Below are 43823 nucleotides of genomic sequence, written 5' to 3'. Positions count from 1 at the left end.
CACCGATGCGTACTCCCGAAAAATCGTGGGGCACCATGTCCATGAAAGCTTGCACACCGAATCGGTGATCCAGGCGTTCAACAAAGCCCTCAAGCAGCGGACAACGAAGCAATGTTTGGTGCATCACTCGGATAGAGGCGTCCAATACTGCTCCGAGCTTTATCAGCGGCTGCATGCCAAATACGGCATCACCTGCTCAATGACCGATGGCTACGACTGCTACCAAAACGCGTTGGCTGAGCGTGTGAACGGGATTTTGAAAAACGAGTTATTGCTGCATCGCCCCAAAAATTTTGCAGAGGCCATCCGGATGGTGGACGAGTCGGTGCAGATCTATAACAACGAGCGGCCTCATCTGTCGCTGAAATACAAAACACCCGATGCGGTGCATCGGGCGTTTTGAGGCTGAAACAGGTGTAAACCTATTTCAGGACTAGACAACGCGAAAACGTCATTCGACGTTGACGGTGATCTTCTTCGACACGATCGGCGGATCGAAGGCCATGTGGCCGCTGTCACCCAACTCCAGCTGCAAGGTGTGCTTGCCCGGCGCGAGTTTGATGTCGGCCTGGGTCTGCGCCTTGCCGAAGTGCATGTGGTTGGCATCGGTCGGCACGACGGAGCCGGCCGGAACGATTTCCTTGGCATCGATCAGCAGATGGTGATGGCCAGTGTTCTTGGTGACGTCACCGGCCGGTGCCAGCGCGATGTCCTTTACACCGAACTTGACCGTGAAGGTCTGCGGAACCGTGGCTCCGTCCTCGGGAGAAACGATGAACACTTCGGCGCCCTTCGGTGCCGGTGTGGCCGCACTGGCCAGTACCGAAACACCCATCAGCACACCGGCCAACGCTGCACGTGACATAAAGCTTTTCATTTTCTTCTCCAGTTTTTCCGTAAAATCCGCACGGTCATGACAACTTCATGACCATTCGTTGTCGAAGGCACTCGACAACCATAGCAAAGCGAGCCTGGAAAACAGGCCGCGACAATGATTTCAAAGGAGTGACCATGCGTTTTCTGCCTGGCCTGATCTGCCTGCTTCCCCTTCTGAGCCCTCTGGCTCACGCCGAACTGATTGATGACGTCAACGACCGTGGCGAGTTGCGCATAGCCCTTGAGGCTAATACACCGCCCTTCAACTTCAAGGACGGCGACACGCTCACGGGGTTCGAGGTCGAGCTTGGGCAACTGCTGGCCAACGAACTGGATGTGCGCGCCGACTTCATCGTCACCGACGAGGCCGATCTGCTCCAGGGCGTTGAAAGCGGCAAGTACGACGTCGCGCTCAACCACATAGCACTGACCCCGGAACTCAAGGATCGTTTCGACGTCAGCGAGCCTTACACGCAGGTCAATGCGCAATTGTTGGCGAAGAAGGACGAACAACCCCGGCCGATGGTGCTGGTACAGACGCTGACGGAAGAGAAACCAAAGATCGGGCCACCGGTTGAACTGGCGATCCCGTTCCAGAAGGGCAATCCGGCGTTTCACGCGAGCCTGGAGAATGCCTTGCAGCGGATCAGGGCGGATGGGCGGCTGGAGGCGTTGTCGAAAAAATGGTTGAGCGTGCAGGCTACGGAAAACTGAAGTGAACGTGACTAGTCGAGCAAGCTGAGGGCCTGTGCGGCTTGCGGCAGCTCGAGTTCGCTGAAGACCTGCACCCCATGGTGCTTGAGCAAGGCTGCCGTGACACCTTCGCCACTCACCTTCACCCCACTGAACGTCCCGTCATAGGTCAACAGATTCCCGCACGACGGGCTGTTGGCCTTGAGCACCGCCACCCGAATCCCGTGCTTTTGCACCAGCGCCAACGCCTGCCGCGCACCGTCGAGAAACTGCGCACTGACGTCTTCGCCCTCGGAGGTGATCACCGAGGCGTGCCCGTCCAGCACCTCGCTGCCCTGCCCGCCCGGAATTTCCGCCGCCGCTCGTGGCGTCGGCAAACCACCGGCGACTTCCGGGCACAGCGGCACTACCCGGCCTTCGCTGATCCACTGCTCCAGCAGATCGAACGGCCCGCTGGCCCCACCGTCGTAACGCACGCGATGGCCCAGCAGGCAGCGGCTCACAAGAATCCTGTGCATCTCAGAACGGCTCGTTGCCACGGCGGCGGAACCAGCCGGTCAGCGACAGCCGCTCGCGGCTGGCTGGCAATACTTCGTGAGGGACTTCGCCGGAGAGAAACACCACCAGACAACCGCCCGTAGGCTGCACGTCATGAACGCGATCATGCTCCAGGTACATGCGCAGTTGCCCGCCATCCTCCGGCAGCCAGCCGTCATTGAGGTAGATCACCGCCGAGACCATGCGCCGGTCATCGTCGCGAAAACGGTCGACATGCTTGCGATAGAAAGCACCCGGCGGGTACAGGGCGAAGTGGCACTCGAAGTCTTCCAGACCGAGGAACAGGCCCCGGTTGAGCGCTTCGCGCAAGCTGTCCATCAGGTTCAGGTAGCGGTCGCTGGCCTCGGCCTGACCGGGGTCGATCCATTGGATATGGTCGCCACGAATCCCCTCGCGGATCTCCGTAAACGGGCCACGTCCGACCCCCGCCGGCGCCAGTTCACCTTCGGCGTCACGTTTGCGGCACTCGGCCGCCAGTGCGCGGGTCAAATCCGCAGGCAGGAAAATGTTCTGCTGCGACCAGCCGCGCTCGGCCAGGTCGTCGACGATACGTAACAGCAGCGGGTGATCAGAGGATATTTGCATGGCGCGCATAGTATGCCTGCGGCAAGAAATCCGACAGAGCCACGCGGCGGCTTGATACGAATTCTCGACAAGTACTGGCACCGCACGGAGAATAGTCGGCTGCCGACAGGAGTCCTTATGCGCCGTTTGCTTTTTTCACTGTTGATGTTCTGCGTTTTGCCCGCCTGGGCGGACGGCCACGACCAGCTGTACAAGGTCGCCGGCTGGCCAGAACAACGCGCGCATTTCAACGACGCCCTGAGTGCCGCGCAGCAGCGTTACCAGAACAGCCTGCCGCCGGCGGTGTTTCAGGCGCTGGTGAACAACAGCAACCAGCGCTTCGCCCCTCAGGCTGTGGATCAACGGGCCGAAGCGCAACTGCGCAAGAACCTTGCCGATCCGCAACCGGCCCTGTCGTTCTTTCAGTCACCGCTGGGCAAGAAGATCGTCGCCGCCGAACTGCTGGCGACCCGCCGCGATCAATTGGCAAAGAACGCCAAGGGCCTGCCGAAGATGCCGGCCAGCGACAGCCGCCTGCTGATCATCGGCCACCTCGCCCAGGCCCTGCCCGCCCGTGAAGCCGGTGCCGAAGTCAGCCTGGCGATTGCCGGCGTGGCGGCGGACAGCCTGAGCTCGATGATCCCCGGCCTGCTCGGCGGCGGTCAGGCCCAGGGCATGTTGAACGGTCAACGCCAGCGCCTGATGGATCAGATCGGCGCCGACCTGAACAACACGCTGCTCTACGTCTATCGCGACCTGTCGGATGAAGAGCTGGAAGAGTTCGCGACCTTTGCCGAATCCACCGAAGGCAAGGCCTACTATCAGGCCGCGCTGGCAGCGATCCGCGCCGGGCTCGCCGTGGGCCAGAGCACCTCGAACCTCAGCCAGTGATCTAGGGGTTGCGGCCCTTGATCCGCTTGCTCAAGAACTCGAAATACTCCTCGCGCATTTCCGCCGTTTCATTGGCCAGGTGATGCCGCGCCTCGGCCAGCAACAGAATCTGTGGCCGGTCGAACTTCCACTTCAACACTTGCAGGTTGTGCTGCCAGTCCACGGTCATGTCCGCCTGGCCCTGAACGATCAGTGGCCGGCGCGGACTTTTCTTCGCGTATTCCACCCGGTTGATCCAACGCGACAACGCCCCGACCCACGCGGTCGGCAAGCGTTTTGGCTGCAACGGATCGGCCTGCAGGAACGGCAGGAAATCCGGGTCGTTGGAGTTCTCGCTGAAACGCCGGGCGATGCCCCTGACAAATGGCCTGAGCAGGTAATAACTGAACTGCGACCAGCCCCAGGCACGCGGACGCACCAACGGCGCCAGCAGAATCAACTGCCCCTGCGCCGGGCTGTTTTCGCCATGATTGAGCACGTGATCGACAATGATCGCCCCGCCGGTGCTTTGCCCGCACAAATGCCACGGCTGCGGCAGTGCAATCGAACGCGCCTCGGCGAACAGGCCTTGCAGCGCATCCTGATACTCGGAGAAGTCGCGGATGCTCGCCCGCTCGCCACTGGACAGACCATGCCCCGGCAGATCGCAGGCAATCACCGCAAAGCCCTGATCCAGCGCCCACTCGATCACATGCCGGTACAGGCCGGTGTGATCATAAAAACCGTGCACCAGAAACAGCGTGGCCCTGGCCGTTTCCGCCGGCCACCAGCAATGGCTGACCAGTTGATAGCCATCGATGTCGAACCGGCCCATGCCGCGCCAGACATCACGCTCCGGAAAGTCGGTCTTGTAGAACCGCTGATACGCTTTCGCCTCCTCGGACAACGGCTGCCACTCGGCCAAAGGCTTGAGGCTCGCACGCAGATGATCGGGATCGAAGGCAACAGACATGGGCAATTCCAGAACGGTAAACGGACTTTATCGGCCTGCGATATTCATCTGTAGAAGCAAGCATGGCAAGCTAGCGCGCTCTCAAGGAATCAAAACCATGCGTTCGCCCTACCGCACCGCACTGTTTGCCAGCCTGCTCGCCATCGTGTGTGTCGGCGTGCTGTGGGCCGCGTACGACTGGTTTCAGGGCCGCTACCTGCGGGCCTTCAGCGAGCACACCGCTGTGTTTTCCGGCGACCCGTTGCGCCTGCCCGACGACCTCGCCGGCCCCGGCAATATCCGTCTGGTGCACTTCTGGGACCCGGCCTGCCCATGCAACGTCGGCAATCAACAGCACCTGAACGAGATGGTCGAACAGTTCGGCCCCAAGGGCGTGGAATTCTTCGCGGTGCAGAAGGCCGGCAGCCACGGCCAGTTGCCCGCCACCCTCAGCAATCTTAAAACCATCGCGGTGCTGCCCGGCTCCGAGCAGATTCCCGCGAGCCCGGCCGTGGCGATCTGGGACCGCAGCGGCAGACTGGCGTACTTTGGCCCGTACAGCGAAGGCCTGACGTGCAACTCCAGCAACAGTTTTATCGAACCGATCCTGCAAGCGTTGAGTGATGATCGCCCGGTCAATGCGACTCATACGTTGGCGGTCGGTTGCTACTGCCCGTGGTTGAGTGGGGAGTGAGAATTTCGCCATACTCCAAAACTAAACTACTTTGAAACCAGGCTTGCCGTTGGCAGCCCGCCACGCCTTCACCTCTTCAACCACTGCTGTTGGCCCACTTTTTCCTGGCTCCGGATAAAAGATCAGATCCGAGCCGGATGGATGCTCGCTCAAGGCCTTGAACTCTAAAACAGCATCAATATGCTGTTCCTCAGTATCGTAGTCATTATTATAAACCCTCGTAACAAAGCTCAAAAAATCTGATTCCAACAGATCACTTACACGCTTATTCATTACCGACACGACAATACCTCCAAATTAAAACTCAAACACAAAAAGTGCCCTTACTATTACTCGAATAGCAAGGGCACTGCCAAAAACCTATTCCGTTTTAAATCCTGACCTACCGCTGATAGCCCGCCACTCCTTAACTTCTTTAACGACTCCCTCTGGACTATCTTCCCTACCATCGCGAGGATAATAGATCAAATCCGAACCATCTGGATGCTGAGTTAAACGCTCAAACTCAAAAACAGCTTCTATTTGCTGCTCTTCCGTCGAATACGAAGAATTATAGATTTTTTTAACAAACAACAAAAAATCTTCCTCAGTGTAGTCCTCGAACTCTTTTGCGCTCATATCAATCCCCCTCCGAATGTATCGCGCCGTGCTGTTTAGGAGTAACTACTCGAACGTTATCTACATCCATAACCTCCCCTCCTCTAGATATATAGACGGAATGATGAAGCTAAAACTTCACTTGCCCTCCCACCCTATCAATTTTTCGAACGAACGGTGCTCGACCATTTTTCATTTCAAAAGCACTACTATTGTTAAATTGACTTACTAGCTCAGAATCATCGGCCACCGCCTTCCAAAACGCCTCCCGAAACGCCCGAAAATTCCTGAACTCCCGCCCTCGCAACTGATCGGCAATCTGCGCCGGCACCGGCGCGCCTTCGCCCTGCGATGCGCTTCCGAGCCAGTTGCCCGATACCGCCTGCCCCACACCTGAAGCGACACCCGGATCCTCCCGCCGATCCCGAAACATCGTGTAGTTCGGTGGCAGCCCGGAGTCCTGCGGGAACACCAGAACATAGTCATCGAATCCGGCTTCGAAAACGCCCGGGAACGAATCGAGGCGTCCCTCTACCGGGACTACCGTCGCCCCAGTATAGGCAGGCACATCCGGCTGCCCGGCCGGTGAGGTCGTCGAGCTGTTTCCCGGATTGACGATCGGGGTCCACGTCAGGGTGCGTGGTGGAACATCGGAGGTGGTCGCGGTGTAGACGTTGCGTTCGGTGTCGTAGGAAGCCGCCACCACCCTGACGGCCGACGGAATATTCCGCCCATCGGTCTTGACGACAAAAACCTCTGACTGCCCGTACGCGTCGGTCTTTGAACTGACGCGGAAAGGCATGTCAACCGTACCGCCAGCCGCCGCGATGGCGTGCAGATCTGGCGCGAAGTCGGGCGCGAGGTCCGACAGCGGCGTGCTGAAGGCGTAACGGTCCGGCAATTCGCCGTTGCCCAGTTTCGACGAGTAGACCAACGCTGAAACACCGACGACCGCGCCAGCCCCGACACTGGCCGCAAGACTGCCCAACCCGGCGATGGCGCTGCGAACCGCCGCTTGCAGACTGGCCGCAGCAGCCTCGGCAACTGCCACGACTCCAGCTGAAGTCATGAACAACGGCCCTGTCGCCGAAGCGGCACTTGGCGCGCGGAAGGTATGGGCGTTGCGAATGGCTTCTGCCACCATGCGCGCTTGTTCCTCGGCAAGGCGCCTTGCCTCTGCTTCGGCGGCAATACGTGCCTGTTCCTCGGCAACACGCCTGGCTTCAACCTCCGCGGCTATACGCGCCTGCTCCTGCAAATGCCGGGCCTCTAGCTCCCGGGCAATGCGTATCTGCTCCTGCAGACGCTCCGCCTCTTGGGCGCGGGCAATCAGACCGGCAAATGCGTCCGCCGCCGCTGCCATATGCCGGGCACTTTCCGAGTGCAGGAGTGAAGCGTGATAGTCCTGCCAGCGCTTGCCCAGATCGGTAGTGGCCTGCAAGTCGACCAGGTTCTTCAGCGCTTCGAGCTCAGGCTTGCTCAACGGGGCGTTGATCGCCGGATTGGCGATTGCATAGGGCCGGACGGCTGCCTGCTCGACAGCACGAATGTTGTCCGCTGCGATTTTATAATTCGTGAGTGTTTGAGAGAGACTGCCTCCGGTTGAGCCCGCTGCAGCGGCGACTCTTTCAACCAGAAAACCCGGCAGGAAATGCAGGCGAATATTCGTTTCCAGATTCACCACGGATAACCTTTCGGCAGAAAGAATCTGCTGGGCGTCCCTCGTGGTTTGAGTCGCGGCTTCAACCTGGCTTCTTCTTGCGGCCAGTTCCGGAAGTTGATTGGCGATAATGGCCATCACCCAGGAAAGGCGCCGGAGCTCCATTGCCGAGCGATAGGCCCTGTCGATGGCCGCATAGGCGACGGAAACATCCGGAACCGGCAATGCCAGACTGTCTCGTATCTTCTTGAAGGACAAATCCTTCATCAGGAAAAATGGATTATGTCCATACAGCGAGTAAGCGATCTCGGTATGAGCCCGATACTCCAACAACTTTGAATGAATAACCTGAATGGTTATTTCCTGATCAGCCTTGACCTTCTGAGCCGCAGAAAGTCCAGCACTGGCTGCTTGCCTCGCCCTCTCTACTTCATTATTTGATGCCGCGCCGATATTGCTGAATACTCCAGCATACTCAAGATCAATATATGCCTGAGCATTCTGTTGCTCCTGCATCAAATCATTCCAGATGAATGGAGTTAACGGATCAAGTTTTCCAGACCCTTGGCCCGTCCCTCTATGCGGCCCTTCATTCAACCCCCAACTTCCCGAGAAAACCCCAATCGAACTGGCGTCACCCCCTTGACGGGTATTGGCGCCAGTTCATATCTGCCCGGCCCGGTCTGCTTGTGAGGTCCAAGATAATTTTCAATATCACTCATACGACTTCTCCATGTCAGTTATTCCATGTATCGAATTCGCAAAATTCGTTTTATTCCTCTGCTTTTTCTCGAGGTCTTTTATAGGCCCGCCCCGTTAAACGCAGCAACAACAAACTTGTAGTGCACTTCCCGAAAACCTGAAGGAAACTTCCTATTCAAGAAATACTGTGTTATGAAATCCCGGTTGCGATCTTCAACTAGATCAGCAGCATCAATGCCTTCATATAAATATGAACGACAGGGAGCAGATTTTTCATGAAAAAAGGCCTGACCGTACTTGCGTTGCTGATCGTCATTCCCGCCATCGGGGTCGGCGGTTACCTCTACAGCAAGCAACCGACGCGTCAGGGCCAGGTGGAGTTGCGCAACCTGCAAGGCTCGGTGACCGTGCGTTACGACGAGCGCGGTGTGCCGCACATCCGCGCGGAAAACGAGACCGACCTCTACCGCGCCCTCGGTTATGTGCACGCCCAGGATCGCCTGTTTCAGATGGAGGCCATGCGCCGTCTCGCCCGTGGCGAACTGGCCGAAGTGCTCGGGCCGAAACTGCTCGACACCGACAAGTTGTTCCGCAGCCTGCGCATCCGCGAGCGGGCCGCCAGTTACGTGGCCGGCCTCGACAAGCAGTCGCCGGCGTGGACGGCCCTGCAAGCCTATCTGGACGGCATCGATCAATATCAGGACTCGCACGCCGCCCCCGTCGAGTTCGACGTGCTGGGCATCCCCAAGCGGCCGTTCACCGCCGAAGACAGCATCAGCGTCGCCGGCTACATGGCCTACAGCTTTGCCGCCGCGTTCCGCAACGAACCGCTGCTGACCTACGTGCGCGATCAACTGGGCGCCGACTACCTCAATGTCTTCGATCTCGACTGGCAGCCCAAGGGCGTGCTCGCCAAGGGCCACGCCAGCAGCGCACCGGTCCTCGCCGCCGAAGACTGGAAAGACCTGAACACTCTGGCCCGCGTCAGCCAACAGGCGCTGATCGACAACGGCCTGCCGCAGTTCGAAGGCAGCAACGCCTGGGTGATCGCCGGCAGCCACAGCAAGAGCGCCAAGCCTTTGCTGGCGGGCGATCCGCACATTCGTTTTTCGGTGCCGTCGGTGTGGTACGAGGCGCAGTTGTCGGCGCCGGGTTTTGAACTCTACGGTCATCATCAGGCGCTGGTGCCGTTCGCGTTTCTCGGCCACAACCTGGATTTCGGCTGGAGCCTGACCATGTTCCAGAACGATGACCTCGACCTGATCGCCGAGAAGGTCAATCCGGACAACCCGGATCAGGTCTGGTATCGCGGCCAGTGGACCGACATGGTCAAGACCGAGCAACAGATTGCGGTGAAAGGCCAGGCGCCGGTGACCATTACCCTGCGCCAGTCGCCCCACGGCCCGATCATCAACGATGCTCTCGGCAGCGCCGCCGGGAAAACCCCGATTGCGATGTGGTGGGCCTTCCTGGAAACACCGAACCCGATCCTCGATGGTTTCTACCAGCTCAACCGCGCCGACACCCTGGCCAAGGCCCGCGCCGCAGCGGCCAAGGTGCAGGCACCGGGGCTGAACATCGTCTACGCCAACGCCAAGGGCGATATCGCGTGGTGGGCCTCGGCGCTGCTGCCCAAACGGCCGGCCGGGGTGAAGCCTGGGTTCATTCTCGACGGCAGCGGCAATCAGGCGGACAAGGACAGCTACTTCCCGTTCAGCGCCAACCCGCAGGAAGAGAACCCGGCGCGGGGCTATATCGTCTCGGCCAACTTCCAGCCCGTGTCGCCGACCGGCATGGAGATTCCCGGTTATTACAACCTCGCCGACCGTGGCCAGCAGCTCAACCGCCAGCTCGCCGACAAGAACGTGAAATGGGACAACGAGGCCAACCAGAAGCTGCAACTGGGCACCACCACCGGTTACGGTCCGCGTCTGCTGGCGCCGTTGCTGCCGGTGCTGCGTGAAGTGGCGGGCAATCCCGCCGAGCAGAAGCTGATCGAGCAACTGGCCCAGTGGCAAGGCGACTATCCGCTGGATTCGGTCAGTGCGACGGTGTTCAACCAGTTCCTGTTCAACCTCGCCGACGCGGCAATGCGCGATGAGCTGGGCAATGATTTCTTCGAAACCCTGCTGTCGACCCGGGTGATCGATGCGGCACTGCCCCGGCTCGCGGCGAATGCCGATTCACCGTGGTGGGACAACCGCAGCACGCCGAACAAGGAGACCCGCGTCGACACCGTGCGCGCCGCGTGGCAGGCGAGCATGGCCCACCTGAAGTCGACCCTCGGCGACGACGCTTCCGGCTGGCAATGGGGCAAGGCGCATACGCTGACCCATGGTCATCCGCTGGGTCAGCAGAAGCCGCTGGATCGCATTTTCAACGTCGGCCCCTTCGCCGCACCGGGCTCCCATGAAGTGCCGAACAACCTCTCGGCGAAGATCGGCCCGGCGCCGTGGCCGGTGACCTACGGCCCGTCGACCCGGCGCTTGGTGGACTTCGCTGATCCGGCTCACAGCCTGACCATCAACCCGGTGGGCCAGAGCGGCGTGCCGTTCGACAGCCACTATGACGATCAGGCAGAGGCGTATGTGGACGGGATGTATGTGCAGGCGCATTTCAGTGAGGAAGAGGTGACGGCGAATACGCGCAGTACCTTGAAGCTGTTGCCGGCGCGAGCGGCGCAATAAGCGCCGCTCAAACCATCGCCGCAAAATTCAGCCGGAACTGCTGCGGCGTCACCCCCAGCCGCCGGTTGAACACACTGCGCATATGTTGCGCATCGCGAAACCCGCACTGATACGCCACGGTCTTCAGCGGCGCCGTGGTGCTTTCGAGCATCACCCGCGCCGCATCCACCCGCGCTCGCTCGACGAATTCCGCCGGGGTGACCTTCGCCTCCCTCGCAAACACCCGAGAGAAATTCCGCGCACTCATGTTCGCCGCGTTCGCCAGGTCGGCGATGGTCAGGTCGCCGGTAAGATTGGCCAGCACATACAACTGCACCATCGCCACCGCCGACGTCGGCTCGGCATGCGGCGTGAGGAACGGGCTGAACTGCGACTGCCCGCCCGAGCGCTGGGTGAACACCACCAGCCGCTTGGCCACGCTCAGCGCGACCTCGGCCCCGTAGTCACGCGCCAACAGGTACAGCGACAGATCGATCCCCGCCGTCACCCCCGCCGAGGTGTAGAGCTGGCCGTCCTCGACGTACAACCGATCGGCCTCGACCCGACTGGACGGGCACAACTGCGCCAGCGCTTCGGCGTCGTTCCAGTGGGTGGTGACCGTGCGCCCGTCCAGCAACCCGGCACGGGCTAGCATGAATGCGCCATTGCAGATCGAGCCGAATCGCCGCGCCCGTCCACAGGCCTCGCGCAGCCAGACATCGAACGCCTCGCCGAAATCCAGGAACGGCAACTGCGGCCCACCGGCCACCAGCAGCAGGTCGTAAGCGTCCTGCACGTCGCTGAAGTGCCGATGCGCACTCAGGGTCAGCCCGTTGGAACACGCCATCGGCCCGCGCTCGACGCCGATCACGTCGAGCCGGTAATGATCCTCCGGCGCCAGGAAGCGGTTGGCCTCGGCAAACACGTCCATCGGCCCGCTGACGTCCAGCGCCTGCACGCCGGGGAACACCACGATGGCGACGGTTCTGTTCATGGCAATGAAGGCTCCCGGGGAATGGCGGATCAGCGCCAACCCTAGCCAATCCTCGCCGCAGAAGCGAGCTGGCACGATTTGCAGGTGGAATGGCAAGGATCGCAGCCATGGATCGATTGTCCGGTCTGGCCCCCGGGAACAGACTTTCTCCATCAGCGCCGTGACGGCGTTTTCGACGAGGAAGCTCAACATGACCACGACCATCGCCGGTATCCGGATCCCCGACAGCGCCCTCGCCCGGGCCACCACCGAGTACATCCGCGACATCGAATCCGACCTGCTTTACCACCACTCGCGCCGGGTATTTCTGTTCGGCGCCTTGAGCGGTGAGCGTCAGCAACTGGCCTACGATCCGGAGCTGCTGTACGTCGGCGCGATGTTCCACGACCTGGGTCTGGTCGAAGGGCATCGCAGCGATGACGAGCGTTTCGAAGTGGATGGCGCCAACGCAGCCGCCGCGTTTCTAAAACCGTACGGGTTGAGTGACGACGACATCGAGCAGGTGTGGCTGTCGATTGCCCTGCACACCACGCCGGGGGTGCCGAAGCATCTGCGTCCGACCGTGGCGCTGGTGACCGCAGGCGTCGAGATGGACGTGCTGGGCATGGACTACGCGGCATTCACCACGGTGCAGCGTGAGGCGGTGGTGCATGCGCATCCACGGGGCGAGGGCTTCAAGGAATGCATCATCTGCGCGTTCGCCGACGGCTTGCGTCATCGTCCGCAGACCACGTTCGGCAATGTGAAGACCGATGTGCTGAAGGATCAGGTACCGGGTTTCAAGCCGATGAATTTCGTCGAGGTGATTCGCCAGTCGCCCTGGGTTTCCTGACCGGCATAAAAAAACCTCGCGACCGTGACCGGTCGCGAGGTTTTTTGTATCCGCAGACTTAAGCCGCTTCCGGCGTCGGCGCCCGGCGCACGTCCGGTTGCTTCCACGAATCCGCAGCGCCCTCTTCGATGGCCTGCTGAATCGCTTTCTTGCGGGCTTCTTCGGCACGGCGGCTGAAGAACCAGACCAGGAAGGTCACCAGCGATACCGCCAGCAGAATCAGGCTGGCCACGGCGTTGATCTCCGGCTTCACGCCCAGACGCACCGCCGAGAACACTTCCATCGGCAGGGTCGTCGAACCCGGGCCGGAGACGAAGCTCGCCAATACCAGGTCGTCCAGCGACAGGGCGAACGACATCATGCCGCCCGCCGCCAGCGACGGCGCGATCATCGGGATGGTGATCAGGAAGAACACCTTCCACGGACGTGCACCGAGGTCCATCGCCGCTTCTTCGATCGACAGATCCAGCTCACGCAGACGCGCCGACACCACCACCGCCACATAGGCCGCACAGAACGTGGTGTGAGCGATCCAGATCGTGACGATGCCACGCTCCTGCGGCCAGCCGATCATCTGCGCCATGGCCACGAACAGCAGCAACAGCGACAGACCGGTAATCACCTCAGGCATGACCAACGGCGCGGTGACCAGGCCGCCGAACAGCGTGCGGCCCTTGAAGCGAGTGATGCGGGTCAGCACGAAGGCTGCCAGCGTACCCAGCGCCACCGCGGCAATCGCGGTGTAGCAGGCGATTTCCAGCGAGCGCACCACCGAGCCCATCAGTTGCGAGTTGTCGAGCAGGCCGACGTACCACTTCACCGACCAGCCGCCCCACACCGTCACCAGTTTCGAGGCGTTGAACGAGTAGATCACCAGGATCAGCATCGGCAGGTAGATGAACAACAGACCGAGCACCAGCATCAGGCTGGAGAAACGGAAGCGCTTCATTCTTTACCCTCCATTTCCTTGGCCTGACTGCGGTTGAACAGGATGATCGGCACGATCAGGATCGCCAGCATCACCACCGCCAGGGCGGACGCCACCGGCCAGTCACGGTTGTTGAAGAACTCTTGCCAGAGCACTTTACCGATCATCAGGGTTTCCGGACCGCCGAGCAGTTCCGGGATCACGAACTCGCCCACCACCGGGATGAACACCAGCATGCAGCCGGCGATGATGCCGTTCTTGGACAGCGGCACGGTGATTTTCCAGAAGCTGTTGAAGGTGCTCGAACCGAGGTCGGAAGCGGCCTCCAGCAGGCTGGTGTCGTGCTTCACCAAGTTGGCGTACAGCGGCAGGATCATGAACGGCAGGTACGAGTAGACGACGCCGATGTACACCGCCAGGTTGGTGTTGAGGATCTGCAGCGGCTCGTCGATCAAGCCCATGCTCATCAGGAAACCGTTGAGCAGGCCGTTGTTGCTGAGGATGCCCATCCAGGCATAGACGCGGATCAGGATCGCGGTCCAGGTCGGCATCATGATCAGCAGCACCAGCACCGTTTGCAGCTCTTTGCGGGCGCTGGCGATGGCGTAGGCCATCGGGTAACCGATCAACAGGCACAGCAGCGTGCTGAAAAATGCCATCTTCAGCGAGCCGAGGTAGGCGGCGATGTACAGCTCGTCGTCGCCGAGCATCGCGTAGTTGCCCAGGTTCAGCAGCAGTTGCAGCTTCTGCTCGGCGTAAGTGTAGATCTCGGTGTACGGCGGAATGGCCACGTCCGCTTCGGCGAAGCTGATCTTCAGGACAATGAAGAACGGCAGCATGAAGAACAGGAACAGCCAGATGAACGGAACCCCGATGACCAACTGGCGGCCACCGGGAATTATTCGATTGAGCCGGCGTTTGAATTTGCGCATGTTCATGAGCGAAGTACCACGCCGCTGTCGTCTTCCCACCACACATAGACCTGATCGCCCCAGGTCGGACGTGCACCACGGCGCTCGGCGTTGGCCACGAACGACTGCACCAGCTTGCCGCTCGGCAATTCGACGTAGAACACCGAGTGACCGCCGAGGTAGGCGATGTCATGCACCTTGCCGCTCGACCAGTTGTACTCGCAGGTCGGCTGATCGGCGGTGACCAGCAGTTTTTCCGGACGGATCGCGTAGGTCACGGACTTGTCCTGCACCGAGGTGCTGATGCCGTGGCCGACGTAGATCTGCCGGTCGAGGTCCTTGCAGGTAATGGTCGCGTGGCCTTCGGCGTCGTCGATCACTTCGCCTTCGAAGATGTTCACGTTACCGATGAATTCGCAGACCAGGCGGCTGGTCGGGGTTTCGTAGATGTCGATCGGGCTGCCGATCTGGGCGATCCAGCCCAGGTGCATGATCGCGATGCGCTCGGCCATGGTCATGGCCTCTTCCTGGTCGTGGGTCACCATCACGCAGGTCACACCCACGCGCTCGATGATCTCAACCAGCTCAAGCTGCATCTGCGAACGCAGTTTTTTATCCAGTGCACCCATCGGTTCATCGAGCAGCAGCAGTTTCGGCCGCTTGGCCAGCGAACGCGCCAATGCCACACGCTGACGCTGACCGCCGGACAACTGGTGCGGCTTGCGCTTGGCGTACTGGCTCATCTGCACCAGCTTGAGCATCTCGGCCACGCGGGCGTCGATCTCGGCCTTGGGAATCTTGTCCTGTTGCAGACCGAACGCGATGTTCTGCGCCACGGTCATATGCGGGAACAGGGCGTAGGACTGGAACATCATGTTGATCGGTCGCTCGTACGGCGGCATGTCGGTGATGTCGACACCGTCGAGGAAAATGCGCCCCTCCGTGGGCCGTTCGAACCCTGCCAGCATCCGCAGCAGAGTGGATTTGCCCGATCCCGAACCGCCGAGCAGGGCGAAGATCTCGCCCTTCTTGATTTCCAGGGACACATCGTCCACGGCAACCGTCTCGTCGAACTTCTTCGTGACCCGGTCGATTTTGACCAGCACCTGTTTCGGTGTCTGGTCGCCCTCGAGGGCTTTCTTATAGGCGCCGGAGGCAACTGCCATTTACAAAACTCCCAGAAAAAAAGAGTGCAGTTCGCCCACGCAAGACGAACCCAGGATAGTTTGTACGTTGAAGCTATTTACCCGACTTGACCTTGGTCCAGCTGCGGGTCATCAAACGCTGAATGTTCGGCGGCAACTCGATCGACACGTAGGTCTTGTCGAGCACGGCCTGCGGTGGATAAACCGACTCGTCGGTGCGGATGGACTGCTCCATCAGCTTGTCCGAACCCGGATTGGGGTTGGCGTAACCGACGTAATCACTGACCTGGGCGATCACCTCAGGTTTCAGCAAATAGTTGATGAAGGCGTGGGCCTCTTTGACGTTGGCCGAATCCTTCGGAATCGCCAGCATGTCGAACCACAGCGCGCCGCCCTCTTTCGGGATCGAGTAGGCGATGTTCACGCCCTTCTTGGCTTCTTCGGCGCGATTCTTGGCCTGGAAGATGTCGCCGGAGAAACCGATGGCCACGCAGATGTCGCCGTTGGCCAGATCGCCGATGTATTTCGAGGAGTGGAAGTAAGTCACGTACGGACGCACCGCCAGCAGTTTGGCTGTGGCCTTCTCGTAATCCTTGGGATTGGTGCTGTTGGCGTTCAGGCCCATGTAGTTGAGCACGGTCGGCATCATTTCATCGGCCGAATCGAGGAACGCCACGCCGCAGCTGTGCAGCTTCTTGATGTTCTCCGGCTCGAACAGCACGCTCCAGGAGTCGATCTTGTCGACGCCGAGCACGGCCTTCACTTTATCGACGTTGTAGCCGATGCCGTTGGTGCCCCACAGGTACGGTACGGCGTACAGGTTGCCCGGATCGTTCTGTTCCAGGCGCTTGAGCAGCACCGGATCGAGGTTGGAATAGTTCGGCAGTTGCGCCTTGTCGAGCTTCTGGAACGCGCCCGCCTTGATCTGCTTGCCGAGGAAGTGGTTCGACGGCACGACCACGTCGTAGCCGGTACGCCCGGCGAGCAGCTTGCCTTCCAGGGTTTCGTTGGAATCGAACACGTCGTAGACCGGTTTGATCCCGGTTTCTTTCTGGAAATCGGCCAGGGTGGTCTCGCCGATGTAATCCGACCAGTTATAAATATGCACAGTACCGGCGGCTTGGGCACCGACAGCGAACGTCAGGCCGGCAGCGGCCAGCAGGGCATTGCGCAAAGAAGAAAAAACAGGCAAGTGGAGGTCCTCTGATTTAGTTGGGCCCAAGTTGCCCCGTGCTGCATGACAGTCACGGTTGCCCGGCAACAAAACCGGCGCGCAACTTACCTTCGAAAAACCGTTCCAGCAAAACTTTCTGTCATTTAATTGCACCGCTGACCGCCCGGGTGAAGGCGACGGCCAGCGGTGGCTGCTTCAAACCGGCTTATTTACCGGATTTGATCTTGGTCCAGCTGCGAGTGATCAGGCGCAGGGTGGCTGCGTCCAGATCGCTGATCGCATAGAGCTGCTTCTTCACTTCAGCCGAAGGGTAGATGCTCGGATCGCTGGTGATTTCCTTGTCCACCAGGGCGGTGGCCGCCTTGTTGCCGTTCGGGAAACGCACGGCGTTGGTGATTTCGGCCATCACTTTCGGCTCGAGCAGGTAGTTCATGAACTTGTAGGCGGCTTCGACGTTTTCGGCATCCTTTGGAATGGCGACCATGTCGTAGAAAGTACCGGCACCTTCTTTTGGAATGGTGTAGGCCAGTTTGACCTTGTCACCGGCTTCCTTGGCGCGGGTCTTGGATTGCTCCAGGTCACCCGAGTAGCCGACCGCTACGCAGATGTTGCCGTTGGCCAGGTCCGAGATGTACTTCGAGGAGTGGAAGTAAGCCACCGAAGGACGAATCTTGAGGAACAGGTCTTCGGCGGCTTTCAGGTCAGCCTTGTCTTTGCTGTTGGTCGGTTTGCCCAGGTAGTGCAAAGCCGCCGGAATCATTTCGGTCGGTGCGTCGAGGAAGCTCACGCCGCAGCTTTTCAGCTTCTCGATGTTTTCAGGCTTGAACACGATGTCCCAGGAATCGATCTTGTCGATGCCCAGGGCAGCCTTGACCTTGGCCGGGTTGTAGCCGATGCCGATCGAACCCCACATGTACGGGAACGCGTGTTTGTTGCCCGGGTCGCTGGCGTCGCCAACGGCCTTGAGCAGGTCTTCGTCGAGGTTCTTCCAGTTCGTCAGCTTGGACTTGTCCAGTTCCTGATAAACGCCGGCCTTGATCTGCTTGGCCAGGAAGTTGTTGGAAGGCACCACGATGTCGTAACCGGATTTGCCGGCCAGCAGCTTGGCTTCCAGGGTTTCGTTGCTGTCGAAAACGTCATAGACGACCTTGATGCCCGTCTCTTTTTCGAAATTGGCAACCGTGTCCGGCGCGATGTAGTCGGACCAGTTGTAAACGTGCAACACCTTGTCGTCCGCCTGAACCGCACCCGCCATCACGCCCATCAGGGACATGGCGAGCAGAGTCTTGCCAGCGAGCTTTTTGCCTAATGCCTTCATGCGTTAATGCTCCAAATTTTTCTTTTTTGAACCACTTTGTTCAGCGGCCGAACCCGGACAACTGGAACCGCGGCTAGTCTGGCAAGATCCGAGGCGGTCTTTCAAGAAAAGACCAGCCTTTCTGACAGCTCCGAGCGACAGCGCAACAGCTCCATCGCTCAGAGCCTAGCACTTAGCCCTGCAACGCACTCAGGGTCAGGTCCAGGCACTTGCGTGCCTTCGTCACCAGCTCATCGATCTCCGCCTTGCTGATCACCAGCGGCGGCGCGATGATCATGGTGTCGCCCACGGCACGCATGATCAGCCCGTTGTCGAAGCAGAACTGGCGGCAGATCATGCCCACACCCTTGCCTTCGTAACGCTTGCGAGTGGCCTTGTCCTGCACCAGCTCGATGGCCCCCAGCAGGCCGACTCCGCGCACTTCACCCACCAACGGGTGATCGTTCAGTTCGCGCAGACGTTTCTGCAAATACGGTGCCGTTTCTTCATGGGCGCGTTCGATGATTTTCTCTTCGCGCAGAATCCGGATGTTTTCCAGACCCACCGCCGCCGCCACCGGGTGACCGGAGTAGGTGAAGCCGTGGTTGAAATCGCCGCCCTCGTTGAGTACCGCCACCACTTCATCGCGCACGATCAGGCCACCCATCGGGATGTAGCCGGACGTCAGGCCTTTGGCGATGGTCATCATGTGTGGTTTGAGGTCGTAGAAATCGCTGCCGAACCATTGGCCGGTACGGCCAAAACCGCAGATCACTTCATCGGCCACGAACAGAATGTCGTACTTGGCGAGGATTTCCTTGATGCGCGGCCAGTAGGTGTCCGGCGGAATGATCACGCCGCCAGCGCCCTGGATCGGCTCGGCAATAAAGGCACCGACGTTATCCACGCCGACTTCCAGAATCTTTTCCTCCAGCTGATTGGCCGCCCAGATCCCGAACTCTTCCGGGGTCATGTCGCCGCCTTCGGCGAACCAGTACGGCTGGGCGATGTGGACGATGCCCGGAATCGGCAGGTCGCCCTGTTCGTGCATGTAAGTCATGCCGCCCAGGCTTGCGCCGGCCACGGTGGAACCGTGGTAGCCGTTCTTGCGGCTGATGATGACCTTCTTGTTCGGCTGGCCCTTGATCGCCCAGTAGTGGCGAACCATACGCAGCATGGTGTCGTTGCCTTCGGAGCCGGAGCCGGTGAAGAACACGTGGTTCATGCCTTCCGGCGCCACGTCGGCGATGGCCTTGGCCAACTCCAGTGCTGGCGGGTGGGCGGTCTGGAAGAACAGGTTGTAGTAAGGCAGTTCGCGCATCTGCTTGGCGGCCGCATCGGCCAGCTCGTCGCGTCCATAACCGATCGCCACACACCACAGACCCGCCATGCCATCGAGGATCTTGTTGCCCTCGCTGTCCCACAGGTACACGCCCTTGGCGTTGGTGATGATCCGTGGACCTTTTTCTTTCAGCTGCTTGAAGTCGCTGAACGGAGCCAGGTGGTGATCGCTGCTGAGGGCTTGCCACTCACGGGTTTGCGGGTTGTTGCTGGTCATGCCAATTCTCCTTGTTATCGGTGAAGGCGCGGCGGCTGGCCACCGCGCCCGGCGTATCAGACGGCGAAGAGCAGGTACTCACGCTCCCAGGAACTGATCACGCGCTTGAAGTTTTCATGCTCGGCCCGCTTGACCGCGACGTAGCCGGTGATGAAGGTCTTGCCCAGATACTTCTCGATGGTCGCGCTGTTTTCCATACGCTCCAGCGCGTCCTCGATGGTCAGCGGCAGGCGCAGGTTGCGGCGCTCGTAACCACGGCCCACGACCGGCGCGCTCGGGTTGATGCCTTCGACCATGCCGATGTAGCCGCAGAGCAGGCTCGCGGCAATCGCCAGGTACGGGTTGGCGTCGGCGCCCGGCAGGCGGTTTTCCACCCGGCGGTTCTGCGGGCCGGCATCCGGTACGCGCAGGCCCACGGTGCGGTTTTCTTCGCCCCACTCCACGTTCACCGGCGCCGAGGTGTCCGGCAGGAAGCGGCGGAACGAGTTGACGTTCGGTGCGAACAGCGGCAACAGCTCAGGGATCAGTTTCTGCAGGCCACCGATGTGGTGCAGGAACAGCTGGCTCATGGTCCCGTCATCATTGGAGAACACGTTTTTGCCAGTCTCGATGTCGATGATGCTCTGGTGCAGGTGCATCGCACTGCCCGGCTCGCCGGTCATCGGCTTGGCCATGAAGGTCGCGGCCACGTTGTGCTTGAGGGCGGCCTCGCGCATGGTGCGCTTGAACACCAGGATCTGGTCGGCCAGCGACAGGGCATCGCCGTGACGGAAGTTGATTTCCATCTGCGCCGTGCCGTCCTCGTGGATCAGCGTGTCGAGGTCCAGTTCCTGCAATTCGCACCAGTCGTAGACGTCTTCGAACAGCGGATCGAATTCGTTCGCCGCTTCGATGGAGAACGACTGACGACCGATCTCCGGACGCCCGGAGCGGCCGACTGGCGGCTGCAACGGATAGTCAGGGTCGTCGCTGCGCTTGGTCAGGTAGAACTCCATTTCCGGCGCCACGATCGGCTGCCAGCCCTTGTCGGCATAGAGTTTCAGGACTTTCTTGAGGACGTTGCGCGGCGACAGCTCGATCGGGTTGCCTTGCTTGTCGTAGGTGTCGTGGATCACCTGGGCGGTCGGCTCGATGGCCCAGGGCACCAGGTACACGGCGTTCTGGTCGGGACGGCAGATCATGTCGATGTCGGCCGGGTCGAGCAGTTCGTAATAGATGTCGTCTTCGACGTAGTCGCCGGTCACGGTCTGCAACAGAACGCTCTCTGGCAGGCGCATGCCTTTTTCGGCGATGAACTTGTTGGTCGGCGAGATCTTGCCCCGGGTAATGCCGGTCAAGTCGCCGATCATGCATTCGACTTCTGTGATCTTGTGGTCTTTCAACCAATCGGTGAGCTGGTCGAGGTTGTTACTCATAAATGCCTCTGGGCTGAGTCTCCTGACAGATGTCAGGCAATGTTTGACGCACCAAGCGTCGCGTTAAAGGGCCTTGCTTGCGCGCAGTGCCGGCTTACGCCCGGCACCGCGCATAGACAATGAAGGAGGAGCTTACCTGCCCTTTACGCTGGCGTTGCATTTCCTGTGCACATCCCGGGCGTGCAGAATCACGGGCACGACGACGGACGCGGTGCAGGCCGGGAGAGGGAAAGAGATCTATATTGAAAGGAGAACCGCTAAAGAGGATGCCCTCGCACACGTCCAGAATATCGGACGCTGTCGCTCGATCTGCCACGGGCTGGGAGATCGCTGACACGTTGCAGGCCTTGCTGGCCGCGCTGCGGACGGACGTGTCGCCACTGATGTGATAAGCATGCAGACCTGACTGCAAAGAGCAGTCGGTGACGCCGATTAACGGCAGGCGAGACATGAAGCACCCCGGTATTATTGCTGTTATGGGTTTGATCGGAGCTTAGCCTTGTTCATTTTTTTACACAACACCCCCGTAAAAAATACAACACGGCCTGCTCAAGCCTGCGGGTGGCGCGTCTTTCACGGATAAAAAAATGCCCCAAAGTGCCCCATAAATGCCCTCGCAGCGCTTTTTCAGGGCACAAAAGGCCTCGCTTGACTTCGGCAGGCCGTTCGGGTTGACTGAAACCAGAAAAGATCAATGATTGATATTTTTAACAACAAAGGTGTTGCATCATGTCGGTACCCCCGCGTGCCGTTCAGCTTAACGAAGCGAACGCGTTCCTTAAGGAACATCCTGAGGTTCTGTACGTTGACCTTCTGATTGCGGATATGAATGGTGTGGTGCGCGGCAAGCGCATCGAACGCACCAGCCTCCACAAGGTTTACGAGAAAGGCATCAACCTGCCGGCCTCTCTATTTGCTCTGGATATCAATGGTTCGACGGTGGAAAGCACCGGCCTGGGCCTGGACATCGGCGACGCCGACCGTATCTGCTATCCAATCCCCGATACCCTGTGCAACGAGCCATGGCAGAAGCGCCCGACCGCGCAACTGTTGATGACCATGCACGAACTCGAAGGTGACCCTTTCTTCGCCGACCCGCGCGAAGTGCTCCGTCAAGTTGTTGCAAAGTTTGACGAGCTTGGCTTGACCATCTGCGCCGCGTTCGAACTCGAGTTTTACCTGATCGACCAGGAAAACGTGAACGGCCGCCCTCAGCCGCCACGCTCGCCGATCTCCGGCAAACGCCCGCATTCGACTCAGGTTTACCTGATCGACGACCTCGACGAATACGTCGACTGCCTCCAGGACATTCTGGAAGGCGCCAAAGAGCAAGGTATTCCGGCCGACGCCATCGTCAAGGAAAGTGCCCCGGCGCAGTTCGAAGTGAACCTGCACCACGTCGCCGACCCGATCAAGGCATGCGACTACGCGGTCCTGCTCAAGCGTCTGATCAAGAACATCGCCTACGACCATGAAATGGACACCACTTTCATGGCCAAGCCGTACCCGGGCCAGGCAGGCAACGGTCTGCACGTCCACATTTCGGTTCTCGACAAAGAAGGCAAAAACATTTTTGCCAGCGAGGATCCCGAGCAGAACGCCGCGCTGCGTCACGCGATCGGCGGTGTGCTCGAGACCCTGCCCGCGCAGATGGCTTTCCTCTGCCCGAACGTCAACTCCTACCGTCGTTTCGGCGCACAGTTCTACGTGCCGAACTCGCCGAGCTGGGGCCTGGACAACCGCACCGTGGCCCTGCGCGTACCGACCGGCTCCGCCGACGCGGTCCGTCTGGAACACCGCGTTGCCGGCGCCGACGCCAACCCGTACCTGCTGATGGCTTCGGTGCTGGCGGGCGTGCACCACGGTCTGACCAACAAGATCGAGCCACCGGCTCCGACCGAAGGCAACAGCTACGAGCAGAACGAGCAGAGCCTGCCGAACAACTTGCGCGATGCCCTGCGCGAGCTGGACGACAGCGAGGTGATGGCCAAGTACATCGATCCGAAATACATCGATATCTTCGTCGCCTGCAAAGAGAGCGAACTGGAGGAGTTCGAACACTCCATCTCCGACCTCGAGTACAACTGGTACCTGCACACCGTTTAAGCGGACTGCAGCAAAGGAAAACGCCGTTGGCTTCTCAGCCAGCGGCGTTTTTTTATTGGCCTCTGTGGCAGACATTCAAGCTCTGCGTACAATGCCCGCTGCCCCGCAGGAGACTTTCATGACGCGTCCCGCCCCCGTCCGCAAACCCCGTGCCCGCAGTCAGGCGCGGATCGATTCGATACTCGACGCCGCGCGCACGCTGCTGGCCGCCGAGGGCGTGGCGAGCCTGTCGATCTACAGCGTGGCCGAGCGCGCGCAGATTCCGCCCTCTTCGGTCTACCACTTCTTCGCCAGCGTCCCGGCGCTGCTCGAAGCGCTGACCGCAGATGTGCACGCGGCCTTCCGTGCCTGCCTGCAAGCACCGATCGATCACGATGCCCTGCGCGACTGGCGCGACCTGTCACGGCTGGTCGAAGAGCGGATGCTGGAAATCTACGGCGAGGATGCCGCCGCTCGCCAGCTCATTCTCGCGCAGCACGGCCTGACCGAAGTCACCCAGGCCGACCGTCAGCACGATCTTGAGCTGGGCGACCTGATGCACAAGCTGTTCGACCATCACTTCGAACTGCCGCGACTGCCGGATGACGTCGACGTGTTCGCGCTGGCCATGGAGCTGGGCGACCGCGTCTACGCCCGCTCGGTGCAGCAGCACGGCCAGATCACCCCGCGCATGGCCGAGGAAGGCATGCGGGTGTTCGATGCCTATATCGGGCTGTATCTGCCGCCGTATCTGCCCAAGCGCTGAGACATGATCGTTCCCACGCTCTGCGTGGGAACGATCAACATCAGCGATCAGCGAACAACAAAAAACCCCGAAGGGCTCACACCCTTCGGGGTTGTTTTTGTCCCACGCCCTTACAACTTGGCGATGGACACCTCGGTGGATTTCACGAAGGCGATCACTTCGCTGCCGACCTCCAGTTCCAGCTCCTTGACCGAACGGGTGGTGATCACCGACGTGACGATGCCGGAAGCGGTCTGTACGTCGATTTCCGACAGCACGTCGCCGAGAACGATCTCCTTGATCGCGCCTTTGAACTGGTTGCGTACGTTGATGGCTTTGATAGTCATGGCATTGATTCCTGTCGTTTGCTTGAGTTATTGAGCCCAACGCAGTTGCGTAGGCAAGGGTGAAACGGGTTCCGGCGCCGGCGGTTCGCCGGGCAGGGACAACACACGGTTGAGCACTTCGGTTTCCAGCGCCGCCAGGCGATGGGAGCCACGCACCCGAGGGCGCGGCAGTTCCACTGGCAGGTCAAGGCCGACTTCGCCGTCCTCGATCAGAATCACCCGGTCGGCAACCGCCACCGCCTCGCTGACGTCGTGGGTCACCAGCAACACGGTGAAACCATGCTGCTGCCAGAGACGTTCGATCAGTTGCTGCATCTCGATCCGGGTCAGCGCGTCCAGTGCGCCCAGCGGTTCGTCGAGCAGCAACAGACGCGGTTGATGAATCAGCGCCCGGGCCAGCGCCACACGCTGCTTTTGCCCGCCGGACAGAGCCGCCGGCCATTCGTTGGCGCGATCGGCGAGGCCGACTGCATCCAGCGCCTGCAAGGCTTGCGCACGCCAGTTGCCCTTGAGACCGAGACCGACGTTGTCGATGATCTTTTTCCACGGCAGCAGCCGTGCTTCCTGGAACATTAACCGGGTGTCATCCCGCGCATCGGTGAGCGGTGCGGAACCCGCGAGCAGATCGCCGCCGGTGGGTTGATCGAGGCCGGCAAGCAAGCGCAGCAACGTGCTTTTGCCGCAGCCACTGCGCCCGACCACGGCGACAAACTGCCCCGCCGGAATATGCAAGTCGATACCGCGCAGCACTTGCCGCGAGCCGAAGGTCTTTTGCAGATTGCGCACCGCCAGCGGAATCCCGCGCAGCAGGCGTGGAGGTTGTTGAGCGGTCATGCCGCACCTCCTTTCGCCACTTGATACGCCGGATGCCAGCGCAGCCACACACGTTCAAGGCCACGGGCCGCGAGGTCGGCCAGTTTGCCGAGCACCGCGTACAGCAGAATCGCCAGCACCACCACGTCGGTCTGCAAGAACTCGCGGGCGTTCATCGCCAGATAACCGATGCCGGAGCTGGCAGAAATGGTTTCCGCGACGATCAGCGTCAGCCACATGAAGCCCAGGGCGAAGCGCACGCCGACCAGAATCGAAGGCAGCGCACCCGGCAGAATCACCTGCCAGAACAGGCTAAAACCGGACAGGCCATAACTGCGGGCCATTTCCACCAGCGCCGGATCGACGTTGCGGATGCCGTGATAGGTGTTGAGGTAGATCGGGAACAATGTGCCCAATGCCACCAGGAAAATCTTTGCCGACTCGTCGATGCCGAACCACAGGATCACCAGCGGAATCAGCGCCAGGTGCGGCACGTTGCGGATCATCTGCACCGAGCTGTCGAGCAGGCGTTCGCCCCACTTCGACAGGCCGGTGATGAAGCCCAGCACCAGGCCGATGCTGCCACCGATGGTGAAGCCCAGCGCGGCGCGCCAGCCGCTGATTGCCAAGTGCGTCCAGATTTCGCCGCTGCGCACCAGACTCACGCCGGCTTCGATCACCGCCACCGGCGCCGGCAGAATCCGTGTCGACAGCCAACCGGCCAACACCGACAACTGCCACACCGCCAGCAACAACACCGGCAACGCCCAGGGCGCGAGGCTGTGGATAAATTTCTTCATGGCGGCGCCTCAGCTCTGGGACGCGGCTTTGGGAAGAATGTCGTTGGCCACCATCTCGCCGAACGGGCTGACGTAACCGGCGCTTTTCGGCAATTCCGGGCGCTCGACGTCGAGGTGCGGGAACAGCAGTTCGGCCACCCGATACGATTCTTCGAGGTGTGGATAACCGGAGAAGATAAAGGTATCGATGCCCAGATCCGCGTATTCCTTCACCCGTGCAGCCACGGTCGGGCCGTCGCCGACCAGCGCCGTGCCAGCACCGCCGCGCACCAGACCGACGCCGGCCCACAGGTTCGGGCTGACTTCGAGGTTGTCGCGGCTGCCACCGTGCAGCGCGGCCATGCGCTGCTGGCCGACCGAGTCGAACCGCGCCAGCGAAGCCTGAGCGCGCTTGATGGTGTCGTCGTCGAGATGCGAAATCAGGCGATCCGCCGCCTGCCAGGCTTCAGCGTTGGTTTCCCGCACGATCACATGCAGGCGAATGCCGAAGCGCACGGTGCGACCGAGCTTGGCCGCTTTGGCGCGAACCTGTTCGATTTTCTCGGCCACGGCTGCCGGCGGCTCGCCCCAGGTCAGGACCATTTCCACTTGTTCGGCGGCCAGATCCTGCGCCGCTTCCGACGAACCACCGAAATACAGCGGCGGACGCGGTTGCTGGATCGGCGGATAGAGCAATTTGGCGCCCTTCACGCTGATGTGCTCGCCATCGTAATCCACGGTTTCGCCTTCCAGCACGCGGCGCCAGATCCGGGTGAATTCCACCGAGGCCTGATAGCGCGCTTCGTGATCGAGGAACAGACCGTCGCCGGCCAACTCTTCCGGATCGCCACCGGTCACCAGGTTGAACAGCGCACGACCGCCGGACAGACGATCCAGCGTTGCCGCCTGACGCGCCGCCACCGTCGGGGAAATGATCCCGGGGCGCAGGGCGACAAGGAATTTCAGACGCTGGGTCACCGGGATCAGCGATGCTGCCACCAGCCACGAGTCCTCGCACGAACGGCCAGTGGGAATCAGCACGCCGCCGAAACCCAGTCGATCCGCCGCTTGCGCGACCTGTTGCAGATAGCCATGGTCGACGGCGCGGGCGCCTTCGGCGGTGCCAAGGTAATGGCCGTCGCCGTGGGTCGGCAGGAACCAGAAGATGTTGAGGCTCATGGAGTGGTCTCCTTGGGGATTCGATTTACTGGGCTTGGGTGACCGAGCTTTGGGCCACAGCGGCCGGCGGGGTCCAGATCACGTCCTTGATGCTCAACGGCTTGGGAATCAGCTTGAGCTGGTAGAAGGTGTCGGCGATTTTCTGTTGTGCGGCGACCACTTCCGGGGTCAGGAACAGCGCGCCGTAGCCCTGGCGTTTCACCGAGGTCAGGGTGATGTCTGCCGGCAGGCCGAGCAGCGGCGACACCTGTTGGGTCACGTCTTCCGGGTTGGCCTTGGACCATTCACCGACAGCGCGCACTTCTTCCACGAGGGTCTTGATCACCTCGGGATTTTTCTGTGCGTAGGGCTTGGTTGCCAGGTAGAACTGGTGGTTGTCGACGATGCCTTTGCCGTCACGCAGGGTGTGCGCTTGCAGCTGTTTCTCGGCGGCCGCCTGGTACGGGTCCCAGATGACCCAGGCGTCGACGCTGCCGCGCTCGAACGCGGCGCGGGCATCGGCCGGCGGCAGGAATACGGTTTGAATGTCGCTGTACTTGAGACCGGCATCTTCCAGCGCACGCACCAGCAGGTAGTGAACGTTGGAGCCTTTGTTCAGGGCGACTTTCTTGCCCTTGAGATCCGCCACCGATTTGATCGGCGAATCTTTCGGTACCAGGATCGCTTCGCTGTTCGGCGCTGGCGGCTCGTAAGCCACGTAGAGCAGATCGGCACCGGCCGCCTGAGCGAAGACCGGCGGGGTTTCGCCGGTGACGCCGAAGTCGATCGAGCCGACGTTCAAGCCTTCGAGCAGTTGCGGGCCGCCGGGGAATTCAGTCCATTGCACGTCGACGCCTTGGGCGGCGAGACGTTTTTCCAGGGTGCCCTTGGCTTTGAGCAGCACCAGCGTGCCGTATTTCTGATAACCGATTCGTAGCGTCTCGGCTTGAGCTTGAGTGATGGCGCCGAAGGACACAGCCGCAGCAAACAGAGCGACCAGACCACGACGCAAAAATACAGTGCGCATAGCGCTCTCCTTTTTGCTGTTGGGTTTTGGCTGCACCTGCTTGGCCGTTGGCGGCTGAGTAAGGTGAGTACTTCAAGTTTCGGTGTGGCTCAAATGCTCCAGCGAGCACTCAACAAACGTTCGTTCAACAATCCCGGCTCCAGCGGCTTGGGCCGGCGGGCCATGGCGCTGACAAACTGGTCCAGCGCTTCATGCAGTCGCTGCTCCAGCGCCGGTGCCAACTGCGCCTGGGCACTGCCTTCGCCGTAGGCGATCTGGCTGTCCTCGGCAAAAATCCCTTGCAGCATTTCCTGGGCCTTCAACGCCGACAGCACAGGCTTGAGGGCGTAATCGACCACCAGCATGTGGGCGATGCTGCCGCCGGTGGCCATCGGCAGAACAATCTTGTGGTTCAGCGCACGTTCGGGCAGCAGATCCAGCACGGTCTTCAGGGCGCCGGAAAACGACGCCTTGTACACCGGCGTGGCGATCAGCAGGCCGTCGGCGTTTTCAATCTGTTGCAGCAGGTCGAGCACCTTCGGGCTGTCGAAGCGGGCGTGGAGCAGGTCTTCGGCCGGGAAGTCCCGCACCTGATAACTCACCACTTCCACCCCTTGCTGCTGCAACCAGCGTTGCGAGCGTTCCAGCAACACCCCGGAGCGGGAACGTTGACTGGGACTGCCACCGAGTGAGACGACCAGCATTCAGAGAATTCCTTGCGCGTTACAGGCGATTCGCGGGTTGCGATCTCGCTTCAATGTCAGTGACCTTACCAGCTGATTTATATATCCATAAATCATATTTATTCATTTGGTTATTCTTTATAGAGATATGCATTTCACTTTCCTGCGGGCAAAAAAACAGGCCGTAAAGACGGCCTGAAACCCTGCATCATGGTTTTTGCTGATCGCCCCATGCAGAGCCTGGGAACGATCCGAGGTAGTTTATTTGTTCGGCTGTGGTGTAAGGCGCAGGTACGGCTTCACCGCGCGGTAGCCCTTCGGAAAGCGTTGTTTGATTTCGTCTTCGTCCTTGAGTGACGGCACGATTACCACCTCTTCACCGTCCTGCCAGTTGGCCGGGGTGGCCACCTTGTAGTTGTCGGTGAGCTGCAGCGAATCGATCACCCGCAGAATCTCGTGGAAGTTGCGGCCGGTGCTCGCCGGGTAAGTGATGGTCAGGCGGATCTTCTTGTTCGGATCGATCACGAACAGCGAACGCACGGTCAGGGTGTCGTTGGCGTTCGGGTGGATCAGATCGTACAGATCGGACACCTTGCGATCGGCATCGGCCAGGATCGGGAAATTGACGATGGTGTTCTGGGTTTCGTTGATGTCCTCGATCCACTTGTGGTGCGAGTCCACCGGGTCGACCGACAGTGCAATGGCTTTCACGCCACGTTTGGTGAATTCGTCCTTGAGCTTGGCAGTGAAGCCCAGCTCGGTGGTGCAGACCGGGGTGAAGTCCGCCGGGTGGGAAAACAGCACGCCCCAGCTATCGCCCAGCCATTCGTGGAAACGAATCTTGCCGGCGCTGGAATCCTGTTCGAAATCGGGGGCGATATCGCCAAGTCTGAGGCTCATGGTGCGGCTCCTGATGAGTGGTTGGAGACCTCAACTGTAGCTCGTGATTCGTTCTTCTGAAAAAGAATAAATAACTAGATATTTATATCTTTATTGAATATTAAACATCTATTCACTGGACGCCCGGCAGCATCGCGACGAACATCACCCTCAAGGTTCGAGAAGGCCTTGAGTTGCTGTAAAGAGGGGAACATCGGGAAAGGCTTACGGGGGTGAGCCGGACCCGGAAACACAAAAGCCCCGTCCGGCGCGATGCCGGACGGGGCTTTTTTTACATCAGGCTTTTTACATCAGTGCAGGAGCGCGCTATTACAACAGCGGGATCGAGTAGCTGACGATCAGGCGGTTTTCGTCCTGCGAACGGGTGTTCGGCAGGTCGGTGCGCCATACAGCGTTTTTCCACATCAGGCCGACGTTCTTGAAAGGACCTTCCGGTACGACGTAACCGATGGTGAAGTCGCGTTCCCACTCGGAACGGTTCGAAGCGCTTTCGCGACCGTTGGTGCCAACGGTGTCGATCGAATCGCCTTTCAGGTAAACCACACCAGCGGTCAGGCCAGGTACGCCGACTTTAGCGAAGTCATACGAGTAGCGAGCCTGCCAGGTTTTCTCGCCGGCACGGCCGAACTTCTGGATCTGCATGTCGGTGATGGTGTAGTTCGACGAACCGTCGCCCTGGTTCAGCCAAGGGAAGTCAGAGCTGCCGTTGGAAACCTGGTAACCGCCACCGAAGGTGTGACCTTCAACGGTGTACAGGAACAGGCCGCTGTACAGGTTGTTGTCGACTTCGCCACGACCGTTACGCACGCCGGTGTAGTTACCGGTGCTGAAGTACGCAGGATCAGTGCCGTTCTTGCCGTCGTCGGAGCTGTTGAAGTAACGGAAGTCAGACTTCAATACGCCCGGGCCGATGGCCCAGTTGTGTACCAGACCCAGGAAGTGCTGCTTGTAGAAGTCTTCCAGGTTGCCGTAGTAGTACTGGGCAGTCAGGTCTTTGGTGATCTTGTAGTCACCACCGGCGTAGATGAACTTGTTGCTGTCACGGAAGCCAGTGCCACGGCTGTTTGCGCCGCTGATGGACAGGTTTTCGTTGTTGCTGGAGTTACGGCCTTTCACGGCTTCGATCTGACCACCGACCAGAGTCAGGTCCTTGATTTCGCCGGAGGTGATCTGACCACCCTGCCAGGTTTGTGGCAGCAGGCGGCCGTCGTTGGTCACGATGACCGGGTTCTTCGGCTGCAGGGTGCCCAGCTTCAGTTCGGTCTGGGAGATCTTGGCTTTGGCAGTCAGACCCAGGCTGGAGAAGTTGTCCACTGCTTTGCCGTTGGACTCGCTCGGGAACACAGTGCCGCCGTAAGCGGTGCCGCTGTTGCCGTTGGTGCCGCCGCCCGAATCCAGACGCACGCCCAGCAAGCCGATGGCGTCGATACCGAAGCCCACAGTGCCTTGGGTGTAACCGGAGATGAAACGCAGATCGAAGCCTTGGCCCCACTCTTCGTTCTTGTTGGCGCCAGCGCCATCGCGGTTGTCGGTGTTGATGTAGAAGTTACGCAGCCCCAAGGTGGCCTTGCTGTCTTCGATGAAACCGGCGGCGCCTGCCTGCTGCGCCAAAACCCCTACGGCCACGGCCAGGGCCAAGGTGGACTTGTTCATGTTTCGCTCCTCTCGTTTCTAATTCTTGTGTTCCTGGTCCGGGGTCTGATGCCCCTGGATCCTAAGATGCGCGATTAGCGCCAGACCGTGACTGACAAGTCAATCGTAACCTTGTGTGTCTACGACCAAGGTCTAATCGCAGTTATTTGGTCCCTGCAGGGTAAAGACTTCCTGATAATCCCAAAAAGAATTTATTCATTCTTTTTCATACCATTCGGCTATATAGCCAGCCAATTGCCATCTTCCCCGGGATACAAGGTATCGGCGACTAAGCTCATTACTAAATGGTATTTATTAGCCTTTTTTTAGATCGATTAGCTTTGACGCAACCCCGATTCGTCAATCCCTATCAAAAAGGCGACGCCATGATGGCCAAACGCGCACTATCTAGTCAATTTGTTACAGTTTGTGTATCAGCGCTGATTTCTTTTTCAGCCCATGCCGCCAACCTCACTGTGGGCTACCAGACCGGTATCGACCCGAGCAAAGTCCCCCAGGCCGACGGCGTCTACGAGAAAACCATTGGCGAGAAAATTGACTGGCGCCGGTTCAACAGCGGCCCGGAAGTTGTGACAGCCATTGCCTCCGGCGATGTGCAGATCGGCAACCTCGGCTCCAGCCCGCTGGCAGCCGCCGCCTCGCGCAATCTGCCGATCGTTGCCTTCATCGTCTCGGCGCAGATCAATGCCGCCGAAGCACTGGTGGTGCGTAACGGCAGCGGTATCAACAAACCCGAAGACCTGATCGGCAAGACCATCGCCACCCCGTTCGTTTCCACTTCCCACTACAGCCTGCTCGGCGCGCTCAAGCACTGGGGCCTGGACACCTCGAAAGTCAAAGTGGTGAATCTGCAACCCGCAGAAATCGCGGCCGCCTGGAAACGTGGCGACATCGACGGCGCCTTTGTCTGGTCGCCGGCGCTGGGTGAGATCCGCAAGACCGGCAAGACCCTGACCGATGCCGCGCAGGTCGGCCAGTGGGGCGCGCCGACCTTCGAAGTCTGGGTCGCGCGCAAGGACTTTGCCGAGAAGCATCCTGAAGTCGTGGCCAAGTTCGCCAAGGTGACTCTGGACTCGTTCGCGGATTACGCCGCCCATAAAGACAGCTGGACAGCCGACTCGGTGCCTGTACAAAAAATCGCCAAACTGACCGGTGCCAATGCTGCCGACGTACCGGAACTGCTCGCGGGTTCGGCCTTCCCGGACGCCCAGGCGCAACAGACCACGGCGCTGCTGGACGGCGGCACGGCGAAGGCAATTGGTGAGACGGCAAAATTTTTGAAGGAACAGGGCAAGGTCGAAAGCGTTTTGCCTGACTACTCGCCGTACGTCAGTGCGAAGTTTGTAGCGGAGTAAACAAATTGCCCCCACGCATCCCGTGGGGGCAATCGCATATCACAGAGACTTTTCGAAGATCTTCGAATTGCGCTGATAGTTATAGAGAGAAGCCCGCGCCGCCGGCAGGCGTTCAACGCTGCTCGGCTCGAAACCGCGCTCGCGGAACCAGTGGGCAGTGCGGGTGGTGAGGACGAACAAAGTCTTCAGGCCCTGCGCCCGGGCACGGGTCTCGATGCGCTCGAGCAATTCGTCGCCGCGACCGCCATGGCGATACTCGGGATTCACCGCCAGGCACGCCAGTTCACCGGCATCCGAATCGGCAATCTGATACAGCGCCGCACAGGCGATGATCATCCCTTCACGCTCGACCACACTGAACTGCTCGATCTCACGCTCCAGCACTTCGCGCGAGCGACGCACCAGAATCCCCTGCTCTTCCAGCGGGCTGATCAGGTCAAGCAAGCCACCGACGTCTTCAATCGCCGCCTCGCGCACCAGTTCGAACTGCTCCTGGGCCACCAGCGTACCGCCACCGTCACGGGTGAACAGTTCGGTCAGCAGCGCACCATCCTCGGCATAACTGACGATATGGCTGCGTGCCACGCCGCCACGACAGGCTTCGGCAGCGGCATCCAGCAGTTCCGCCTGATAGTTGCTGCCCAGACGCTGCAGATGTGCCGGCACCTGTTGCGGACGCAGTTCGCGCACCAGTTTGCCGTTTTCGTCGATCAGACCGAGGTCGGCGCCGAACAGCAGCAGCTTGTCGGCGCCCAGATCGATGGCGGCGCGGGTGGCGACGTCTTCGCAGGCGAGGTTGAAGATCTCGCCGGTCGGCGAATAACCCAGCGGCGACAACAGCACGATGGAGCGCTCGTCGAGCAGACGGTTGATGCCCTTGCGGTCGACCCGACGCACTTCGCCGGTGTGGTGATAGTCGACACCTTCCAGCACGCCGATCGGCCGGGCCGTCACGAGGTTGCCGCTGGCCACCCGCAGACGCGAGCCCTGCATCGGCGACGAGGCCATGTCCATCGACAGCCGCGCTTCGATGGCGATGCGCAACTGGCCGACCGCATCGATCACGCACTCCAGCGTCGCGGCATCGGTGATGCGCATGCCGTGGTGGTAATGCGGGGTCAGGCCACGGGCGGCGAGGCGAGTTTCGATCTGAGGACGGGAACCGTGAACCAGCACCAGCCGCACGCCGAGGCTGTGCAGCAATACGATGTCATGGACGATGTTGCCGAAATTCGGATGCTCCACGCCGTCGCCCGGAAGCATGACGACGAAGGTGCAATCGCGGTGAGCATTGATATAAGGAGACGCGTGGCGAAGCCAATTGACGTATTCGGGCATGAACCTGGGCCTGTAATAAATAGCAGCCGGAAAAGGGGCGAAACGGAAAACGCACAGCGGGCTGATGGTTATCGTCGGAACAGGCTTGGCGACACGCGCGCTCTCCTCATGAATACGGGTGGGTGTATGGGCAATTTATACAGTTTTGAGACAGTAATGTTCGATCAACTGCCGCAATAGATGCACGGTAGGCTGCAAACGTGACATTTCGAGGTACTCGTCCGGCTGGTGCGCACAGGCGATGTCGCCGGGGCCGAGCACGATGGTTTCGCAGCCAAGGCGCTGAAGATAAGGCGCTTCGGTGCCGAACGCTACCGCTTCGGCCGTGTGGCCGGTGAGTTTTTCGGCAATTCGCACCAGCTCCGCGTCTTCGGCCTGCTCGAACGGCGGCACTTCGGGAAACAACGGCGCGTAATCGATCTTCACTTTATGCCGTTCGGCGACCGGGTTGAGCTTGCGCAGAATCTCGCTGCGCAAGATTTTCGGGTCCATCCCCGGCAACGGCCGCAGGTCGAACTCCAGCGAACACTGGCCGCAGATGCGGTTGGGGTTGTCGCCACCGTGGATACAGCCGAAGTTCATGGTCGGCTGCGACACGCTGAACTGCGGGTTGTTGAATTCACGCTGCCACAACAGGCGCAGGCCGCGCAGTTCGCCGATGGCATCGTGCATCGCTTCGAGGGCGCTGTGCCCCAGGCGCGGATCCGACGAATGGCCGCTCTGCCCGAGGATATCGATGCGCTCCATCATGATGCCCTTGTGCATGCGGATCGGCTTGAGCCCGGTCGGCTCGCCGATCACGGCCGCCCGGCCCAGCGGGCGCCCCGCTTCGGCCAGCGCCCGGGCACCGGACATCGAGCTTTCTTCATCGCAGGTGGCGAGGATCAGCAGCGGCTGCTTGAACGGTTGAGCGAGCAGCGGTTGCACGGCTTCGATGATCAGGGCGAAGAAGCCCTTCATGTCGCAACTGCCGAGACCGACCCAGCGGCCATCGACTTCGGTGAGTTTCAGCGGATCGGTTTTCCACAACGCATCGTCGTAGGGCACCGTGTCGCTGTGCCCGGCCAGCACCAGCCCGCCGGGGCCACTGCCGAAACTGGCGAGCAGATTGAATTTGCCGGGACTGACCTGCTGGATGTCGCAGCTGAAGCCGAGGTCGCCGAGCCAGCCCGCAAGCAGATCGATCACCGCCCGGTTGGACTGGTCGAGGCCCGGCTGGGTGCAGCTGACCGACGGCGCTGCGATCAGTGCAGCGAACTGGTCTTGCATGGACGGCAAAGGCATCGCTGACTCCAACTCCCGGATTGAGGTTCATCATAGAACCATCCGGCGCCGAGAATAAACCGCCGCAAAGCGTAGGAAGATTCAGTCCTGTACACTGCACGGCCTTGGCAGCCACACATTCCCCCGGCTGCGCTCCCGATCCTGGATTTTCCGGCCATGCAGAAAGAAACCGAAATCAAACTCCGCGTCAGCCGCGAAACCCTCGCCGCCCTGCGCGAGCACCCTCTCCTGAAAAAACGCAACAAAAGTGGCTGGGAACGCCGTGAGTTGATGAATCAGTACTTCGACACGCCTGAGCGTGACCTGGCCCGGGCCAAGGTTGCCCTGCGCCTGCGCAAGGACGGCGAAGAGGTGATTCAGACCCTCAAGACCCGTGGCCAGAGCGTCGCCGGTCTGTCCGAGCGTAACGAGTACGACTGGAACCTGCCCAAAGCCAAGCTCGACGTGAAGAAACTCGACGGCGAATGCTGGCCCGAGTCCCTCGCCGAGCTGGACAAGAAAACCCTGAAGCCGATCTTCACCACCGATTTCGTCCGCGAACGCGCCGAAATCGCGTGGGGCCGTGGCAAGACCAAAGTGGTCATCGAAGCCGCGCTGGATCTGGGCCACGTGGTAGTCGGCAAACAGAAAGAAGAAATCTGCGAGCTGGAACTGGAACTGCGCGAAGGCGAGCCTGCCGCGCTGCTGGAACTGGCCGCCGAACTGGCCGAAACCCTGGCCCTGATGCCGTGCGACATCAGCAAGGCCGAGCGCGGCTATCGTCTATACGACGCCAACAGCTACTCGCTGAGCCTGCCGGCGCCGGCCATCACCGCCGAAACCCCGCTGGACGACGCCTTCGCCGCCCTGGCCTGGCACTTGCTCGGCAGCAGCCAGCGTCTGGCCGAACAGTATCGCTTCAACGGCCACTGGCGCCTGCTGCAGGACTGGGTCGAGAACCTCGCGGAAATGCGTGCCCTGCTCAGCAGCCTCGGCCAGGCCGCACCGCGTCCGTCGACCCACGACCTGCGCGTTGCCCTGGACGCCCTGCTGGAAGACTGGCGTCCGCTGGTACAGGTCGGCATCGAAGACGAAGACGTGCGCAAAGCCGCGCCGGAACAGTTCCTCGAAGAGCTGGAAGACCCGCGCTGGGGCCTGTTCTCGCTGAACGCTTCGCGCTGGTTGCTGGCCCGCACCTGGGCTGCCGACCGCAACACCCGTGGCAATCGCCAGGGTGCCGCGCAGTTGCAAAGCTGGCTGCCGCGCCTGCTGGGCGAAGAAGCCACTTCGCTGCAATTGCAGCGCTATCAGCAGCAGCCGGAAGATCTGGCCGAGCAACTGCCGCGCATCGAGCGCATCCAGGTCTGGTTGCACCACGCGCGCAACGTGCTGGAAATCCCGGAAATGGATCGACTGTACGGCGAGCTGAACAAACTGGCGCAACTGGCCAACGAGCCGACCATCACCGACGAACTGCTCGATGCGCGCAAGCATCAGGCGATTGCGGTGTACCAGAACCGTGCCTGGAAAATGCTGCTGCGCATGTAATCCCCGCATGATGATCGTTCCCATCCGTGGGAACGATCATCAGCGCAGTACCGGCAGGCTCGTCGTGGACTTGATCTCCGACAGCGCCACAATCGAGTTCACCTCCTGAATCCCCGGCACCAGCGACAGCTTCTCGAAGAAGAACCGCTCATACGCCTCGATGTCCGCCGCGACGATCCGCAGCAGGAAATCCACCGCCCCCATCAGCACGTAACACTCCAGCACTTCGGGAAAGCCGCGAATCGCCTCGGTGAACTCAGTGAAGTTCGAGCGCCCATGGGCGTTGAGTTTGATCTCGGCGAAAATCTGCGTGTTCAGGCCGATTTTCTTGCGATCGAGCAAAGTTACCTGACCCCGAATGATTCCCTCCTCCTTCATCCGCTGAATCCGCCGCCAGCACGGCGATTGCGACAGCCCCACCTGCTCGGCGATCTGTGCGCTGGACAAGGAAGCGTCCTCTTGCAGCAGGGCGAGAATGCGCCGGTCGTAGCCGTCCAGATCGCTGTGCATAAATAATCCTCAAATTCATCAAGCGGCGAATTGATATACCTATTCAATCGCCTGTTCGGCTCATCTTAGACAAGAAATGCCCGGCATCGAATGTAAAAATTCCTCCACTGATTCCGGAGACCTGTCATGCCACACCTCGAAGCCGTCAACACCCCTGCGCCCCGTGCCGATGTGTGGAACGCCAGCAACGCGCATTGCCTCGCGCAGTACCAGATCCTGGCCGAGGCCGAGCCGGATTTGCTGGTGCGGGTGCTGAACCTGTTCGCCTTGCAGTGCCTCACGCCGGAGCAGGTCAATGTCCAGCGGCTGGACGATCTGCTGTCGATCGACATCGTCATGGGTGGCCTGAGCTGGCACCGCGCCCAGGTGATCGCGGAAAAACTTCGTAACCTGATCAGCGTCTGCTCGGTGGACCTGCAAAACCCCGACGCGGCGTGGGATGCACCGGCGCAGGCGGCCGGCTGACAAGAACCGAAACGTCTTCGTCGGGTAGTGGCCCAACGGTCGGCAGGGCCACGACTATCCTTTGCGCACTGTCGTTCAAAAGGAGCCCGCATGTCCGTTCAACTCGCCACTCAGGATCGCTGGCTGGATCTCAATGAGGTACTGCGTGAACTGGTCGCCCAAGGCTTCATCTGCCAGGACTCGGCCGAGCAGGCGCTGAATGCCCGGCGTCGGCATGCCGCCCATGGCCAGAAGCATCCGCTGGAATTCATCGCCAGCCAGCAACTGGAGGATCTCAGCCGTCCGGGCAAACACCTCGACCTGGAAAGCCTGACCCTCTGGCTGGCGCAGCAGGCCGGCCAGCCATACCTTCGGATCGATCCGCTGAAGATCAACGTCGCCGCCGTCACGCCGCTGATGTCCTATGCCTTCGCCCAGCGCCACAAGATTCTCGCGGTGTCGGTCGATCGCGATGCAGTAACCGTGGCCAGCGCTCAGCCCTACGTCAGCGGCTGGGAGGCCGATCTGACTCACGTCCTGAAACTGCCGATCAAACGGGTGGTGGCCAACCCGGCGGACATTCAGCGTTTCAGCGTCGAATTCTTCCGTCTCGCCAAATCGGTCAGCGGCGCCAGCAATGCCGATGCGCAGAGCGGCAACCTCGGCAACTTCGAACAGTTGCTCAACCTCGGCGCCAGCGATCAGGAGCCCGACGCCAACGACGCGCACATCGTCAACATCGTCGACTGGCTGTTCCAGTACGCCTTCCAGCAACGGGCCAGCGATATCCACATCGAACCCCGGCGCGAGCAAGGCACGGTGCGTTTTCGCATCGACGGCGTGCTGCACAACGTCTATCAATTCCCGCCGCAGGTGACGATGGCCATCGTCAGCCGCCTGAAAAGCCTTGGCCGGATGAACGTCGCCGAGAAACGCAAACCCCAGGACGGCCGGGTCAAGACCAAGACCCCGGACGGCGGTGAAGTCGAGTTGCGGCTGTCGACCCTGCCCACCGCATTCGGCGAAAAAATGGTGATGCGGATCTTCGACCCGGAAGTCCTGCTCAAGGATTTCGATCAACTGGGGTTTTCCACCGACGACCTGCGGCGCTGGCAGGACATGACCCGCCAGCCCAACGGTATCATCCTGGTCACCGGGCCGACCGGTTCCGGCAAGACCACCACGCTGTACACCACGCTGAAAAAACTGGCGACCCCGGAGGTCAACCTCTGCACCATTGAGGACCCGATCGAGATGGTCGAGCCGGCCTTCAACCAGATGCAGGTCCAGCACAACATCGACCTGACCTTCGCCGCCGGCGTGCGTGCGCTGATGCGGCAGGACCCGGACATCATCATGATCGGCGAAATCCGCGATCTGGAAACGGCCGAAATGGCGATCCAGGCGGCGCTGACCGGGCACCTGGTGCTCTCGACCCTGCACACCAACGACGCGCCGAGCGCCATCAGCCGCCTGCTGGAACTCGGCGTGCCGCATTACCTGATCAAGGCCACCGTGCTCGGTGTGATGGCGCAACGCCTGGTGCGAACCCTTTGCCCGCACTGCAAGGCGCCGCTGACTCTGGACGAAGAAGACTGGCAAACCCTGACCCGGCCGTGGCAGGCGCCGCTGCCGGGCAATGCGCAACGGGCCATCGGTTGCCTGGAGTGCCGCGACACCGGTTATCACGGGCGCGCCGGGGTCTACGAAATCATGCAACTGAGCGACAGCCTCAAGGCCTTGATCAGCCCCGACACCGATCTCACCGCGATCCGCCGACAGGCGTTCAAGGAAGGCATGCGCAGCCTGCGATTGTCCGGCGCGCAGAAAGTTGCTGCGGGGCTGACAACCCTTGAGGAAGTGCTGCGGGTGACGCCACAGAGCGAGCAGAAATAGCCGCTCACGGAACCGGATCGGGGAAACGACGATCCAACCGGTTATTCAACACCAGTGGAGTCACCCAACATGCGTCTCAAACTTGCTGTCGCCACCCTTGCCCTGCTGTCTCTGCCCGTCGGTTCGGCAATGGCCGACAGCTTTTGGCGTAACGTCATTTCGTCCGGTGCCACCACCGGCTCGACCTACCTGACCTTCAAGGATCACAAACTGATCGTTGCCGCCCAGGACGATGCCGGCAGCTTCGTCGCCAGCGACGGCGGTATCCGTGGGCCGTACCTGGAAGCCGCGATGCAAAAAGTCCGCGCCGACAACCCCGGCCTGCAGGCCACCGACATGGAGCTGGCGAACGCGATCCTGGCGAAGAACGCCGTGGCGTCGGAATAACCTTCCGGACAGACAAAAATGCCGCTCACACGAGCGGCATTTTTTTTGTCCGCTGATCAACGGTAATCGTCCACCGGCACACAGGCGCAGAACAGGTTGCGGTCGCCATAGACGTTATCGACCCGATTCACTGCTGGCCAATATTTGTGCGCCTTGGTGTGCGCATCCGGCGTGATGCCCTGCTCGATGCTGTACGGCCGTTCCCACACGCCGGTGATATCGGCCAGGGTATGCGGTGCCCGTTTGAGCGGGTTGTCCTCGGCCGGCCAGTTGCCGTTCTGCACCTCGGTGATTTCTGCGCGGATGCTTAGCATCGCGCCGATGAAGCGATCGAGTTCGGCCTTGGACTCGCTCTCGGTCGGCTCGACCATCAAGGTGCCCGGCACCGGGAACGACATGGTCGGCGCGTGGAAGCCGTAATCCATCAGGCGCTTGGCGACGTCCTCCTCGCTTATGCCAGTGGCAGCCTTGAGCGGGCGCAGATCCAGAATGCATTCGTGGGCGACCCGCTCATTGCGACCGGTATACAGAACGGGGAAAGCACCGGACAGGTGCTGCGCCAGGTAATTCGCCGCGAGGATCGCCACTTCACTGGCATCCGCCAGTTGCGGCCCCATCATCGCGATGTACATCCAGCTGATCGGCAAAATGCTCGCACTGCCCCATGGCGCGGCGCTGACCGCTCCGTTCTGCGGTTGCGGCCCGTCGATCGGGACCACCGGATGGTTGGCAACGAACGGCGCCAGATGCGCACGCACGCCAATCGGCCCCATGCCCGGCCCGCCTCCGCCGTGGGGAATGCAGAAGGTCTTGTGCAGGTTCATGTGTGACACGTCGGCGCCGATGTCCGCCGGCCGCGCCAGCCCGACCTGGGCATTGAGGTTGGCGCCGTCCATGTACACCTGGCCGCCGTGCTGGTGGATAACTTCGCAGATTTCGCTGATGCCTTCCTCGTACACGCCGTGGGTCGACGGGTAGGTCGCCATCAGGCACGACAGCTTGGCCCCGGCCTCGGATGCCTTGGCTTTCAAGTCCTCCAGATCGACATTGCCAGCGTCGTCACACTCGACAATCACCACGCGCATCCCGGCCATCTGTGCCGAGGCCGGGTTGGTGCCGTGGGCCGAAGAAGGGATCAGGCAGATGTCGCGCCCGCCCTGCTGACGGCTCTCGTGGTATTTGCGGATCGCCAGCAGCCCGGCGTACTCGCCCTGGGCGCCGGAGTTGGGCTGCATACAGATCGCATCGAACCCGGTGATTGCGCACAGCCAGCGCTCCAGCTCCTCGATCATCAGCGTGTAACCGACGGCCTGCTCCCGGGGCACGAACGGGTGCAGATTGGCGAATTGCGGCCAGGTGATCGGGATCATCTCGCTGGTGGCGTTGAGTTTCATGGTGCAGGAGCCCAGAGGGATCATCGACTGGTTGAGCGCCAGATCCTTGTTCTCCAGTTGCTTGAGGTAGCGCAGCATCTCGGTTTCGCTGTGGTGGGCGTTGAACACCGGGTGGCGCAGGTACGACGTGCTGCGTTGCAGCATTTCGGGAATGCCGGAGGCCAGCGTTTCGGCGTCGAGATCATCGATGCTCAACCCGTGATCGGCGCCCAGCAGCACATCGAACAGTCTGGCCAAGGTGTTTTCATCACAGGCCTCGTCGAGGCTCAGACCCAGTTGGCCACGACCGAGGATGCGCAGGTTGATCTGCGCGGCCTGGGCGCTTTCGATGATCGCGGTTTGTGCCCCGCCCACGTCCAGCGTGAGGGTGTCGAAGAAGTGTTGGTTGAGGCGCTGGATGCCATGGCGTTCGAGCCCGGCGGCGAGAATGCAGGTCAACCGGTGCACCCGCTGGGCGATTCGTTTCAGCCCTTCCGGGCCGTGATAGACCGCATAGAAACTGGCGATATTGGCCAGCAACACTTGAGCTGTGCAGATGTTCGAATTGGCCTTCTCCCGACGAATGTGCTGCTCGCGAGTTTGCAGGGCCATGCGCAGCGCGACGTTGCCGCGAGCATCTTTCGACACGCCGATGATCCGCCCGGGAATCGCCCGTTTGTACTCCTCGCGACTGGCGAAAAACGCCGCGTGCGGACCGCCGTAACCCATCGGTACACCGAAGCGCTGGGATGAACCGAACACCACGTCGGCACCCAGTTCGCCCGGCGGGGTCAGCAGCAACAGACTGAGCAGATCGGCCGCCACGCAGGCCAGCGCCTGTTGCGCGTGCAGGTGATCGATCAGCGGCCGCAGGTCGCGGATCTCGCCGTGGGTGTCGGGGTATTGCAGCAGCGCGCCGAACACCTGGTGCTGCTTCAAGTTATCCACAGCGTCGACGATCAGCTCGAAGCCGAAGCCTTCGGCGCGGGTCTGCACCACGGAAATGGTTTGTGGATGACAGTTTTCGTCGACGAAGAACAGATTGCTTTTCGACTTTGCCACACGTTTGGCCAAGGCCATGGCTTCCGCCGCGGCGGTGGCTTCATCGAGCAGCGAAGCGTTGGCCAGTTCAAGGCCGGTGAGGTCGATGGTCAGTTGCTGAAAGTTGAGCAACGCGTCGAGCCGGCCTTGGGCGATTTCCGGTTGGTAAGGCGTGTAGGCGGTGTACCAGCCGGGATTTTCCAGCACGTTGCGCAGGATGACGGTCGGCGTCAGGGTGCCGTGGTAGCCCATGCCGATCAGGCTGGTCCAGACCTGGTTCTGTTCGGCATAACCGCGCAGTCTGGCCAGCGCTGCCTGTTCGTCCAGCGCCGGCGGCAGGTCCAGCTCGCGGTTGAGGCGAATGCCCGGCGGCACGGTCTGTTCGATCAGCTCGACCCGGCTGCCGAGGCCGAGGCTGTCGAGCATCGCCTGCTGCTCGGCGGCATCGGGCCCGAGGTGGCGGCGCAGAAAGGCATGGGGATCGCGTAACTGGCTCAGGGATGGCAACTGGGACATGACGGGCTCTCTCTTGGCTGGCGGCTCGGCGTCAATGCAACACGGTCAAACCAGCATAGCAGCCACCCCGACGGCAAAAGTCCCGGGCAGAAAAAAGCCCCGACGGGTCGGGGCTTTGGGGGCTCGCCTGCAGCTTATTCGCCGATGGCAGCCTTATAGGCGGCAGCGTCGAGCAGCTTGTCCAGCTCGGCCTTGTCGCTTGGCTTGAGCTTGAAGATCCATGCGGCGTACGGATCGTTGTTCAGTTCTTCCGGCGAACCGGCCAGGTCTTCGTTGACGGCGATCACTTCGCCACCGACCGGGGAGTAGATGTCGGAAGCGGCCTTGACCGACTCGACGACACCGGCGGTATCACCGGCGGCGAACACCTTGCCCACTTCTGCCAGCTCGACAAACACCACATCACCCAACGCTTCCTGGGCATGATCGCTGATGCCCACGGTGACGGTGCCGTCGGCTTCCAGACGCGCCCATTCATGACTTTCGGCAAAACGCAGTTCAGCTGGGATGTTGCTCATGCTCGGTGTCCTCAAGAAATTGTCAGCGGTCGTGCCCGCCGGAAAAGGTTTAGATCAAGGTTTTGCCGTGACGGACAAAGGTCGGTTTGACCACGCGTACCGGATACCACTTGCCACGGATTTCCACTTCGGCGCGGTCGGCAGTCGCCATCGGTACACGCGCCAGGGCAATCGACTTGCTAAGCGTAGGAGAGAAACTACCACTGGTGATCTCCCCTTCGCCAACATCAGCGATACGAACGACCTGATGGGCCCGCAAAACCCCGCGCTCTTCAAGCACCAGGCCGACCAGTTTGTGCTGCACGCCGGCGGTTTTTTCCGCTTCCAGCGCATCGCGACCGATGAACCGACGCGTTGCCGGCTCCCAGGCGATGCTCCA

41 protein-coding genes and 1 pseudogene (1 of these 42 running past the window's edge) are annotated in these 43823 nt (G+C 60.7%); 13 read left to right on the top strand and 29 right to left on the bottom strand.

What is annotated here, in order from left to right:
• Positions 1-403, top strand: a 403-nt coding sequence (locus tag ACODTD_RS13405) for an integrase core domain-containing protein (protein WP_285354569.1), incomplete at its 5' end; no start/stop codon positions are given.
• Positions 404-451: 48 nt separating this feature from the next.
• On the opposite strand, the gene ACODTD_RS13400 is transcribed toward ACODTD_RS13405, so the two are convergent.
• Positions 452-877 carry a DUF4399 domain-containing protein gene (locus ACODTD_RS13400; protein WP_007953489.1) on the bottom strand — a complete coding sequence of 142 codons (426 nt, stop codon included), beginning with the start codon at positions 875-877 and terminating at the stop codon, positions 452-454.
• A gap of 134 nt (positions 878-1011) precedes the next feature.
• Between ACODTD_RS13400 and ACODTD_RS13395 the strand changes: the two genes are divergently transcribed.
• On the top strand, positions 1012-1590 hold the full coding sequence (locus ACODTD_RS13395; protein ID WP_011336432.1) for a transporter substrate-binding domain-containing protein: 579 nt from the start codon (positions 1012-1014) through the stop codon (positions 1588-1590).
• Between the two features lie 11 nt (positions 1591-1601).
• Here ACODTD_RS13395 and ACODTD_RS13390 read toward each other — a convergent pair whose 3' ends face one another.
• Both ACODTD_RS13390 and ACODTD_RS13385 read right to left on the bottom strand, forming a co-directional pair.
• Complete coding sequence (locus tag ACODTD_RS13390; RefSeq protein WP_011336433.1) at positions 1602-2087, bottom strand: 2-thiouracil desulfurase family protein; 486 nt, start codon at positions 2085-2087, stop codon at positions 1602-1604.
• Position 2088: 1 nt separating this feature from the next.
• Positions 2089-2721: a 2OG-Fe(II) oxygenase gene (locus ACODTD_RS13385; RefSeq protein ID WP_011336434.1), complete on the bottom strand. Its 633-nt coding sequence runs from the start codon at positions 2719-2721 to the stop codon at positions 2089-2091.
• 108 nt (positions 2722-2829) lie between these two features.
• Here ACODTD_RS13385 and ACODTD_RS13380 point away from each other — a divergent pair, with 108 nt between their 5' ends.
• A complete protein-coding gene (locus tag ACODTD_RS13380) occupies positions 2830-3582 on the top strand; it encodes a DUF2059 domain-containing protein (RefSeq protein WP_011336435.1) in 753 nt (250 codons plus the stop codon).
• A 1-nt stretch (position 3583) separates the two neighbouring features.
• Here the strand turns inward: ACODTD_RS13380 and bipL are convergent, their stop codons facing one another.
• On the bottom strand, positions 3584-4534 hold the full coding sequence (gene bipL, locus ACODTD_RS13375; protein ID WP_236192236.1) for a phospholipase BipL: 951 nt from the start codon (positions 4532-4534) through the stop codon (positions 3584-3586).
• Positions 4535-4631: 97 nt separating this feature from the next.
• Here bipL and ACODTD_RS13370 point away from each other — a divergent pair, with 97 nt between their 5' ends.
• Positions 4632-5207 carry a DUF6436 domain-containing protein gene (locus ACODTD_RS13370; protein WP_489104915.1) on the top strand — a complete coding sequence of 192 codons (576 nt, stop codon included), beginning with the start codon at positions 4632-4634 and terminating at the stop codon, positions 5205-5207.
• A 21-nt stretch (positions 5208-5228) separates the two neighbouring features.
• Here the strand turns inward: ACODTD_RS13370 and ACODTD_RS13365 are convergent, their stop codons facing one another.
• From ACODTD_RS13365 to ACODTD_RS13355, 3 genes and pseudogenes are all read right to left on the bottom strand, one after another.
• Positions 5229-5480, bottom strand: coding sequence for a bacteriocin immunity protein (locus ACODTD_RS13365; protein ID WP_111539326.1), 252 nt, complete (start codon positions 5478-5480; stop codon positions 5229-5231).
• 87 nt (positions 5481-5567) lie between these two features.
• Positions 5568-5825, bottom strand: a complete 258-nt coding sequence (locus tag ACODTD_RS13360; protein WP_011336439.1) for a bacteriocin immunity protein — start codon at positions 5823-5825, stop codon at positions 5568-5570.
• Between the two features lies 1 nt (position 5826).
• A pseudogene (locus tag ACODTD_RS13355) lies at positions 5827-7602 on the bottom strand (S-type pyocin domain-containing protein).
• A gap of 839 nt (positions 7603-8441) precedes the next feature.
• Between ACODTD_RS13355 and ACODTD_RS13350 the strand changes: the two are divergent.
• Complete coding sequence (locus tag ACODTD_RS13350) at positions 8442-10853, top strand: penicillin acylase family protein (RefSeq protein WP_489104914.1); 2412 nt, start codon at positions 8442-8444, stop codon at positions 10851-10853.
• 7 nt (positions 10854-10860) lie between these two features.
• Here ACODTD_RS13350 and ACODTD_RS13345 read toward each other — a convergent pair whose 3' ends face one another.
• Positions 10861-11826 carry a GlxA family transcriptional regulator gene (locus ACODTD_RS13345; protein WP_221615777.1) on the bottom strand — a complete coding sequence of 322 codons (966 nt, stop codon included), beginning with the start codon at positions 11824-11826 and terminating at the stop codon, positions 10861-10863.
• Positions 11827-12016: 190 nt separating this feature from the next.
• Here ACODTD_RS13345 and ACODTD_RS13340 point away from each other — a divergent pair, with 190 nt between their 5' ends.
• The gene (locus ACODTD_RS13340) at positions 12017-12658 is read left to right on the top strand and encodes an HD domain-containing protein (RefSeq protein WP_074690083.1); all 642 of its coding nucleotides are present in this window, start codon (positions 12017-12019) and stop codon (positions 12656-12658) included.
• Between the two features lie 58 nt (positions 12659-12716).
• Here ACODTD_RS13340 and ACODTD_RS13335 read toward each other — a convergent pair whose 3' ends face one another.
• The 7 genes from ACODTD_RS13335 to ACODTD_RS13305 form a co-directional block, all read right to left on the bottom strand.
• Positions 12717-13607: an ABC transporter permease subunit gene (locus ACODTD_RS13335; RefSeq protein WP_007953503.1), complete on the bottom strand. Its 891-nt coding sequence runs from the start codon at positions 13605-13607 to the stop codon at positions 12717-12719.
• Positions 13604-14485, bottom strand: a complete 882-nt coding sequence (locus ACODTD_RS13330; RefSeq protein ID WP_170844921.1) for an ABC transporter permease subunit — start codon at positions 14483-14485, stop codon at positions 13604-13606. The genes ACODTD_RS13335 and ACODTD_RS13330 overlap by 4 nt, the downstream gene beginning before the upstream one ends.
• A gap of 35 nt (positions 14486-14520) precedes the next feature.
• Positions 14521-15663 carry an ABC transporter ATP-binding protein gene (locus ACODTD_RS13325; RefSeq protein WP_007953506.1) on the bottom strand — a complete coding sequence of 381 codons (1143 nt, stop codon included), beginning with the start codon at positions 15661-15663 and terminating at the stop codon, positions 14521-14523.
• Between the two features lie 73 nt (positions 15664-15736).
• Positions 15737-16834 carry a polyamine ABC transporter substrate-binding protein gene (locus ACODTD_RS13320; protein ID WP_201818863.1) on the bottom strand — a complete coding sequence of 366 codons (1098 nt, stop codon included), beginning with the start codon at positions 16832-16834 and terminating at the stop codon, positions 15737-15739.
• A gap of 187 nt (positions 16835-17021) precedes the next feature.
• Positions 17022-18134: a polyamine ABC transporter substrate-binding protein gene (locus tag ACODTD_RS13315; RefSeq protein WP_011336446.1), complete on the bottom strand. Its 1113-nt coding sequence runs from the start codon at positions 18132-18134 to the stop codon at positions 17022-17024.
• Between the two features lie 172 nt (positions 18135-18306).
• Positions 18307-19671 carry an aspartate aminotransferase family protein gene (locus ACODTD_RS13310; protein ID WP_011336447.1) on the bottom strand — a complete coding sequence of 455 codons (1365 nt, stop codon included), beginning with the start codon at positions 19669-19671 and terminating at the stop codon, positions 18307-18309.
• 56 nt (positions 19672-19727) lie between these two features.
• Complete coding sequence (locus ACODTD_RS13305) at positions 19728-21086, bottom strand: glutamine synthetase family protein (RefSeq protein WP_011336448.1); 1359 nt, start codon at positions 21084-21086, stop codon at positions 19728-19730.
• A gap of 729 nt (positions 21087-21815) precedes the next feature.
• Between ACODTD_RS13305 and ACODTD_RS13300 the strand changes: the two genes are divergently transcribed.
• The gene (locus tag ACODTD_RS13300; protein WP_011336449.1) at positions 21816-23192 is read left to right on the top strand and encodes a glutamine synthetase family protein; all 1377 of its coding nucleotides are present in this window, start codon (positions 21816-21818) and stop codon (positions 23190-23192) included.
• Between the two features lie 118 nt (positions 23193-23310).
• Complete coding sequence (locus ACODTD_RS13295; RefSeq protein WP_007953517.1) at positions 23311-23937, top strand: TetR/AcrR family transcriptional regulator; 627 nt, start codon at positions 23311-23313, stop codon at positions 23935-23937.
• A 110-nt stretch (positions 23938-24047) separates the two neighbouring features.
• Here ACODTD_RS13295 and ACODTD_RS13290 read toward each other — a convergent pair whose 3' ends face one another.
• The 8 genes from ACODTD_RS13290 to ACODTD_RS13255 all read right to left on the bottom strand — a co-directional run bounded on the left by ACODTD_RS13290 (position 24048) and on the right by ACODTD_RS13255 (position 31255).
• The gene (locus tag ACODTD_RS13290) at positions 24048-24263 is read right to left on the bottom strand and encodes a TOBE domain-containing protein (protein ID WP_007953520.1); all 216 of its coding nucleotides are present in this window, start codon (positions 24261-24263) and stop codon (positions 24048-24050) included.
• Between the two features lie 27 nt (positions 24264-24290).
• Complete coding sequence (ssuB, locus tag ACODTD_RS13285) at positions 24291-25097, bottom strand: aliphatic sulfonates ABC transporter ATP-binding protein (protein WP_221615780.1); 807 nt, start codon at positions 25095-25097, stop codon at positions 24291-24293.
• Entirely contained in the window at positions 25094-25876 is a 783-nt protein-coding gene (ssuC, locus tag ACODTD_RS13280) for an aliphatic sulfonate ABC transporter permease SsuC (protein WP_221615781.1), read from the bottom strand. The genes ssuB and ssuC overlap by 4 nt, the downstream gene beginning before the upstream one ends.
• Positions 25877-25885: 9 nt before the next feature.
• Positions 25886-27034 (bottom strand): FMNH2-dependent alkanesulfonate monooxygenase, encoded by a 1149-nt coding sequence (gene ssuD, locus ACODTD_RS13275; protein WP_011336452.1) that lies wholly within the window; start codon positions 27032-27034, stop codon positions 25886-25888.
• 25 nt (positions 27035-27059) lie between these two features.
• The gene (locus ACODTD_RS13270; protein ID WP_011336453.1) at positions 27060-28040 is read right to left on the bottom strand and encodes a sulfonate ABC transporter substrate-binding protein; all 981 of its coding nucleotides are present in this window, start codon (positions 28038-28040) and stop codon (positions 27060-27062) included.
• Between the two features lie 89 nt (positions 28041-28129).
• On the bottom strand, positions 28130-28723 hold the full coding sequence (gene ssuE, locus ACODTD_RS13265) for an NADPH-dependent FMN reductase (RefSeq protein WP_011336454.1): 594 nt from the start codon (positions 28721-28723) through the stop codon (positions 28130-28132).
• Between the two features lie 240 nt (positions 28724-28963).
• Positions 28964-29602 carry a peroxiredoxin gene (locus ACODTD_RS13260; protein WP_011336455.1) on the bottom strand — a complete coding sequence of 213 codons (639 nt, stop codon included), beginning with the start codon at positions 29600-29602 and terminating at the stop codon, positions 28964-28966.
• Between the two features lie 309 nt (positions 29603-29911).
• Entirely contained in the window at positions 29912-31255 is a 1344-nt protein-coding gene (locus ACODTD_RS13255; protein ID WP_011336456.1) for an OprD family porin, read from the bottom strand.
• A gap of 365 nt (positions 31256-31620) precedes the next feature.
• Between ACODTD_RS13255 and tauA the strand changes: the two genes are divergently transcribed.
• Positions 31621-32610, top strand: a complete 990-nt coding sequence (gene tauA / locus ACODTD_RS13250; protein ID WP_409438522.1) for a taurine ABC transporter substrate-binding protein — start codon at positions 31621-31623, stop codon at positions 32608-32610.
• Between the two features lie 39 nt (positions 32611-32649).
• Here tauA and argA read toward each other — a convergent pair whose 3' ends face one another.
• Complete coding sequence (argA, locus tag ACODTD_RS13245) at positions 32650-33948, bottom strand: amino-acid N-acetyltransferase (protein ID WP_007951778.1); 1299 nt, start codon at positions 33946-33948, stop codon at positions 32650-32652.
• Between the two features lie 135 nt (positions 33949-34083).
• Complete coding sequence (gene argE, locus ACODTD_RS13240) at positions 34084-35232, bottom strand: acetylornithine deacetylase (protein WP_201818857.1); 1149 nt, start codon at positions 35230-35232, stop codon at positions 34084-34086.
• Positions 35233-35388: 156 nt separating this feature from the next.
• Here argE and ACODTD_RS13235 point away from each other — a divergent pair, with 156 nt between their 5' ends.
• Complete coding sequence (locus tag ACODTD_RS13235; protein WP_129972269.1) at positions 35389-36759, top strand: CYTH domain-containing protein; 1371 nt, start codon at positions 35389-35391, stop codon at positions 36757-36759.
• Between the two features lie 39 nt (positions 36760-36798).
• On the opposite strand, the gene ACODTD_RS13230 is transcribed toward ACODTD_RS13235, so the two are convergent.
• Positions 36799-37269, bottom strand: a complete 471-nt coding sequence (locus tag ACODTD_RS13230) for an Lrp/AsnC family transcriptional regulator (RefSeq protein WP_011336460.1) — start codon at positions 37267-37269, stop codon at positions 36799-36801.
• 126 nt (positions 37270-37395) lie between these two features.
• Between ACODTD_RS13230 and ACODTD_RS13225 the strand changes: the two genes are divergently transcribed.
• The 3 genes from ACODTD_RS13225 to ACODTD_RS13215 all read left to right on the top strand — a co-directional run bounded on the left by ACODTD_RS13225 (position 37396) and on the right by ACODTD_RS13215 (position 39996).
• Positions 37396-37734 carry a hypothetical protein gene (locus ACODTD_RS13225; RefSeq protein ID WP_201818856.1) on the top strand — a complete coding sequence of 113 codons (339 nt, stop codon included), beginning with the start codon at positions 37396-37398 and terminating at the stop codon, positions 37732-37734.
• 90 nt (positions 37735-37824) lie between these two features.
• Positions 37825-39609 (top strand): type IV pilus assembly ATPase TfpB, encoded by a 1785-nt coding sequence (gene tfpB / locus ACODTD_RS13220; protein WP_489104913.1) that lies wholly within the window; start codon positions 37825-37827, stop codon positions 39607-39609.
• 69 nt (positions 39610-39678) lie between these two features.
• Positions 39679-39996, top strand: coding sequence for a DUF2388 domain-containing protein (locus tag ACODTD_RS13215; RefSeq protein ID WP_007951791.1), 318 nt, complete (start codon positions 39679-39681; stop codon positions 39994-39996).
• Between the two features lie 56 nt (positions 39997-40052).
• Here ACODTD_RS13215 and gcvP read toward each other — a convergent pair whose 3' ends face one another.
• The 3 genes from gcvP to gcvT form a co-directional block, all read right to left on the bottom strand.
• Complete coding sequence (gene gcvP, locus ACODTD_RS13210) at positions 40053-42926, bottom strand: aminomethyl-transferring glycine dehydrogenase (RefSeq protein WP_489104912.1); 2874 nt, start codon at positions 42924-42926, stop codon at positions 40053-40055.
• Between the two features lie 134 nt (positions 42927-43060).
• On the bottom strand, positions 43061-43444 hold the full coding sequence (gene gcvH, locus ACODTD_RS13205) for a glycine cleavage system protein GcvH (protein WP_011336464.1): 384 nt from the start codon (positions 43442-43444) through the stop codon (positions 43061-43063).
• Between the two features lie 49 nt (positions 43445-43493).
• A protein-coding gene (gene gcvT, locus ACODTD_RS13200; protein WP_011336465.1) for a glycine cleavage system aminomethyltransferase GcvT crosses the window boundary here: on the bottom strand, positions 43494-43823 show its 3' portion. Its footprint extends 753 nt past the window's final position; 330 of the gene's 1083 nt are visible here — the last part of the coding sequence; its start codon lies off the right edge, out of view; it ends in the stop codon at positions 43494-43496.

It is taken from the genome of Pseudomonas sp. FG35, from assembly GCF_057809295.1.
The sequence above is the reverse complement of the archived record's forward strand: the minus strand, read 5'-3'. Positions and strand labels throughout refer to the sequence as shown.

Excerpts from the sequence above, each read along its gene's own strand:
- ACODTD_RS13400 (WP_007953489.1), bottom strand. The coding sequence starts at position 877 with ATGAAAAGCTTTATGTCACGTGCAGCGTTGGCCGGTGTGCTGATGGGT.
- ACODTD_RS13395 (WP_011336432.1), top strand. The coding sequence starts at position 1,012 with ATGCGTTTTCTGCCTGGCCTGATCTGCCTGCTTCCCCTTCTGAGCCCT.
- ACODTD_RS13390 (WP_011336433.1), bottom strand. The coding sequence starts at position 2,087 with ATGCACAGGATTCTTGTGAGCCGCTGCCTGCTGGGCCATCGCGTGCGT.
- ACODTD_RS13385 (WP_011336434.1), bottom strand. The coding sequence starts at position 2,721 with ATGCGCGCCATGCAAATATCCTCTGATCACCCGCTGCTGTTACGTATC.
- ACODTD_RS13380 (WP_011336435.1), top strand. The coding sequence starts at position 2,830 with ATGCGCCGTTTGCTTTTTTCACTGTTGATGTTCTGCGTTTTGCCCGCC.
- bipL (WP_236192236.1), bottom strand. The coding sequence starts at position 4,534 with ATGTCTGTTGCCTTCGATCCCGATCATCTGCGTGCGAGCCTCAAGCCT.
- ACODTD_RS13370 (WP_489104915.1), top strand. The coding sequence starts at position 4,632 with ATGCGTTCGCCCTACCGCACCGCACTGTTTGCCAGCCTGCTCGCCATC.
- ACODTD_RS13365 (WP_111539326.1), bottom strand. The coding sequence starts at position 5,480 with ATGAATAAGCGTGTAAGTGATCTGTTGGAATCAGATTTTTTGAGCTTT.
- ACODTD_RS13360 (WP_011336439.1), bottom strand. The coding sequence starts at position 5,825 with ATGAGCGCAAAAGAGTTCGAGGACTACACTGAGGAAGATTTTTTGTTG.
- ACODTD_RS13350 (WP_489104914.1), top strand. The coding sequence starts at position 8,442 with ATGAAAAAAGGCCTGACCGTACTTGCGTTGCTGATCGTCATTCCCGCC.
- ACODTD_RS13345 (WP_221615777.1), bottom strand. The coding sequence starts at position 11,826 with ATGAACAGAACCGTCGCCATCGTGGTGTTCCCCGGCGTGCAGGCGCTG.
- ACODTD_RS13340 (WP_074690083.1), top strand. The coding sequence starts at position 12,017 with ATGACCACGACCATCGCCGGTATCCGGATCCCCGACAGCGCCCTCGCC.
- ACODTD_RS13335 (WP_007953503.1), bottom strand. The coding sequence starts at position 13,607 with ATGAAGCGCTTCCGTTTCTCCAGCCTGATGCTGGTGCTCGGTCTGTTG.
- ACODTD_RS13325 (WP_007953506.1), bottom strand. The coding sequence starts at position 15,663 with ATGGCAGTTGCCTCCGGCGCCTATAAGAAAGCCCTCGAGGGCGACCAG.
- ACODTD_RS13315 (WP_011336446.1), bottom strand. The coding sequence starts at position 18,134 with ATGAAGGCATTAGGCAAAAAGCTCGCTGGCAAGACTCTGCTCGCCATG.
- ACODTD_RS13310 (WP_011336447.1), bottom strand. The coding sequence starts at position 19,671 with ATGACCAGCAACAACCCGCAAACCCGTGAGTGGCAAGCCCTCAGCAGC.
- ACODTD_RS13305 (WP_011336448.1), bottom strand. The coding sequence starts at position 21,086 with ATGAGTAACAACCTCGACCAGCTCACCGATTGGTTGAAAGACCACAAG.
- ACODTD_RS13300 (WP_011336449.1), top strand. The coding sequence starts at position 21,816 with ATGTCGGTACCCCCGCGTGCCGTTCAGCTTAACGAAGCGAACGCGTTC.
- ACODTD_RS13295 (WP_007953517.1), top strand. The coding sequence starts at position 23,311 with ATGACGCGTCCCGCCCCCGTCCGCAAACCCCGTGCCCGCAGTCAGGCG.
- ACODTD_RS13290 (WP_007953520.1), bottom strand. The coding sequence starts at position 24,263 with ATGACTATCAAAGCCATCAACGTACGCAACCAGTTCAAAGGCGCGATC.
- ssuB (WP_221615780.1), bottom strand. The coding sequence starts at position 25,097 with ATGACCGCTCAACAACCTCCACGCCTGCTGCGCGGGATTCCGCTGGCG.
- ssuC (WP_221615781.1), bottom strand. The coding sequence starts at position 25,876 with ATGAAGAAATTTATCCACAGCCTCGCGCCCTGGGCGTTGCCGGTGTTG.
- ssuD (WP_011336452.1), bottom strand. The coding sequence starts at position 27,034 with ATGAGCCTCAACATCTTCTGGTTCCTGCCGACCCACGGCGACGGCCAT.
- ACODTD_RS13270 (WP_011336453.1), bottom strand. The coding sequence starts at position 28,040 with ATGCGCACTGTATTTTTGCGTCGTGGTCTGGTCGCTCTGTTTGCTGCG.
- ssuE (WP_011336454.1), bottom strand. The coding sequence starts at position 28,723 with ATGCTGGTCGTCTCACTCGGTGGCAGTCCCAGTCAACGTTCCCGCTCC.
- ACODTD_RS13260 (WP_011336455.1), bottom strand. The coding sequence starts at position 29,602 with ATGAGCCTCAGACTTGGCGATATCGCCCCCGATTTCGAACAGGATTCC.
- ACODTD_RS13255 (WP_011336456.1), bottom strand. The coding sequence starts at position 31,255 with ATGAACAAGTCCACCTTGGCCCTGGCCGTGGCCGTAGGGGTTTTGGCG.
- tauA (WP_409438522.1), top strand. The coding sequence starts at position 31,621 with ATGATGGCCAAACGCGCACTATCTAGTCAATTTGTTACAGTTTGTGTA.
- argA (WP_007951778.1), bottom strand. The coding sequence starts at position 33,948 with ATGCCCGAATACGTCAATTGGCTTCGCCACGCGTCTCCTTATATCAAT.
- argE (WP_201818857.1), bottom strand. The coding sequence starts at position 35,232 with ATGCCTTTGCCGTCCATGCAAGACCAGTTCGCTGCACTGATCGCAGCG.
- ACODTD_RS13235 (WP_129972269.1), top strand. The coding sequence starts at position 35,389 with ATGCAGAAAGAAACCGAAATCAAACTCCGCGTCAGCCGCGAAACCCTC.
- ACODTD_RS13230 (WP_011336460.1), bottom strand. The coding sequence starts at position 37,269 with ATGCACAGCGATCTGGACGGCTACGACCGGCGCATTCTCGCCCTGCTG.
- ACODTD_RS13225 (WP_201818856.1), top strand. The coding sequence starts at position 37,396 with ATGCCACACCTCGAAGCCGTCAACACCCCTGCGCCCCGTGCCGATGTG.
- tfpB (WP_489104913.1), top strand. The coding sequence starts at position 37,825 with ATGTCCGTTCAACTCGCCACTCAGGATCGCTGGCTGGATCTCAATGAG.
- ACODTD_RS13215 (WP_007951791.1), top strand. The coding sequence starts at position 39,679 with ATGCGTCTCAAACTTGCTGTCGCCACCCTTGCCCTGCTGTCTCTGCCC.
- gcvP (WP_489104912.1), bottom strand. The coding sequence starts at position 42,926 with ATGTCCCAGTTGCCATCCCTGAGCCAGTTACGCGATCCCCATGCCTTT.
- gcvH (WP_011336464.1), bottom strand. The coding sequence starts at position 43,444 with ATGAGCAACATCCCAGCTGAACTGCGTTTTGCCGAAAGTCATGAATGG.